Genomic DNA, 57671 nt, shown 5'->3' with positions numbered 1-57671 from the left:
AATAAGGCGTTGTTATGTCTACCAACACAGTTTATTGCGGGAAAAATGATGTTGGTGCGCAGCCTGATTCTCGGTTTAGAGTTGGATGTTGTTTCGCCAAGCCTTCATCCGCTTGAATTCAATAAAAAGATGTATGATTTTGTGGCTATGGTGCCTTTGCAGGTTCAGAATTCAATCGATCAATTAGATGCTGTACGAAAATTGATTATCGGCGGTGCAAAACTGGATTCTGCTCTTGAAGAAAGGCTTTTGCCGCTTAAAACCGAAATTTACGAAACTTACGGAATGACCGAAACCATTACGCACATTGCGGCTAAACGTTTAGGTGATGCTGTTTTTTCGATTCTTCCAAACGTGAAAATTTCTCAAGACGATCGCCAATGTTTGGTAATTAATGTGGCTACAATTTCAGACGAGCCAATTGTTACAAATGATTTGGTGGAATTAAAAAATGATCATCAGTTTGTGTTTCTTGGACGAATTGATAATGTAATCAATAGTGGAGGAGTAAAGCTGATTCCGGAACAGATTGAAGCTAAATTGACTGGCAAAATTGCTAATCGATTTTTCGTTACGGGACTTCCTGATACAACTTTAGGAGAAAAATTAGTTTTGGTCATCGAAGGAGAAAAGCAAGATTTTCCAGCCGATTTTTTCGATGTTTTGGGAAAATATGAAAAACCAAAAGAAATAGTTTTTGTTTCTAAATTTAAAGAAAATGAAAACGGAAAGCTACTTCGTAAACCTACCCTTCAGGATTAAAATTCCAAAAATAAAAAATTCCAAATTCCAATTGTAAAAGTTGGAATTTGGAATTTTTAGTATTTAGATATTCCAAAACAAATTGGAATTTGGAATTTAATTTTTATTTTTTTCTTTCCAAAAGTGCCATATAAAATCCATCAAAGCCAGATTCTGAAGCCAGCATTTTACGGTCTTCAATAAAATTGAATTGTTTCCCGATTTCTGTTTTTAAGAATTTCTCCACCTGTTCTTGGTTTTCTGACGGCAATACAGAACAAGTTGCGTAAACCAATTTACCGCCTGGTTTTACAATTTTAGAATAGCTTTCTAAAACTTCGCTCTGAACTTTACGAATGTTATCGATAAATTCAGGCTGTAATTTCCATTTAGAATCCGGATTTCTTTTTAAAACGCCTAATCCGCTACAAGGAGCGTCAATCAAAACACGATCTGCCTTTTCGTGTAATTTTTTAATCACTTTAGTGCTGTCGATAATGCGGTACTCAATATTGAAAGCGCCATTTCTTTTCGCTCTCAATTTAAGTTGTTTCAATTTACTCTCGTACAAATCCATTGCAATCAGCTGTCCTTTGTTTTGCATTAAGGATGCCATATGCAATGTTTTTCCTCCCGCTCCTGCGCAAGTATCCACAACGCGCATTCCAGGTTTTACATCTAGGAATTCAGCAACTAATTGTGAGTTGGCATCCTGAACTTCAAATAAACCTTGTTTAAAAGCATCAGTCAAAAACACATTTGCTCTTTCTTTTAAAACTAAAGCTTCCGGTTGGTTTTTTAAATATTCAGTTTCGATATTTAAATCCATTAAAGTATTTCGAAGGCTTTCTTTGGTTCCTTTTAAAGTATTGGTTCTAAGAATCACTTTTGCAGGTTGATTCTGCGCTGCGATTTCTTTAGCCCAAACTTTCTCGCCCAATTCTTTCACGCCCAATTCATCCATCCAGTCTGGAATAGACTCTTTTATGGCTCTAGTTTTAGATAATTCGTCAAAACGGCCTTTTATTTTTCTTTCAGGAGTTCCTTCCAATTGTCTCCAATCGGGAATTGGATAACCGCGAAGAACAGCCCAAACGGCAAACATCCTCCATAAATTATCTCTGTCGTAAGGTTCTTTTACTTCAGCAATTTCGGCATATAATCGTTTCCAGCGAACAATTTCGTATATGGTTTCAGCAACAAATTTGCGGTCAGAACTTCCCCAGCGTTTGTCTTTTTTTAAAGCTCTGGCTACCACTTTGTCTGCATATTCTCCTTCATTGAAAATTGCATTCAAAGAATCGATTGTCGTATAAACTAAATTTCTGTGTAATCTCATTTTATTTATTTGAAGTGCAAAGGTACTATTAATTGATTGAAAGTTAAATTTTTAATACTGAATCTTCTCCAGACTAAAATTAAAAGAAAAAAACACTCCGTTTGAGAGTGTTTTTTGAATTATCTAAAAGCGCTTTTATTTAATAATACGCGTTAATCCAATATTCTCTGGAGCATGAAGCACCATTGGGAATTTCTCTATTTTAACAGAGCTGCTGTCTAATCCAAATGCTCTTTCTTCAGACAAACTCAGTTTTTTGATGAAGAAGTACGAGTTCATAATAATGTTTTCGTGCCATCTTAAATCATTGTCATTAGATAAGAATTTCTCAGACAATACAAATTTGAAGTCTCCAATAATATTGTTTTTGTTTAAGGATTCGTAACGGCTTGTAATATCTACTTCGCCTCGCTTTACCATGTCTTTGATAACTTCTCTAAACATCAAATTGATTTTGGTTGGTTCTCTAAAACCTAAATTAAAGTCAATTCTGTAAATATCATCTTTGGCGATTTCTGTTACTTTATATTGCGTTTTATAAGGTTCAGTCAAAATGTTTACGTGAACAAACCAATAAATATCGGCTCTTTTTGGGCGTTTTTGAAGGATAGAATAAATGATTTTTTCCTCCAATTCATCAACACGATTTGCATTGGTCATGTAAACAAGGTGCGTAGCATATTTCGGAATCGATAAATCTTGGCTCAATTCGACTAATACCTGTTTGTAGTCGTCAATTTTGACCACTTTCGTGTAGTTTTTGTTGATTTTCTTGGCCAGATACCAAATGGTCATTACAGAAATCAGTAAGCTGGCAATAATTAATGTCACATAACCTCCTTCGGCAAATTTGGTAATGTTGGCGAAAAGGAAACTAAATTCGATTAATAAGTAAATAGTGATTAACGGCACCATGAAGTACAGTTTTACACGCTTCATAATCAAATAATAATTTAGAAGGATTGTAGTCATAATCATACAGAGAATGATGGCCAAGCCGTAAGCATGTTCCATATTTCCTGACTTTTCAAAGTGAAGCACAATCCCAACACAGCCAATAAATAGAAGCCAGTTGATTGATGGAATATAAAGCTGTCCCTTAACCTCCGTAGGATATTTGATTTTTACCTTCGGCCAGAAATTCAGACGCATTGCTTCGTTGATCAGCGTAAAAGAACCGCTTATCAATGCTTGAGAAGCTATTACTGCTGCTAAGGTAGCCACTACGATTCCGAATGGCAAAAACCAATGCGGCATAATTAAGTAAAACGGATTTCCGTTTTCGCCACCTAATTGCTGTAATGTACTTCCTTCGTGATGAATTAAATAAGCAGCTTGTCCGAAGTAGTTTAAAACTAATGTTGTTTTTACAAAAATCCAGCTGATTCTGATGTTTTTTCTACCACAGTGTCCCATGTCAGAATACAAGGCTTCTGCTCCTGTTGTACATAAAAATACAAATCCAAGAACAAAGAAACCATCAGGATGAATAGAAAGTAAGTGATAAGCGTAATACGGATTTATTGCCTTGATGACTTCTGGATAGTTGATAACCTGAATCGCGCCAAGGGTTCCGAGCATTGCAAACCAAATCATCATCATTGGAGCAAAAAATTTACCTACCAGTTTTGTTCCAAATTGTTGAATGGTAAATAAGACAAATAAAATGCTAATTACAATATATACTATTGTTTGGGTTTTCATGGTTGGATAAAACGCCCTGATTCCTTCAACTGCAGAAGAAATAGAGATTGGAGGGGTAATAATACCATCTGCGAGAAGTGCACTTCCTCCAATAATCGCCGGGACGATGAGCCATTGTATTTTTGTTTTTTTGACTAATGCATACAAAGCAAAAATCCCTCCTTCACCATGATTATCAGCACTCAACGTAATTACTACATATTTTAGCGTAGTCTGTAAAGTCAAAGTCCAGAAAACACATGATATACCTCCTAAAACAATATCTGCATTTATGCTGTGGTCACCAAGAATGGCCTTCATTACGTACAATGGAGAAGTTCCGATGTCTCCATATATAATCCCTAATGTAATCAATAAACCCCCTATAGTCAACTTACTATGTAAGTTTTTATGCGATGCGCTCATGTATATTTTTATAAAAGACGGTTGCAAATTTACTGTTTTAAAACAAATTAGCGTCAATTATAATTAAAAAGATAAAAAAAAGCACAATCCTTAAAATTGTGCTTTTAATTTTACTAATTATTGTTAACCTCTTCTGCCGCCGCCACCTCTAGAATTACCGCCTGCTTCTCTCTGAGGTTGCCCGCCGCCTCTAGATTCTTGGCTTGCTCTTGGAGCTTCAGAACGCTGCATTGTTTGTTGTTGCGGTCTCGCAGAGTAAGATCTGTTTTCGTTAGAAGACCTGTTTTCAGAATAACCTCTTGAAGACTCAGATCTTTGACTGTTTGAAACTCGTTGCGAATTCATTCTGTTTTCGTTGGAGTTGTTGCTTCTTGATTCTGTTCTTGGAGCATTTTCAACTCTTGGCGTATTTGTTCTGTTTTCAGAGTAGGTTCTGCTTTCATTTCTTGATTCTGTTCTCGGACTGTTTTCAACGCGTACAGAATTATTTGGTTTTTCCGTACTGTATGTGTTGGCAGTCGAACGGTTCGAGTTATAGCCTCTGTCTCCAGAAGTTCTTACCGAATTATTTCTGTTTTCAGCATAATTTCTGTTGCTGTTTCTGTTTTCGTAAGCATTTGATCTAGAAGAACTGTTTCTGTTTGTGTTATAGCTGTTTCTGTTGCTTTCTCTGTTTGCAACACGTCTTTGATCCAGCTCATATCTATTGTTTATGTTAGAATGTCTTTGAGCAAAACTGTAGTTCGGGCGCATTCTCTCGTATCCGTAAGAACGTCTTGTTTCGTATAATACAGGAGCTCTGTAACTTCTTCTTACATTAACATAGTTGTAATGGTTGTTTATGTTGATGCAGATGTTTACGTTATTTCTGTATCTATAAACAGGGTAAGGTCTCCAAGCAGTGTAATAAGATGGATAGTAACCCCAGTACCAAGTTGAATAATAAGGTCTGTAATTGGTCACCCAAAAAGAGGTGTAAATTACCGGAACCACATTATAAACTGGCTCATAAATGTAGTTGGCACCATACAGATAGGCATTTCCAACGACCTGAACACTTACCTTATTGTAATTGTCTCTCTCAACATCGATAGTGGCAACGTCTTGATAAACATCACGATCCAGTACGGCTTGAATAATTACAACGTGTGTTCTGTCTTCCACTGTTTCGATTACTCTAAGGTAATCGACTTCATCATCACCATTTAAGTCAAGGTTTGATAACTGATACTTTGGGTCGTTCAATCGTCTTTCAAAATCCTGAAGATTTGCAGACTCTCCAAAAATAGAAGCTACAGCTCTTAAGTCTAAATTATCACTAATATCTGAATTCTTCGCGTATACAGTAGTTTGGCTGTGCAAATTTGATGAGCTAAAACCTAAAGTAAGCAGGGCTAAAAAAAGTAATTTGGCTTTCATGGCAAATCATATTAAAATTTAATATTGTGGAATATTCAATTACTGTGCCAGAAAAAAACATAAAATAAATTTTAGATGTTGTAAATAATTGTATTTTAGCAAAACCCTAAATTTTTTATTTATTATGAAGAAAATAATACTGTGTTTTGGCGCTTTTGCTTTGTTGATGTCTTTTAAATCTCCTGTCTATAAAGATTTGGTAAAATTCAATAATTGGTTTTCCGTTGTAGAAGTTGATACATTAATTAAGGACAGAATCAGCATTCGAGCCATTTCAATTGATAAAAACAGAGTATGGTATGGTGCCGATAATTCTCGTTTTGGCTACTATGACCTCGATAAAAACCAGAAATTTGAAGAACATATCTATCGCGATACACTTAAATTGGAGTTTAGAAGTATTGCTCAAACTCAAAAAAGTGTGTTTTTGTTAAGCATCGGTAATCCTGCTTTATTGTACCAAGTTGACAAAAAAACACAAAAGGTTAAGTTAGTCTACAAAGAAGTAAATCCAAAAGTTTTTTATGACAGCATGCAGTTTTGGAATGATAAAGAAGGAATAGCTTTAGGAGATCCTACAGAAGATACTTTTTCTGTAATCATTACCCGAGATGGAGGCGAAACTTGGACTAAACTTTTGTCAGATAAGCTTCCTACTAATGCGCAAGGCGAAGGTGCTTTTGCTTCTAGTAATACCAACGTCGTTGTTAAAGGAAATGATACTTGGCTTGTTTCGGGAGGAAAAAAATCAAGAGTGTTTTATTCTCCAGACAAAGGAAAGACATGGAAAGCGATTGATACTCCAATTGTTCAAGGACAACAGATGACCGGTATTTTTACGGCAGATTTTTATGATGAAAAGCAAGGATTTATTGCTGGAGGAAATTTTGACGAGCCTGAGAAAAATTCAGACAATAAAGCTTTTACAAAAGATGGCGGTAAAACGTGGGAATTAATCGGGCAAGGACAAGGTTTTGGATATTCTTCCTGCGTACAGTATGTTCCAGGCGGAAATGGCCAGGAATTGGTATCTGTGGGCTCTACAGGAATTCATTATACTACAGACGGTGGAGCAAGCTGGGTGCAATTGTCTCCAACTACAAGATTTTTCAGTATCCGTTTTATCAATAAGAATACGGCCATAGCTTCAGGCCATAATATTTTGGCAAAACTCCGTTTTAAATAAGTACACAGCCAACTAAAAATAACAAGAACCCTAAATAATAAAGTAAGTATTATTATATAGGGTTCTTATCGCTGTTGTATGGTAAATGAGTTTAATCTTTTCCTGCTTTATCTCGGTATTGCTGCAGTAATTTTCGATTAAAATCGTCTTCTGATTTTTTTAGCTTCAGTATTTTTTTTGCTGAAAGTACTTTTTTAAGATTAGACATGTATTTCTCTTTCAGCTGATAAAGCTCTTTGTCGGTACTTTCCATCTGCGAAAGCAGGGCAACAGATTCTTTTTCTGTCATTGAGCTCAGATTGTCGTCATCCAGCTTTTTCAGATAGGTTTTCATCTTTAATTGTCTTAATTCGAATTGCCTGTCATCATAAGCATTGTAAATCGGCCAGAATTTTTCGGCTTCTGTTGGCGTCAATTCTAACTCGGTTGTCAAAAATGAAACTTTGAAAGCTTTAATTTTTTCTCTCTTCTCATCTGTTTTGTTGTTTTGCGCAAAAAAAGAAAAACTTATCAGAAAGAGCAGTAAGGTTATTATATTTTTAATCTTCATCGTTTAAGTTTTGTTATTCAGTAATTAAGTGTTCGATATTAGGATTAGAAGATAAAATATCTTCTAGCGTTTCTTCTTCAAGAGCGATGTTGCTGTTCAGCTTTTGTATGTCTTTATCATCGAGTTTCTGAATTAAATCATATTGATTGATATTGGACTGATACGAAATATAGTTCTCCAGCGTAGCTGCATCCAAATCATTCGAAGCGGATCTGTAATGATTGACAATAGGAATCATCAAACTCACAACAACTGCTGCGGCAGCAAAGGTGGTCCAAACCTTTTTACGTTTGTAAAGTGGAATTACCTTAGTCTGCGTCTGATTTATTTCTTCTAAAATCTTTGCCGAAAAATCATTAAAATAATGTTCCGGTGTGGTAAACCCAGATTTTATTTTCGGTTCGTTCTCTAGTTTAAATGTTTTCATAATACCAGTTAGATATATTTTATTACAAAAGGTTTAATTTGATGTAACATATAATTCAATTTTTTTTACCGCATGATGGTAAGAGGCTTTTAATGCACCTACAGATGTGCCTAAAATTTCTGCTATTTCTTCGTATTTTAATTCTTCAAAATACTTCATTTTAAAAACCAACTGCTGTTTTTCGGGCAGTGTCACGATTGCTTTCTGAAGTTTGATCTGTATTTCGTCACCATCAAAATAAACATCCGCCTTTAGATTGTCAATGGTTTTGTTTTGCAAGTCTTCGGCGGTAATGCCATTCAGTTTTGCTTTCTGATTTAAAAACGTAAGAGCTTCGTTTGTTGCAATGCGATACATCCAGGAAAAAAGCTTGCTTTCTCCCTTGAAATTTTTAAGATGCTGAAATACTTTTACAAAAGTGTTTTGCAGGACATCATCGGCATCGTCATGGCTCAAAACTATATTTCGTATATGAGAATATAGAGGCTTTTGGTAATCTGACAAGAGCTTTTGAAACGCGGAATTCTGCGTTTTAGGATCTAATAATTGTTGTATAAATTCCTTCTCGTCTATCAAACCTATTGTTTTATAAACCTTTACTGTTTAGTTAGACTGATTTACAAACAAAAGGTTTAATGAGTCTCTTTTAGAATTCTGACTGTTCCTCTTCAGGAGTAGTAGTTTGTGCTGGTTTTGGAGTCGCAGGTTTTGGCTGCGTCTGCTGAGCTGGCTCTGCTACTGGCGTTTCTGACTGATAAACCGGAGCCTTTACAACAGGAACAATTTTTGGTCTGGTCGGGAAATAAATTTCAGTCATTAATTTAGACGGACTTTTAACGTCTAATTTACTTATTGATAATATTTCCAGATGTGACCAGCTTAAATCTGGAGTGATTTTTTCTTTATTAATAAAAGCGGTGCTTTTTTTGATTGCTTCATCTCTATGCGAATAATCGCCTTTCAATGTGGTTTTTACAGCTTCAAAACTGTCTAGTTTTCCAGACGAAATATCACTTCCTGCACTTATCGAAATTTCTTTATTAATCGGAAGGCAGATTGAAATTTTTGCAAGGCCGTTTGCTGTATCATAAGTATGATAAATAATAAAAGGCTTGCCATTTGAAGATAAACTGTTGTTTTCGCTAAAATGAATCAGTTTCGGAATTACGATACGGGCATTCTTGTTTATCTTCGAAATTTCGCTTGTAAAAGTTTGTCGTATATAGGGAGTTTCAGTTTTTTTAACTAGACCATTTACTTTTATAGCGTAAGTTTTGGTTTCGTAGTCTAAATTTTTATCAATGTTTACAAGGCTTTTTTCATAAATTGTACCAATAACTTTATCTGAACCGCCATGAAGAGCGGCATAGATCTTAAATAAAAAACTCATTGTTCCCTTACCTTTCCAAGTCACTTTTGTTTTTCCGTTTAAGGTATCTTTAAGTGTCCATGTTACAGCTGCATTGGTGCCTTCATATTTCATTTTTTGCTCAATGCTTTCTCCTTCTTTTGTGTTTAAAGTGATTGCATTTCCTTTCCCTTCAGCACCTTCCCAATAAAATGAAGCGCCGTTTCCGCTTGTTTTATTCGGATAAGTCATTTTCATCGAAGGATCTTCAACAGACCAAGATTCGAAATCTTCGTAATTTCTAAAATCATTAAGATAGCTGTAAACAGATGTTCTTGACGAATTGATGACCTTGCTTCTTTCTACGTCAAAATCACCCTTTTGGGTAGCAACAAAAACTGTAAGGGCAACAAGGCTTAATAATGAGAGTAGGAACAAATATTTAAGAATCTTCATTGTAGGTTTGTTTATTGTTGTAAAGTTATGAATTTTATTGGGAGTCTTACCTTTATAACAAATATATAATAAGTTTTATTTCTTAAACAGTGCTCTTTTTTTAAAACAACGTTTTTTAATGAAATTTATCTTTTAAAGAAGATTTTGATTGCAAATAAAATGGCGATAAAAAGCAGAAAGACAATCAAGACTTTATAATTTCCCTTGTAAAAAATTTTGTGCAGCGCCAAATCTTTTCGATATGCGAATATCATTATGATTACAAAAACTGCAAAAAAGCACGCACCAAATATTAACTGACCTTGACTAAACATAATTCGATTTTATTTTCGGCAAATTTAAAGAATTGTAAATAAACTTCGGTTACCAAAAGGGTGGTTGTGAAATAAAAACGCTGATTAGTTTTTATTGAATTGGGTAAATTATGTAATTTTAGAGGCTCAAAAAAACAAAAAAATATGAAAAAACAACTCGATGCTGTTACCGAATTCCATACCGCTTTTAGAATCGGGCACAGTACGACTCCAACAACAAACTTAAGCGCAGAGAAAAAGTTGCTTCGTTATAATTTAATGAAAGAAGAAAACGAAGAATATCTGGAGGCTGTGCAGAACAATGATTTGGTTGAGATCGCAGATGCTCTTGGAGATATGATGTACATTTTATGCGGCACTATTATCGAGCATGGACTGCAAGACAAGATTGAAGCGGTATTTGATGAAATTCAGCGCAGCAACATGAGCAAATTGGGAGAAGACGGCCAGCCGATTTATCGCGAAGACGGTAAAGTGATGAAAGGTCCAAACTATTTTAAGCCTGATTTTTCTAAACTTTTTTAAATATAAAACCCGATAAAAATGAATTTATCGGGTTCTTTTTTGATGCTTATTTCTTGATTATTGAACTTTTACGGTCCATCCAAAAGTATCTTCAGATAATTTGTTCTGTAAATTTGTTAATTTCTCTTTTAAGAATGAAGCGTATGAATTTTCGATTGGCGTCATTTCATAATATTCATCTTTATAAGAGAACCCTTTGATTACACTGATTACGGCAGCTGTACCAGCACCAAAAATTTCTTTTAGAGATCCGTTTTTAGCTGCTTCCACCAACTCTGAAACGATAACTGGGCGAACTTCCACATTTAAACCTTCTTTTTGAGCCATTTCAATCAAACTTTTTCTAGTAATACCATCCAAAATTCTTTCACTGGTTGGCGCAGTCAATAAGGTATCGTTGATTCTGAAGAATACGTTCATTGTTCCTGCCTCTTCAAGTTTTGTATGAGTCGCGTCATCTGTCCAGATTACCTGCTGGAAACCGTCTTTGTTGGCAAGGTTTGTTGGGTAAAACTGTGCGGCGTAATTTCCTGCAGCTTTTGCGGCTCCGATACCACCATTTGCGGCACGGCTGTAATGTTCTGCAATGATTACTTTTACTTCGCCTCCGTAGTATGCTTTCGCAGGAGAAAGTAATATCATGAATTTATATTCGTCAGATGGGTTTGCAATAACTCCAGGACCCGTCGCAATCATAAATGGGCGGATGTACATACTCGCTCCGTTTCCTCTTTGGATCCAGTCTTTGTCTAATTTTAATAATTCATTTAATCCATCCATAAAAACAGATTCTGGAACTTCTGGCATTGCCATTCTCACCGCAGAATTATTGAATCTCTTGTAGTTTTCATCTGGCCTAAACAACCAAACATCATTATTCTCATCTTTATACGCTTTCATTCCTTCAAAAATTGCCTGTCCGTAGTGAAAGACTTTAGATGAAGGATCCATCAAAATGGGAGCATAAGGCTTAATGACCGGATTCTGCCATTGCCCGTTTTTAAAATCACATTCAAATAAATGGTCTGTAAAAACAGCACCAAAGCTCAGGTTGTCAAAGTCTACCTCGTTTATTTTTGTGGTAGGCGATTTGATGATTTCAATTTTGCTGGTTTGAGTCGTACTCATAATTATATAAGGTTTTTATAAAATTTTTCATCACTATTAATAAATCTAAAGTGATGATTTAATGTGAAATAGATTTTATCGAATGCAAAATTAAGTAAAAATATGTAATTTGCTTAGTAAAATCGCATTAATTGCGGGATTTAATTGAGATTTGTTTATCTTATAATAAACTCAAATATTTGCCTATATTTTATAAAGAATTTATGAAAAAAAAGCGCATTTTTAGGGCTTTACGCATTTGTTTTGATTAAATTTGAATGATAAATAGCTCAAAACGCCTTTAGAGCGAATTGTAAATTTCTAAAACAATGAAAAGAGAAATCATTAAGACCCTCGATGGATCAACTACAATATTTTTGAAAGATTGGGATGAATTTTATCATTCTAAACACGGCGCCATACAAGAAGCGAAACACGTATTTATAAAGAATGGTCTCGACTTGTTTAAAGACAAGTCTGTCAGTATTTTAGAAATCGGTTTTGGGACTGGCTTGAACGCTTTTATTACTTTTTTAGAATCAATCAAAAGAAAACAATGTATTGATTATGTTGGAGTAGAGGCATTTCCTGTGGCTCCAGAAGAAGTTGTCGGAATGAATTATGTTGAGGAGTTAGAGGCAGAGAATTACAAATCGGTTTTTGAAAAGATGCACCAATATGAATGGAATGTAAAGAATACAGTGACTTCTGATTTTTCGTTAACCAAAAGAAAACAATTTTTTCATGAAATTGACGATCATGAGATTTTTGATTTGATTTACTTTGATGCCTTTGGATATCGTGTCCAGCCTGAACTTTGGAGTACGTTAATTTTTGAAAAAATGTACAATAGTTTAAAACCTGGTGGCGTTTTGGTAACTTATGCAGCTCGAGGAGTTGTTAAAAGAAACATGATCGAAGTCGGTTTTACAGTCGAAAAGTTGGCAGGGCCTCCAGGAAAAAGAGAAATGTTCAGGGCTGTTAAAAAGGTTTAAATAAATTATTTAGAATTGTTCTATATTGATTTATGTGTTTTAAGAAAACGGTTTCGTTGCTAAAATTTTTAAAAAAAATAGTTAAAATAGGATTTTATATAGGTTATTTGTTTAAATTTGGTGCGAGTTTAAAAATATAGATAACCCCCAAAAATCTTATTTTATTATGTCAAAAATGATGTTTGATTACACGAAATCAATACTTGAAAGAGTTAGTTTCGATCCGGTGCTTTTCTGCAAAGAGTTAGAAAAAGCTATCAAAACACTGTTACCATACGAAATGGAACAATTACAAGAATGGTTGCTAAGTTTTGTAATCGGAAAACCAGAATTAAAACCAAGTCTGCAGCTAATTAAAGTATAAAAAGAAAGGAGCCTAATATAGACTGCACCCAAAAGTTTAGACAAATTTATAATTAAGTTTGATAATAATGAGCTCGATATTTTATCGGGCTCATTCCTTTTAGATTAAGTTTGATCCTGTCATTATTATAATAATCGATATACTCAATAATATCTTCTTTTAACTGATTAATGGAACTGTATTTTTTAAGATAAAACAATTCTGACTTTAATGTTCCAAAGAAGTTTTCAATAATTGCATTATCAAGACAGTTTCCTTTCCTGGACATACTCTGTTTAATTCCTTTTTCCTTTAGCAAATATTGATATTGCTTCATTTGATACTGCCATCCCTGATCAGAGTGCAGTGTCAAATCTGCATTATCGGGTATTTTATTAAATGCTTTTTCAAGCATCATGATTACTTGATTAAATACTGGTCTTTCAGCCAGTTCATAACTGATTATTTCTCCATTAAACAAGTCAATGATTGGAGACAAATATAATTTTTTCCCCGATACGTTAAATTCAGTTATATCGGTTGCCCATTTTTGATTAGGTACTGATGATTTAAAATTTCTGCTCAGAATATTTGGAGCAATCCTGCCTTGTTCTCCTTTATATGATTTATACTTTTTAACCCTGATAAGACTTTTTAATCCCAATGATTTCATTAATCTCAGAACTGTTTTATGATTTATGAGCACCCCTTTCAGTCTTAATTCGTTAGTTATCCTTCTATAGCCATAACGCCCTTTGTGTCTGGAATAGATTGCATTTATTTGTTCTTTTATTTCTTTGTATTTATCGGCTGTTTTACTCTGCTTTTGATAATAATAAAAACTGCTGCGCGCCACATTACTACAATTTAAAAGTAAATCTAAATCGTAGCGATGCCTTAATTCCATTATGGCTTGCGATTTTTGGCTTTTTCTTCGGCTTGAATCAAGGCTTGTAACTTTTTTAGAAAATCAATTTCACAGCGTAATGTTTCATTCTCCAACAAAAGCTCTTCCTCTCTTGTTAAAGGTTTTTCAGTTTTACGCTTTTTACGTTTGGGATTGCTCATAGATTTTGGTCTTCCTCTTGGTTTTAGTTTTAATCCTTCTAAACCAAATTTAGCAAAATCTTTCTTCCGCTTAATAATAATCGAATCTGAAGGAATATTGAATCGCAGACGGGCTTCTCTTAAAGATAACGAATCTGACTCAATGGATTGGAGAACTTTTAATTTGAAATCAATCGGATAAAGCTGATTTTTCCGTGATAATAAACCTGCCTTGCCAAACTCCCTGTAAAAACTAACCCATTTGCGAATATTAGATTCGCTGGTGCTTTTCTCATTAGATACTGACTCACATGAATAATGCTTATGAACTACTAATTCTACACATTCAAGTTTGAATTCATAACTGTATTTTACTTTTCTTTCCATAAAAATGCCCCCAAATAGTGTCTAACTTTTTGGGGGCAGTGCAATAAACGGCTCCTTTTTTATTGCGCTTTCTTTTGCAGCGGACTAATAATCTGAACATTCTGAAAAACAATTGCTCCCTTTACAACTCCTGCAATTGTGGATCTGAGTGCGTCAATGATTTGCATTTTTAATTCGCTCTTAGGGTAAATCAGACTTACTTCGCGTGCAGGCTTTGGTTCTTTAAAATTTCGGAGTTTGAGTTTGTCAGAATCTTTTAAGTCTAAGGTATGTAGATACGGAAGTAATGTAGTGCCTAATCCCTCGTCGGCTAATTTTATTAACGTCTCAAAGCTGCCACTTTCAATCTGAAAATTGTTTTGGTCAATATCAGAGGTGTTTTTGCATAAATTCAAAATTCCGTCTCTAAAGCAATGCCCGTCCTGTAAAAGAAGTATCTCATTCAGGTTCAAATCAGAAACTTCGATTTCATCTTTCTGAAAACTGCTGTGGCTTTCTGGTATATAAGCCACAAAAGGTTCAAAGTATAAAACTATTTCTTTTATTTTTTCATCTTCAAGCGGCGTTGCGGCAATTGCTGCATCAAGATGCCCGTTTTTTAGTTTGATAATAATTTCTTCTGTATTTAGCTCTTCAATCAGAAGTTTAACCTTTGGATATTTTTTAATAAAGTTATTCAGAAACATCGGCAGCAGTGTAGGCATGATGGTCGGAATTATGCCTAACCTAAACTCTCCGCCTATAAACCCTTTTTGTTGTTCTACGATATCTTTAATTCGGTCGGCCTCATTAACAATATTTTTAGCCTGATTGACAATTTTCTGACCAATATCGGTCAGTTGAATCGGTTTTTTGCTTCGGTCGAAAATCAAAATATTTAGTTCTTCTTCAATCTTCTGTATCTGCATACTTAAAGTAGGCTGGGTTACAAAACATTTTTCGGCTGCTAGTGTGAAGTTTTTATGTTCGGCAACAGCTAATACATATTGCAATTGAGTTATAGTCATTTTAATAGTAATTTTTGATGCAAAAATAAGTAAATATAATTTTTTATTATATATAAACTATAGGAGAAGCTCTAAATTTGTAGTAAATTAGGATTAAAAAGTACATTATGAAAACAAATATCTTAGGATTACCAGTAAAAGAATCAGAATTATTGGTTCAAGAATTAAATATATTATTGTCGAATTTCCAAGTGTATTACCAGAATTTGAGAGGAATTCATTGGAACATCCGTGGGAAACGTTTCTTTGACCTGCATGTTAAGTTTGAAGAATTATACACCGATGCACAATTAAAAATCGATTTGATAGCCGAAAGAGTTTTGACAATAGGAGGAACACCGCTGCATACTTTTGAAGATTATGTAAAGAATAATAAATTGACGGTGGGTAAAAATATTTCTAACGACGAAAAAGCCGTGCAACTCATCGTGAATTCGTTGTCTGACCTTCTGAAAATTGAAAGAGAAATATTAAACAAATCAGGCGAAATCAACGACGAAGGAACCAATTCGATGATGAGTGATTTTATTGCAGAGCAGGAAAAAACAATCTGGATGATGAATGCCTGGTTGGAAGAGACGCTGTAAATATTTGTTTTTTAAGGATTTAATAGCAGAATGGAATGAAAATTGCATTCTGCTTTTTTATTATTGTTAAATTTCTATGAAAATCTCTTTGATTTTATTTGTTTAACGTTATTTTTGTCTTGATGAAAGTACTTGCGCGCATATTATTAGTCATATTTATTGCCTTCTTATCGACTCCGACCATTGTCCAAGCGATTAAGAAAAGCAATAATACGGCTTTGTCTTTCAGTTTTTCCGAAGAAGAACAAGCGCATAAAGAACTTAAGGCGGCAGTGCATCCCGTGATATTAGAACACGAAATCCTGATGGCGGTTTGCATCGAGAAGAAAACCATTATTTCTGAAAATATTGTAAAACTAGACAATATTTCTCCGAGCATCTTTGCTCCACCTCCCAATTTAGTATAATGCTTCAATTATTTTGACCTTAGCTGCATTTTTATGAATGTGGCAAATCTTTAGTGAATAATTTTTTAGTATTGTATTATGACAAAAAAAATCAATCTTTTTGCCAACCTTAAATCTGATTTTGCCTCAGGTTTAGTGGTTTTTTTGGTGGCTCTTCCATTGTGTCTAGGTATTGCGATGGCTTCTGGAGCACCATTATTTTCTGGAATTATCGCTGGTGTCGTGGGGGGTATCGTTGTAGGATATTTGAGCCAGTCGCATATCAGCGTATCAGGTCCAGCTGCTGGGTTAACCGCTATTGTTTTAACCGCTATAACTGATTTAGGTGCTTTTGATGTATTTTTAATGTCTGTTTTTATTGCTGGATTAATTCAATTAGCGTTAGGATTTTTAAAAGCGGGAAGTATCTCAAATTATTTTCCGACCAATGTGATCGAAGGAATGCTAGCGGGTATAGGGATTATCATTATTTTAAAACAAATTCCGCACGCGTTTGGTTATGATGCAGATTATGAAGGTGATCAAGCTTTTATTCAAAATGATGGAAGCAATTCGTTTTCGTTTTTGTTTGATGTTCTAAACCACATACATATGGGAGCTGTCGTGGTATCTGTAGTTTCATTAGCAATTTTACTGGCTTGGGATAAAGTTTCGTTTTTAAAAAGAATAAAACTAGTGCCAGGAGCCTTAATAGCTGTTATTGCTGGAGTGGTCTTAAATGAAGTGTTCATCTCGACAGGAAGTCCTTTGGCAATTGCAAAAGAACACTTGGTTTCTTTGCCGGTTCCAAAATCTTTCGATGATTTTAAATCAATTCTGATTTTGCCGGATTTTACCGCTGTGGCAAATCCAAAAGTTTGGGTAGTTGCTGCTACGATTGCAGTTGTTGCTTCTATCGAAACGCTTTTGTGTATTGAAGCTACCGATAGAATGGATGTGCAAAAACGTTATACGAACACAAACGTCGAGCTTAGAGCTCAAGGTGTTGGTAATATCGTGAGTTCTCTATTAGGAGGCCTTCCAATGACATCTGTTGTAGTGAGGTCATCTGCTAATAATAATGCAGGAGCAAAATCTAAACTGTCTGCGATTATTCACGGTATTTTATTGTTGATAAGTGTATTGTCTATTCCGACTATTTTGAATAAGATTCCATTGGCGACATTGGCGACCGTGCTGATTTTGGTTGGTTATAAATTAGCGAAACCGGCCGCTTTTATACATTTTTGGAAAAAAGGAAAATATCAGTTTGTCCCTTTTATTGCAACTTTGGTTTTTGTGGTTGCCACCGATTTGCTTAAAGGTGTTGCACTGGGAATCATCATCAGTATCATTTTTGTTTTGAGAGGTAACTTAAAAAGAGCTTATGTCTTCAAAAAAGAAGAATACGAAGATGGCGACATTATTCATATCGATTTGGCACAGGAAGTTTCATTTTTGAATAAAGCGGCCATAAAGCAGACTCTAAATGAAATTCCGGAAAACTCTAAAGTCATTATCAATGCTCATGATACAGAATATATTGCTCATGATGTCTTAGATTTGATTCGTGAATTCAAAGAAACCAGAGCAATCGACGAAAATATCAAAGTCAAGCTGAAAGGTTTTAAAGAGGCTTACGAACTAGAAAATACGCCAGAAAACAATAATCATGTTACTATAGAACATTATTATGATGTAGCGAAAAGAGAAGTGGTTCACAAAGAAGTTATTAAGGAAGAGTAATTAAATTAAGATGCTTTTTAAGCAAAAGAAATCTCAAAATTTAGGTAACTTTACATCAAGTTCATTTTTTGAGACTATTATACATTTAGAAATTACCACACAAAAAATAAGGAAATGAGAAAATTTTATGAGCAGTTATTAGAGAATAATAAAAAGTGGGTTGAAAATTCATTAGCAAAAGACCCTAATTATTTTGCCGATTTAGCAAAAGGACAACAACCGCCATTATTATGGATTGGATGTTCTGATAGCCGTGTTCCTGCAAACGAAATTGTAGGTGCAAAACCAGGAGAAGTTTTCGTGCACCGTAATATTGCAAATATGGTTGTTCACTCTGATATGAATATGCTAAGCGTACTAGATTACGCAGTAAATGTTCTGAAAATAAAGCATATTATTGTTTGCGGACATTACGGCTGTGGTGGTGTAAAAGCGGCAATGGGAAACCAGTCTGTCGGAATTATCGATAACTGGTTGCGTCATATTAAAGATGAATACCGTTTGCATGATAAATATCTAAATTCGATTGAAGATGAAACGGAGCGTTTTAATGCTTTTGTAGAAATTAATGCTAAAGAACAGGTTTACAACTTAGCAAAAACTTCGATTGTGCAAGGCGCATGGAAAAACGGACAAGATTTAATGCTTCACGGATGGGTTTACGGATTAAATTCTGGATTTGTAACAGATTTAAATGTAACTATTAGCTCAAACGAAGAGTTGGATGCAGTTTATCAATTGGATCTTTAAAATAATCTGATTTGCAGATATAAAAAAATCGCCCTATTTCAAAAGGCGATTTTTTTATTATTCATTTTCATCTAAGTTTTCATTAAATGCTGACGGAAGCATGGTTGGGATAAACTTGATTAATATAGGCAGCAATAAACTTCCGCCAGGAAGTAAAAATATAGTCAGTGACGGAATAGTTTTGCAAATATCCAAAAGCTGTTTTTTTACTTTCTTTTTCTCTTTGGGATCCAAATCACGAGTGGTAGAAAGGGCCAATAAGACCATTAACTCTTTACTCTGAACGATTTCCTTAATCAACCTGTTTTTGTTTCTTACAATTAATTTCATAACGCTGTGCGTCATTTGGTCGTAAAAATGCTTTACCGGATTTGAATAATTAAAATACGGAATTTTGTGTTTATGAGTGGTAATGAAATTATTGGTTGTATCGATGCTTTTAGTAACAAAATCATCTGATACTCCCATTGTTGATCCTAAGGAATACAAAAAATAGGATTCTTCATTTTCTACAACACCATCGCTCCATAAAGCCATTCCGGCCATGTCGATTAAGTAATATTGTTCTAGTTTGTTCTGAAAATAATCCAGTTGCAATGTTTCGAGCGTTTCAACTGTAACCTTAGAGAATTTAGAGTAACGAATTGAAGCTTCAAAAAGTTTAATCAATAAGTCGTCATGTTGCGACTTAACGGTTTTAGTTTTTAATGCCAGTCCAACAATTCCTAGAACGGTTTCTTCGATTCTTTTTAAGTATTTTTCTGGAATTTCTCCATGTTCTAAGTATTTTCTAAACGCGAGAACATCAATAAACAAAAGCGCATTTGTAACTAAATGCGAAAAGTTTTTACTGATGATGCTGTCGTTGGTCTGCACTCTTTCATCAATAATGTTTTCTAAGGATAACGAAGGAGTATCCTTAGGCAGCAAAATTTTAAACAAGTTGAATCCCTCAGGACTCATTTCTTTGTAAAACTTTAAGACTTCAGATATAAAATTTTTGGGTTCAGAATTTCTTTTTTCCAAACAAAAAACGTGGTAAAGCGTGTTTAAAAGCGCAACTTTAGAAATTTCGGTTTTAAACCAGCCCTTAATCGGAATTGGAACCTGTGAATCAATTGCGATGATATGTCCGTAAATAAAGCCTGTTTCTCTTACTTTATAGTAAAAGGAATCTGGAGTCTCAACAGGAATCGCTTCTGAAAACTTCTGTTCACTAAAGAATTTATCGATCCAGCCGTGTGCTGATGGATTAATCATTGACTTAATTTTGCTGATGCAAAGCTATATCTTTTTCTTGTTTCTGAATTAATTTTAAATGAAATAACCACTACTTTTTGTTAAAAATAGTGGTTATCAAACTTTTTGTCGATTATTTCTACTTAATCAGTCCAGCACAAGCAACTCTGCCACCTGCGTCTCCAGTTGGTTGCGTAGTAAAGTCATCTGCTCCTGCGTGTACGATTAGACCTTTTCCTAAAACATCTTTGCTGGCGTCTCCACATCCTATACACCATTCATCTGTCGTAAGAGTAATTGTTCCGTTTCCTTTTGCATCTGCTGTAAAGTTTCCGATATCACCTTTATGATATTCTGCAGAACCCCATTTTCCATGCTTTTTAAAAGTCGGATTCCAGTGTCCTGCTGCAGAACTTCCATCGGCAGCGCTACAATCTGCTTTTTCGTGAATGTGTATGGCATGAACTCCCGGTTGTAATCCAGTGATTTTTGCTGTAAAAGTTACTTTGCCGTTTTTTTCGGTAAAAACTGCTGTACCGCCAACTGAAGTGTTGCTTTTTGGCTCTAATGCCACGGTCAACACTTTGGCATCATTTGATTTTGTACTGGTCTTACAACCAATAATTAAGGCTGTAAGTATAGCGAATGAGACGATGATTTTTTTCATAATAAAGGCTTTAAATTATAGATTAAGTAAATTTAACATAAAATAACTGAATTAATTAACTCTAAAAGTTAAAAAAAAGTCAAACTAAGCACATAAAATTTAGTTGGATAGAGTTCAAAAAAACAGAAAATAATCCTTAAATTAGAGGATGTTTTTCGAGACATTTTTGGAAAACGACTAGCTGTAATTCGTTTATATTTAAACTCTTGATGTTATGATGAAAAATATTTTTGCTGTTGTTTTTCTTTCTACGATATTCTTTTCCTGCAATTGTACGAAAGACAAAAAAAATGATTCGGTTTCTAAACTTGAAGGGCATTGGGAGCTTACTTATATAACAGGTCCTAGGATAACTTTTGAGGGGCTTTATCCCAATAAAAAACCTACTATAAGCTTTGATTTGAAAGAAAAGAAGGTTTCTGGAAACGGCAGCTGTAATTCTTATACAGGAAAACTTGTTGTAGAAGCAAACAAAATCGATTTTACGCAGCCCATGGCAATGACCAAAATGATGTGTCTAGACGGCCAAGGCGAACAGGTTTATATGAATACTTTGCAAAAAGTAACCTCATACGATATAAGCGATGACGGAAAAACTTTGAATTTTATTTCTGGCGATATTGCGACTATGCGCTTTGCAAAAAAAATAAAAAATTAACTCAAAACAATAAGGATTATGAAAAGGAAGTTTGCTATTATTTTACTCTTATCATTGTTTTTAAATAATGTGATAAATGCTCAGGAAAAATCTAAAAAAGAACTTAAAGCGGAAAGAGAACAACAGCAAAAACAAAAAATAAAGAGCCTAATAGATGCTAAGAATTTTGTTTTTGAAGCGCAACAACTTACGCCACAAGGCGGACGTCTTATACAATTAGACTATAATACTTATTTTTTAAAGTTTAATACTGAAAAAACAACCTGCGACCTGCCTTTTTTTGGACGCGGATTTAATGTAGGTTATGGAAACGATGGAGGCATCAAGTTTGAAGGTAAGCCTGAGGATATAAAAGTAAGTGAGAAAAAAAATGGTTGGAATCTGAAAGCTGTTGTAAAAGGTAAAAATGATGTTTATAATTTGACTTTCTCAATTTTTGCTAACGGAAAAGCTACACTGACAGTAATAAGCAACAACCGTGCTTCGATTTCTTATGATGGGGAAATAAGTGCTCCAAAAACCGATGTAAATAATTGAGTGGCAATTTCTTAATCTGAATTGTATTCTGTAGAATTGTGTTTATTTTCTTAGTTTTTTTAGTGTTAGTGTGTTGTAAATCAGTATATTTGATTAGGTGTATTTATGAACAAAAAAATCTAGCATTATGAAAAAACTAAGTATTCTTTTTATTTTGGTGGCAACCTCATTTTCATCTTATGCGCAGTCTTCTTATAAAGAGGATGTGGAAGTGGTTCAGAGCGTTTATGGTAAAACTAAGAGTGAACTCGTAAAGCAATACATGAATTTGTCTGATGAACAATCAGTGGCTTTTACTAAAGTTTATGACAGTTATGAAACAGAACGAAAAGCTCTTGGGCAGATTAAATTTCAGTTAATTAATGATTATGCTGCTAATTATGAAACACTTACTGATGCTAAGGCTGACGAATTAGCCAAGGGAACCCTTAAGAATCATATTGCCTACGAGAAACTTTACACTAAAACTTACCATCAGGCAAAAAAAGCGATTGGAGCTATAAATGCGGCCAAATTTATTCAGCTTGAGGTGTATCTGCAAACCATAATTCGAAGCGAAATTTTAGAAGCAATACCATTTATTGGAGAGCTCGATAAAACCAAAGTAAATTAACTCGTTGGGTGAAATTATTTTCAACACACAGAAACATAGTTTGACTAAACTTAAAAAAGGCGTTTCACTAGTCTAAATGCACATAGTTTAGGTATGTGTGGAAACTTGTTTCTTCCATTTTCTTTTTTCGGCAAAAAAACTATGCTTCTATGTGTTAAAATGCTTTTATTTTTTAATTACACCCAACGGGTTAAATTAGATTAGTATTATCAATAGCTTCATTCAAGACATTAAATCTCATTGATCTGCTAAAATAGGCATGAAATCCTTTTGCTTATAAATTTTTCACGCAGATTAATACAGATTAGATTTAGACAGATTTATTTCTAAGCTGATGTAATGCAATTGGAAAAAAATAATTTCACCCAACGGGTTACTATTACAATAAAAATAGGGGAATCAATTTTTTATAAATGATTCCCCTTTTTAATGCTTACTTTGAATTTTTCAGTTCATAAATTGCATTCACCATTCCGTTTTTCGGACTGTCTAATGTGAGTTCCCAAAACATAATACCTCCAAGCTTTTTAGACTTTACATATTCTGTTTTAGCTTTGATAGATTTAATATCATCAGATGTTGCAAAAGTTTTGGTTTTAGCATTGTACCAATAAGGAGCCTGTGCTTTTTCATCATAAAAATATTTCCATCCGTTTGCTTCAGTATATGTTTTAGCATAATCTTTGAAATTGACTCCTTCAACGTGTTTTCCTGCTTGGTATAATCCATTGTTGATATTTTCAACATTGATCCATTGTCTAGTATAAAAGGCACCACCAATTACAAGTTTTTCAGCGGGAACACCTTGTTTTAATAAATAAGTGACCGCACGATCTGTAGATTCTTCGTTTGGATTTGTACTATACAATGGTGTGTGATGCCCCGTAACTTGAGAATATCCATTTACCAAATCGTAACTCATAATATTGATGCGGTTTACCAATGGAGTAACTGCTTTCCAATCTATAGACTCGTCTAGATATTTTTGGAAACCTCCTGCTGCAAAGCTTAACTCGTATTTTTTTCCTAATGTGCTGCGCAGAATCTTTAACAGTTCAGTGAAATTTGGTTTGTCGACAGCTTGGTATAAATGCCCCGGAAGACCTTCAATTGCAGGATATTCCCAATCTAGATCTAAACCATCGACTTTAAAATAATCAGTAACTTCTTTAACTGATTTAGCAAAAGTCAATCTGCCTTCTGCTGTTGAAAAAGCTTGCGAACAAGGCTCACAGCCTCCCCAGCCTCCTAGAGAAAGCACCACTTTAAGCTGTGGGTTCTTAGATTTTAAAGAAACCAATTTTTTTATTGTGACAGAATCTTTAGAGGAGTCGACACTCAATTTGCCATTCTTTAAATGGCAAAAGCTGAAAATAATTTGATTTAATTTATTGACCTCATATTGATCAATTAAGTTGGCATCGCCTGTGTAGTAAGCGATAATATCCATTTTTTTGTTTTTCTGGGCAAATGTATTCGACGTAAAAACGCTGAGAAGTAAAATTGCAATTAGGTTAATTTGTTTCATTTTTTGTTTTTTGAAGTTTTAGAATGCTAAAATTAAAACATTAGATTCGATATTTAGCAATGCGATTATCCCCTAGAGTATTATTTAACGAATTTTTTGCAAATTGGTGCAAAAATATTGCAAATGCAAACTAAAGAATTAGGGCTGAGTTTTATACTGTTTAGAAAAATGATGTCCAAAAATAAACCCGCACAGTTTCGGACTTGTGCGGGATTATAACAAATTAAAAGCTAAAAACTATTTTGAAATTAGAAGCAGTAAGTGTTTTCTGCAACTAATTTTTCTGCAATTTTTTCTCTAAGTGCCACAACATTTGGCAGATTAGTATATTTAGTGAAACGTTTAAGTCCCATTAACATCATACGTTGTTCGTCACCTTCAGAGAAAGAAGCGATTCCCTCTTTTCCTCTTAAGTTTACGATATCAACCGCTTTGTACAAGTATAATTTTGCCATAGCGATTTGCTCTTGTACTTTATCTTCACCTTCTTTTTTAGCCAATTTCTCAGTTCTCAAAATTGTACTTTCAGCCATGTAGATTTCGATTAAGATATCGGCAGCAGCCATTAATAACTGTTGATGAGAGTCTAATTCTGGACCGTATTTTTGAACAGCGCTTCCGGCAACCATTAAGAAAACTTTTTTCAAGTTAGCCACGATTACTTTTTCTTCAGAGAATAATTCAGAGTAGTCCGGAGTATCAAAAGATGGAATTCCCATTAATTCTTCCTGAACTTTCATTGCTGGCCCCAATAAATCAACGTGTCCTTTCATCGCCTTTTTGATCAGCATACCTACAGAAAGCATTCTGTTGATTTCGTTTGTACCTTCGTAGATACGAGCGATACGAGCGTCTCTCCAAGCACTTTCCATTGGAGTATCTTCAGAGAATCCCATTCCGCCAAAAACCTGAATACCTTCGTCAGAACAGTTTTGAACGTCTTCAGAAACGGCTACTTTCAAGATAGAACACTCGATAGCATATTCTTCAACTCCTTTTAATTCTGCTTCTTGGTGAGAAGTTCCTTCGGCTTCACGAGCAGCGATTCTGTCTTCGATGTCTTTTGCAGCACGGTAAGAAGCACTTTCTCCAGCATAAGCGTTAGTTGCCATTTCAGCTAATTTAGAACGGATAGCGCCAAAAGATGCAATAGGAGTGTTAAACTGAATTCTTTCGTTAGCATATTTTACCGCTCCAGAAGTCACTCTTCTTTGAGCATCTAAACAAGCAGCAGCCAATTTGATACGGCCAACATTTAAGGCATTCATTGCGATTTTAAAACCGTTTCCTCTTTCAGACAACATGTTTTCAACCGGAACTTTTGTTTCGTTAAAGAAAACCTGACGAGTAGAAGAAGCACGGATTCCTAATTTATGCTCTTCTTCATTCATAGAAATTCCGTTTGAAGGATCGTTTTCTACGATGAAACCTGTAATGTTTTTATCATCTCCAATACGAGCAAAAACGATGAATAAGCTGCAGAAACCAGCATTCGAAATCCACATTTTTTGTCCAGTAATTAAATAATGAGTTCCGTCTTCAGATAAAACCGCTTTTGTTTTTCCTGAGTTTGCATCAGATCCTGCACCTGGTTCCGTTAAGCAATAAGCACCAAACCACTCTCCAGAAGCCAATTTCGGAACGTATTTTTTCTTTTGTTCTTCAGTTCCGTAAAGTGTAATTGGCATTGTTCCAATTCCGGTATGAGCACCAAAAGCAGTTGAGAACGAACCTGTTGCTCCAGAAATGTAGTCGCAAACCAGCATAGTAGAAACAAATCCCATTCCTAATCCGCCGTATTCTTCAGGAACTGCAACTCCAAGAAGTCCAAGTTCACCTGCTTTACGCATCGAAGCTTCTGTATAAGCATAATCTTTTTTCTCAAAACGATCTTTATGCGCCCATAATTCTTTGTCTACGAACTCTTTTACAGAGTCACGCATCATTAACTGCTCTTCCGAGAAATCTTCAGGAGTAAAGATGTCCTCGCATTTTGTTTCTTTAACTAGGAATTGACCTCCTCTTGTTTTGTCGCTCATGACTTTTATTTTTTTGTTTTAGTATCTTTTTATTTATGCATTTATCCTTAATCTTGTCATTTCGACGAAGGAGAAATCTCCGCAAGTAGCTCCACATCGATTGACAAACTTTGAGGATTATTGTCGCGGAGATTCCTCGTTCCTCGGAATGACAAACTGTATGGTTACTTTGTCGAAATACTAGTGCGATTTCTCGTTCCTCGAAATGACAAACTGAACGTATACTTTACTTAATAATACTCTCTTATAATACCTCGTAAATTCCAGCGCTTCCTTGCCCAGTCCCAACACACATCGAAACGATTCCGTATTTATTACCTCTGCGTTTCATTTCGTCGAATAACTGAACAGAAAGTTTAGCACCTGTACATCCTAGAGGGTGACCTAAAGCAATTGCTCCACCATTTACGTTTACGATATCTGGATTCAAGCCTAACTCGCGAATTACTGCCAAAGACTGAGAAGCAAAAGCTTCGTTTAATTCTACTAAGTCAATATCTTTTAATTCTAATCCAGCTTGTTTCAGTGCTTTCGGGATTGCTTTTACGGGCCCGATACCCATAATTCTTGGTTCAACACCAGAAGAAGCAAAGTTTACCAAACGTGCAATTGGCTCAAGGTTTAATTCTTTTACCATTTCTTCGCTCATGATTAAAACGAAAGCGGCACCGTCGCTCATTTGAGAAGAGTTACCAGCCGTTACACTTCCGTCAGCAGCGAAAACGGGTTTTAGTCCTGCTAAAGCTTCTTTAGAAGTTCCAGCTCTTGGTCCTTCGTCTTTATTTACAACGTATGATTTAGTTTCTTTTTTCCCATTTTCATTGATGAAAGTCTGCTCAACAGTAATCGGAACGATTTGTTTGTCGAATTTTCCTTCTGCCTGAGCTTTCAATGCTTTCATGTGAGAGTTGTACGCAAACTCATCCTGGTCTTCTCTAGAGATTTTGTATTGGTTAGCCACCGCTTCGGCAGTTAAACCCATTCCCCAGTAGTAATCTTCGTGACCTGCCGCCGCAACTTTATAATCTGGAGTTGGTTTGTAACCTCCCATCGGAATATAACTCATACTTTCTGCACCACCCGCAATGATGCAATCTGCCATTCCTGATTGGATTTTAGCAGTTGCCATTCCGATAGTTTCTAGTCCAGATGCACAGTAACGGTTTACTGTAACACCAGGAACATCTTCCACTTTTAATCCCATCAAAGAAATTAAACGTCCAACGTTCAAACCTTGTTCTGCTTCCGGCATGGCATTTCCTACCATAACGTCGTCGATTCGTTTTTTGTCAAAATTAGGCAGTTCGTCCATCATAAACTGAATGGTTTCTGCTGCTAATTCATCAGGACGTTTGAAACGAAATACGCCTTTAGGTGCTTTTCCTACCGCTGTACGGTAAGCTTTAACTATATATGCTGTTTTCATTTGTTTTTGTTTTTGTTTTTGTTTTTGTTTTTGATGTTTTTATAGGTCGCTCCTAAGGAGCTAATCGTATCATTTAAATTATATTTTCTACAAACAGATTGCCTCCCCGAGGCTTATTTAAATTTACATACATTATTGCTGCTACAAACGGATTGCCTCTACGAGGCTATTTAAATTTACATACATTATTGCTGCTACAAACAGATTGCCTCTCCGAGGCTATTTAAATTTGCATACATTATTGCTGCTACAAACGGATTGCCTCTCCGAGGCTATTTAAATTTGCATACATTATTGCTGCTACAAACAGATTGCCTCTCCGAGGCTATTTAAATTTACATACATTATTGCTGCTACAAACAGATTGCCTCTCCGAGGCTATTTAAATTTACATACATTATTTCTGCTCTAGTTGCCTCGGAGAGGCCTACTGTTTGTAGCATTAATTTAGGTATATGTTTACAAGCTCCGTAGGAGCGACCTGTTTTACCAACCCGTTTGTTATTCAACCCAATCAAACAAATATTTTTCGTCATAATCAATTTCAAATTTTTCTAAAAATGAAAGATATTCTTCTTTAAATGTTTGTTTTTTATGATGCTCTTCTTGATTTAGAATATATTTCACCACATTATCTAAATGGCTCTTTGAATAAGAAAAAGCTCCAAATCCTTCTTGCCAATTAAATTTTGTATTAATCCACTTGCTATCATTAATAAATTTTGATGATCCAGCTTTAATATCTCTGACCAAATCTGATAATGAAAGGTTTGGTTTCATTCCAATCAAAATATGAACGTGATCTGGCATTGCAAAAATGGATAATAATTTTTGTCCTCTGTTTGAAACAATACCTGTTATGAATTTATGTAGTTCTTCACGGTTTTCTTTTTTTATCAAATTTTCTCTGCTTTTTACTGCGAAAACAATTTGAATGTAAATTTGTGAATAGGTATTAGCCATAAAATTCGTTTTAAAACAGGTCGCTCCTACGGAGCTGAACCAAAAATCATTTCATTTTCTACAAACAGGATGCCTCTACGAGGCTTTTAGTTTCTAAGTGGTTTTCCTTTAGTCAACATGTACTGGATTCTTTCTAAAGTCTTGCGTTCTGTACATAAACTCAAGAAAGCTTCACGTTCGATATCTAATAAATATTGTTCAGATACTAAAGTAGCTTCAGATAAATCACCTCCAGCCATTACGTAGGCAAGTTTGTTAGCAATTTTCTTGTCGTGCTCAGAAATGTATTTTCCAGCCTGCATTTGGTCAGTTCCCACTAAGAACATACCTAAAGCTTGTTTTCCTAGAACTTTAATATCATTTCTTCTGATAGGTTGCGTATAACCCGCTTCTGCCATTAACAACGCATGTTTTTTAGCTTCAGCAATCTGACGATCTTTATTTACTACAATAACATCTTTTCCGTGTTGTAAAAGTCCAGTGTCAAAAGCTTCATAACCAGAAGTCGAAACTTTAGCCATTGCGATTGTTAAGAAATATTCTTGAAGAACGTTTAATTCCACATCGTTTTTACGGAATAAATCTGAGGCTCTTAAAGTCATTTCTTTAGAACCACCACCACCAGGGATAACTCCAACACCAAATTCCACTAATCCCATGTAAGTTTCTGCAGCTGCAACCACTTTATCAGCATGTAAGCTCATTTCACATCCGCCACCGAAAGTCATTCCGTGAGGTGCCACCACAACTGGAATAGAAGAGTAACGAACACGCATCATCGTGTCTTGGAACAATTTGATTGCCATATTCAATTCGTCGTATTCCTGCTCAACTGCCATCATGAAAATCATTCCGATATTAGCACCAACAGAGAAATTCGCTGCTTGGTTACCAATAACTAAACCTTGATGTTCTTTTTCTGCCAATTCAATTGCTTTATTGATTGCCGAAAGAACATCACCACCAATGGTATTCATCTTAGATTGGAATTCTAAGTTTAAGATTCCGTCTCCTAAATCTTGGATAATAGCGCCACTGTTGCTCCAAACTTTTTTGCTTTCGCGAATGTTGTTCAGAATAATAAATGAATCCTGTCCAGGAACTTTAACTTGTGATTTTGTTGGAATATCGTAGAAATAAGTAGCGCCTTCTTTTACAGTATAAAAACTGCTGCTTCCAGAAGCTAACATTTCGTTTACCCATGCAGCAGGCTCTAAACCTTCTGCTTTCATGATTTCGATTCCTTTTTCAACACCAATGGCATCCCAGATTTCGAATGGACCATTTTCCCATCCAAAACCAGCTTTCATAGCGTCGTCAATTTTGTAGAATTCGTCTGTGATTTCAGGAACTCTGTTTGAAACGTAAGCAAACATTCCGGCGAAACTCTTACGGTAGAATTCTCCCGCTTTGTCAGTTCCTTTTACTAAAACTTTAAAACGATTGATTGGTTTATCGATAGTTTTAGTTAATTCTAAAGTGGCAAAATTTGCTTTTTTTGCTGCTCTATATTCTAATGTATCTAAGTCTAAAGAAAGAATGTCTTTATCTACTTTTTTGTAGAAACCTTGTCCAGTTTTGCTTCCTAACCAATTATTTTCCATCATTTTGTTAATGAAATCAGGAAGTTTGAATAATTCATGTTGTTCGTCGTTCGGACAGTTTTCGTAAATACCGTTGGCAACGTGTACCAAAGTATCCAAACCAACAACGTCAACGGTACGGAAAGTAGCCGATTTTGGACGACCAATAACCGGACCTGTCAATTTATCAACTTCTTCAATCGTTAATCCCATTTCTTTCACTAAATGGAATAAACTTTGGATTCCGTAAATACCAATTCTGTTTCCAATAAACGCCGGAGTATCTTTAGCCACAACCGAAGTTTTTCCTAAGAATTTAGAACCGTATTCGTTTAAGAAATCCAATACCTCTTTTGAAGTTTTTGGACCAGGAATAATTTCAAATAATTTTAAGTAACGCGCAGGGTTAAAAAAGTGTGTTCCGCAGAAGTGTTGTTGAAAATCTTCGCTTCTTCCTTCACTCATAAAATGAATTGGAATACCAGAAGTGTTAGAAGTAACCAAAGTTCCCGGTTTACGGAATTTGTCGATTTGTTCAAAAACCAATTTCTTGATGTCCAAACGTTCAACAACAACTTCGATAATCCAGTCAACATTAGCAATTTTTGCCATATCATCATTCGTATTTCCAGTAGTGATTCGGCTAGCGAATTTCTGACTGTAAATAGGAGATGGTTTTGATTTTAATGAATTCGCCAAATGTTCGTTTACCACACGGTTGCGAACGGCTTTACTTTCAAGTGTTAATCCTTTTTTAGCTTCAGCTTCGGTCAGTTCACGCGGTACAATGTCCAGAAGTAAGACTTCGACACCAATGTTGGCAAAATGACAAGCTATACCTGAACCCATGATTCCGGATCCAATTACAGCAACTTTTTTAATTGTGCGTTTCATATTTGTTAATTGTTTTTATTGCTAGAATCTAAATAATCTCAGAAATCTTAAATTATTCGTTTTCTGTGTTTTTTGTTTGCTTCGCCAGTTCGTCGGCACTTGTATGATTAAATATGTTTTTGTCCTGAATCAATTCATTGATGATTTCAGCAACTTCGATAAAATGATTCAGCTTTTCGTCTGAAACATGTTTCCTAACGGTTTCATTAAACTTCAGAACTGTATTTTTGGATAAATCTCTTTTTTCTTTTCCAAACTCGGTCAGGTAAATCAAAACGCCACGTCCGTCGCTTGGGTTTTTTTTACGAAGGATTAATCCCTTTTCTTCCATAGATTTTAAGGTTCTGGTTAAGCTTGTGGCTTCCATTCCCATTCTCGGACCTAAAGCGGTTGAAGGAGTTCCTTCTTCTTTATCCATACTTAAAAGAGCAAATCCTGTCGCCATTGTGGCATCATACTTTGCCGCTTCTTCGTTGTACATTCTTGAAACAGCCTGCCAGGTTGCTCTCAAAATATAATCTATCGTTTTGTCTTTCATAGGGGAACTATATCGATTTCAAATATAATTAAAAAATACTATGCATGCATATAATTTTTTAATAAATTTTTGGTTGGTTAGAAAATATCCCTAATTTGAAGGGTTTTTGGGTCGTTTATTTTAAGTGTAATATACTATTCTTTTTTGTAATTTTAACATTTATAGAGTTGTATGAGCTCTTTTTTAGTTTTTAAAATGAGTTTAATTCTGCATTCTGTAAAAAATTATGCATTTTGTTCAGTTGATTCTTTTGGTTCATAGCGCGAAATGGCGTCGTGAAGTATCTTTTTCATACGATTTCTCAGACTTTCGGGTCTTAAAATTTCCACACAGCTTCCAAAACCCAATAACAGCCTTTCCATTTCATAATTTGGTATCACAAACAAATGCACGATTATGCTTCCGTCTTCATTTTCCTTAATAATGCGCTGAGAAGTATGCAAAGGTTTTGTGAGTACGTAGGGCGCATTTGAAGCGTCAACCCATATTTCAATGCGTCTTGGATTCATCCCTGAATTGACCGTAACGCCAATGACATCCTTATAAAAATTATCGGCATCGAAATCTTCTTCTAAATAAGGATGATTAAAATCGTAATCAATAGAAATGATTCTGTCCAAAGCCAAATTGGTAATGGGCTGTGACGCTTTTTTCTTTCCAATTAAAAACCAGCGATTATTGAACTCCTTTAAGATAAAAGGATGAAAATGGAATTTTGTTTCCTCAGCAGATTTAAAAGATTTATAAGTAATAATCAGAACCATTTTTTTGATAATCGCCTGATAGATTTCATCCAGATAATGCAATCCTTTTAGTTTCTCATTTTTATCCAGATAAATGACAGGTCTGGTATGCGATTTCTCGGAGTAGATTTTATCCTCCAATCGTTGCAAAATATCCGAAACATCATTAAATAAAGAGAAATCTTTAAACTGCTTTAACATCGAAACCGTTTCTGTCAAAACATTCATATCGGTTTCTGTCAGCGGAATATCGGTTATCGAAAAATCTTCGTCTTCATATTTATAAAACTTTTTATCGTAAACCACGATCGGCGCATTGTAACCGAGTTTTTCGCTCCGCATCAGCTGAATATCCATTTGAATTGTTCGCTTACTGATGGGGTTCTGTCGTCCTTCATATTCAAATAAAGCTTCAGAACATTCTTCGATTAAATCTTCGAGTGTCCATTGCCTGTATTTATTCTGAAGGCATTTGTCTATGGTTTTGTAGCGTATTAAGGCATTTTTGTTTTGTGACATTGTTTTTGTTTTGCCACAAAGGCGCGAGGGCACTAAGTTTTTTATTTTTAAGCCACAGATTATGAGGATTAGAATGATTTCTCTCATTTTTTGTCATTTCGACGTAAGGAGAAATCACACTAGAAACTCCGTCCAGAACGTCGCCAATCTTTGTGGAATTCCGTGTGTGATTTCTCCTTACGTCGAAATGACAAACTGTACGATTAATTAATACTTTAAACAAAAAAACTTTGCGACTTCGCGTCTTTGCGAGATTAATTCTGCGTTGAAATTTTGGGCGTGCCCCGCCGAAAAAGGCGGGTCGGGCTTTACGTTCCCGCTTTTTTTAAGGCGAAGAAAAATCGCCTTAAAAAAGAGCTCCACTTCAATCCCTCACGCATTTACGTTAATAATAGAATCTCTTTTTCAATATTAGCCCGAGCTTTTTCCTCATACAAACTCCTAAACTCATCAGTCTGAAAAATAAACTCGTTTTCCAAAAAATGTTTCAAAGCTTTTGCACGTCCTGGCCTGTATAGAAAATCAGGATAAATGCGATATTCTTTTCTGATTTGTTCAAAATAGGTTTTATAATCATCCCAATCTTTAGCAAGGATTTTCAAATCAAAATCGATTAACCAATTAATATCTTCGATTGCATTGTGTTGATGCTGTTGCGTTGCACAGATTGCATCAAAAACTAATTGTTTATTTAGATTGACATTTTTAGGTAAAACAGACAAAGCATATTCAGCACTTTTGAGTTCGTTATCTTTTTTGGATGCCGAATACACAAAATCATGATAGAAAATCGAAAATAATATTTCGTTTGGGTTTTGAAGTTTATCACGATAGACTTCAAAACTCTCGATCATTTCTTTTAAATGCGTGAGATTATGATAATGTCTTGATTTTTTGGAATATGCCTTTTCTAAATCAGCCCAGTTTTGCTGAATTTCATTTTCTGAAAAGCCAATGTTTAGAAGTAAATCGGTGTAGGTTTTTTTTAAATCCATATTAATATGTGTTTGAACAGAGCTTCGGAGAAGCGAAATATTTATAGCAAATTATAAAATCTAATCTTAAAGCTCCAGAGGAGCTCAACATTTATAGCCAATTTGCAAAACCCAACAATAAAGCTCCAGCGGAGCGACACTTCGGTTTGTTTTAATCAATAAATATTTCGCCCCGCTCGGGCTCTTTTAGATGCGCATAGAAAAATAGCTATAAATATTTCGTCCCGCTGGGACTTTCAATTTTTTACAATAATTCAAAAATTACGAATATGCCGTACAATTGGGACTTACACGGTTTTAATAAAAAAATATTTACTCAAAATTAAAATTTCTTTTTTACTGCGCAAAATAATTGCGTAGTGGCTTTGAAATCTTTGCTCAAGAAATAAAACAGATAGCATTTCTAAAAAATGAAACAAAAATTTTACTACGCAAAATAACTGCGCACTAGTTTTAAAATCTTTGTTCAGAATTAAAAACAAACGTTCATAGAAATAGAAAAGAATAAAACAGGTCAAGTTTAAGTTACTTCGAAAACACTTTCCAATGTACACACTTATACGATTACCTTTTTATTCAATTATATACGAAGCAGTAGCTCAATGGATAGAGCATTGGTAATAGTAGTTTTGAAATTACCCACATAGGTCAATCAAAACTTACTTCAACTCAGGGTACCAAGGGTTGTGGGTTCGAATCCCACCTGCTTTACAAATAATAAAAAAAGATATTTTAACTACGCAAAATAACTGCGCACTAGTTTTAAAATCTTTGTTCAGAAATAAAAACAAACGTTCATAGAAATAGAAAAAGAATAAAACAGGTCAAGTTTGAGTTACTTCGAAAACACTTTCCAATGTACACACTTACACCATTACCTTTTTATTTTTCAATCATAATTGGGGCAGTAGCTCAGTGGTAGAGCAGGTAGTTTTGAAATTATCAATAATGGTCAATCAAAATTTACTTCTTACACTTTTAATGTCCGGGTCGTGGGTTCGAATCCCACCTGCTCCACAATTAATGGTCAATTGAAACTTACTTCAGACAATTGGTTTTTTCCGGTTCGAGTCCGGCAAGTTTTAAAATCATCATTAATAAAAAAACGAGGGTCAAAATTAGCTTACTTCTTGGGGAAACCCACCAAACTCTTAATTTGTATCAGCTAGTTCATTACACTCAAATTTCAGGTCAAGTGTTTCTTACTTCAAAACTCTTTTAGGTAGAACTCAGAAACACAATTATCTAAATTTTAAAAATTAAAAAAATGAAAACAAAAGAATTATTAAAAATCAGTTTACGTCAAAATGCTATTTTCATTCCGTCAGAAATGATTGCGAATGACTCTAAAAATTTATCAGGAACAACTTCAGTTTTGTTAGCCAATGTTTCAAAACTTGGATTTACCTTTTCTGAGTCATTGCTTCATGCTTTGAACAACGTAAACCCAAAATATAAAATCGAGGTTTTAGAAGTCTTGAGAGAAGTTCTAGGAACTGATAAAAACTGGACGCCATTAGTGAAAGAATGGAATGTTCCAACAGGAGAATCTGTTTTAGATCATGTAGTTACATATTTTTGGAATGTTTTAAATATAAAAAGAGGAACAACTTTACAATGCGGCCATACAATCCCAGATAATACTTTCCCATTAGAAAGATACAATGGTTGCCCGTTCTGCGGCACTCCGTTTGAATTCGGTAAACTGGAAAATATCGGACAAGGAAGCAAATTGAAAATATTGGAATTATGGTCAGAAAAAGACCTAAATGATTTCTATATCTCATTATTGCAATCCAAAACCGCTTTAGATGCTACTCAGGTAGATAGTTTAAAATTGGCTATGCACTATTTGCCTTTACCAAAAGGAGAAGTGGCTATGAAAGAAACTTTAATGCTGGTGATCGATCTTTTGATTGAAAATGGTAAGGAAGACCAAGCGTCTCAGTTTTTGAAAACGCCAACAGATATCTTGCGATACTTGTGGTACAAAAACACAGGAATGCTTCAGATTATTGAGCCAAAAACGATTATCAAAAGAACATCAAAAAATGCACAGCATTTCCATAATGTTTTAGATACAAGCGTTCAGGCGAGAATTGCATCTCAAAAAGATTTAAAACTTAAATATTCCCGAAAAGAATGTTTAATGGTGGCAAATTGGCTAAACAATATGAACATGGACGTTGAGGCGATGTGTGAAACGATGCATCCAAAAAGAGGAATGTGGGTTCGTTTTATCCGTGCGTTGCGTTTGGCAGAATACAGCAAAAGAAAAGGGTTTGAGAAATTGAACTTTTTAATGGATGTTTTCTACAACCAAGTGTACGACGTTTGGCAAAGCAAAGTGAATTCTTCAAGATTGAAATTTGATGCCGATAAGACATTTGCCTTATTGAAACAACGTCCAGGATTATTTGCTCGTTCGTTGTTTTCGAATATGCTTTGGTTCGGAGCAGAAGAAACCATTGCTCATTTTGAAGAAATCATCGATAAAGTTCCAGCTCGATTGGTGTTTACTTTGAATATGTATGCTCAAAATTATTTTGATAAAAACATGCAGAGAAGCGTGAAACCTTTGGGTGGAACAAACAAACGAATTGGTGCCAATCAGTTGTTGGGATTATACGAAGATTTTCAGTTGGAAGAAATGAAAAATCAAATCGAGAAATTATGTCTTTTGGCTATGAAAAAACGATTTGCTTCTGTTCCAAATACTAATAAAACGATCTATATCGATCCACAATTGTTTAATATTCCGGTTTCTATTGGAGATCGAAGCGATACTGTTCAGGATTTGCCAGTTGCTTTAATGGGAACACGTTTCCCAGTTGAAGGAAACGAAGTGCGATTGTTTATGCAGTGGGGTAAAGATCTTCCTGCACAACATTTGGATATGGATTTAAGCTGTCATATTGCTTACGAAGACCGTTCAGATATTTGTTCTTTCAGCCGATTGACGACTACAGGTTGTCAGCATAGTGGAGATATCCGAAGCATTCCGAATAAAATTGGAACTGCCGAATATATCAACATCAACATCGACGAATTGGCGAATGCCAAAGCTAAATTTGTAACTTTTACTTGCAATGCGTACAGCAACGGAAGTATTACGCCAAATTTAATCGTAGGTTGGATGAACAGCAAATATCCGATGAAAATTTCGGAAAGAACTGGTGTAGCATACGATCCGTCGTGTGTAGATCATCAGGTTCGTGTAACTCAGAATGTTGCTAAAGGTTTGGTTTTCGGCGTGTTGGATGTAGCCAAAAGAGAAATCGTTTGGTTAGAGATGACTTTCGGAGGTCAGGTTGTAGGTGGTTTGGACTTCAAAGGAGTTCGGGCGTTATTGGCAAAACTAAACAGCAAATTGAATATTGGTAATTTGTTGCAACTTAAAGCAGAAGCTCAAGGTTTAACAATCACCGAAAACGAAATTGCTGATGAGGTTTACACAGCGCAATGGGCGATGAACCCAGCGGTTGTTACGCAGTTATTGGTGGATTAAAAAATTAGAAACCACAGATTCTTAATTGAATTTGTGGTTTTATCTCAAAAATAGAAAGATGATTACAATTAAAGACCTTAAGTATAAAATAGAAAAGAAGTTTCAAAAAATAAAACTTTACAATGATATTTATGGATTTCAAATTCAACCTAATAGTAAACTTGTAAATGGTATTAGCAGAAAAGAAATAGATCAGTTACAAATATTATTTGGATTTGATTTTCCTTGGGAATATAGAGAAATGCTTTCACTTTTTTCTAATTTAGATAGACCAACAATTTCAATTAATCCAGAAGATGAAACAGATATAACATTTAATCAGGATAATTTCTTTTATCAATACCCAGAGGATTATGAAAAATCAAGATGGATTATCGATGAACTTAATGATAACAAAGCTGAAGCAGAATTAGTTCTTACTGAAGCTGGATTTGATGTTTCAAAAATAGTAGGATTCATACCAATGTATCATCACCGTGTTCTGGTGGTTTTTGAAGATAAATATCTATCGCCGGTTATTTCTGTTTGGGGAGCTGACATTATTATGTTTGGAAATAACCTGAGAGAGTATTTAAAATATGAACTCATATCTAGGATTAGATAAAATTAATAATATGTGTCATAGCAACGTAATTGAAACGGGATATAACTAAGAGTAGAAAATCTGTTTGAATCTGCAGAATCTGCGTGAAAAAAATCTTTCGAGTTATACTAACCACACAGTTTGTCATTTCGACCGAAGGGAGAAATCTCCACAAGTAACTCCGCAACGAAAAGCCAATCTTTGTAGAGCTTCTCGCGAAGATTTCTCCTTCGTCGAAATGACAAACTTTGTGTTTAATACTTAAAGAAAAACCTTAGCGACTTTGCGAGAACTATCTCTTCGCTGAGCAAAAAAAAATAGAAATAAAAAATCTACGCAAAATAACTGCGCAGTAGTAAAAGACCTTTGTCACTATCAAACTTTGTCACTTTGCCACTAAAAAAAACAAAAAAATGAAAACACAAATAAACGGTACAGATATATTAGAATTAGGATTCCCAGAAGGAAAAATAATTGGGATTGCCTTAAAAATAAACAGCAAAAGAAACGGATTCACAAGAGACGAAATGATTGCTCATTACAAAAACGTCTTAGAAACCCCAGAGAATTATATAGACGATAAAGTGTTCAGCAAACTGGCTGTGGCTTTAATTGAAAAATCGAATGAAAAACCAGAAGATTTCATTGCTTTAAATCAGAATCCGAATGCGTATTCGGCTTACGGATTGGATCATATCGAAGACGGAGCCAGAAAACAAATGGAAGTGGCGATGAAACTTCCTGTTACGGTTGCCGGAGCTTTAATGCCAGACGCGCACCAAGGTTACGGATTACCAATTGGCGGCGTTTTAGCAACCAAAAATGCCATTATTCCGTATGGTGTTGGAGTTGATATTGGGTGTAGAATGGCGTTGTCGGTTTACGATATTCCGGAAGATTTTTACTTTGAAAACGAAGCCAAATTCAAAAGAGAATTAATAGCGAATTCTATTTTTGGAGCAGGTCACGGATTTCACGGTCAGTACAAATCGGATCATGCGGTTTTGGAGAATGAAACTTTCAATATGAATCCGTTTGTGAAGAATCTGAAAGATAAAGCGTGGTCGCAATTAGGATCTTCGGGTGGTGGAAATCACTTTGTGGAATTCGGAATCATGGAATTTGCCAAAGACGATACGGTTTTAAACATCCCAAAAGGAAAATACGTCGCTTTGTTAACGCATTCCGGTTCACGCGGAATGGGCGCAACCATTGCCGGACATTATACTAAAATTGCCAAAGACGAATGCCGACTTCCAGAAGTAGCCAAAAACTTGGCGTATTTGGATATGAATTCACAACTAGGTCAGGAATACTGGATGGCGATGAACTTGGCGGGAGATTACGCTTCGGCTTGTCACGAGATTATCCATAACAAAATGGAACGTGCTTTGGGTGCGACGATTTTAGCCAAAGTCGAAAACCACCATAATTTCGCCTGGAAAGAAACCTGGAACGGCGAAGAAGTGATTGTACATAGAAAAGGTGCAACTCCAGCCGGAAAAGGCGTTATGGGAATCATTCCGGGAAGTATGACCGCACCAGGATTTTTGGTGAGAGGAAAAGGCCAAGAAAATGCAATAAACTCCGCTTCGCATGGAGCAGGAAGACAAATGAGCAGAACCCAAGCCATAAAAAATATCACCCAAACCGAAATGAAATCGATCCTGAACCATCATGGCGTTACGCTTATCGGAGCAGGTCTTGACGAAGCCCCAATGGCGTATAAAGATATCAATCAGGTCATGGAAGCGCAGAAAGATTTGGTAGATGTTGTGGCGAAGTTTACACCGAAACTGGTTAGAATGGCAGATGATGGGAGCCGTGAGGACTAGTGGTCAGTGATCAGTTTTTAGTGTTCAGTGTAGAGACGCTTTTTTAGTGTTCAGTCTCAGCCTCAGTTTTCAGTGTAGAGACGCACAGTAGTGCGTCTAACGCTTTGTGGTGATTTTAACCGCAAAGTTCGCTAAGATTTACGCAAAGTTCGCAAAGATTTTTCCGCACAGTTTGTCATTTCGACCGAAGGGAGAAATCACACGCGGGATTCGACAAAGATTGGCGACATTCTGGCGGAGTTTCTAGTGCGATTTGCTTCGCCTGTTCGCTATCGCTCGAGTCTCCTCCGTCGAAATGACAAACTTTGTTGTTAAAGATTTTTTCACGCAGATTTAAAAAAAATTAAGCAGATACTCGCAGATTATTTATAAAAATCATTTAAATCTGCTAGAATCTGCAAAATCTGCGTGAAACAAAAACTTAGCGTCTTAGTACCTTAGTGGCAAAAAAAAATAATAACCAATACAAAGAATAAAAAAAACTTTGTGCCTTAGCGCCTTCGTGGCAAAAAACAAAAAACATGAAAACATATATAGACATAGGAATCAACCTAACCAACAAACAATTCCAAAACGACATAGACGATGTCGTACAAGACGCGCTCGACGCCGATGTATCGCAAATGATACTCACAGGCACCAGCATACGAAATAGTGAAGAATCTGCTAAGATTGCGAGGCAGTATCCGGGTGTGTTGTACGCTACGGCGGGAATACATCCGCATGATGCCAAGAGTTTTGATACGCAGAGTATTTCGAAACTCAGGAAATTATTAGAACTGAAACACGTCGTTTCGGTTGGAGAATGCGGACTCGATTTTGATCGTGATTTTTCGCCCCGAAACAAACAGGAGGAATGTTACAAAGCCCAGCTCGAATTGGCGATTGAAGTACAGAAACCTTTGTTTTTGCACGAAAGAAGCGCTTTTAGTTCGTTTATGAATATTACCAAAGACTATTTACCGCAATTGCCAAAAGCCGTTGTGCATTGTTTTACGGGAACGTTGCAAGAAGCTAAAACTTATCTTGATAACGGATTTTATCTGGGTTTTACGGGAGCGATTTCAGATGCCAAACGTTTTAGTCATTTAAAAGAAGTCATTCAGTACGTACCGCTCGACCGAATGATGATTGAAACCGATGCGCCGTTTATGCTTCCTAAAAATGTCCCGAAAAACCTCTTGAAGAAATACCACGAACGCCGTTGCGAACCTGCTTTTCTGCCGTATGTTGCCGGAACTATTGCACAGTTTAAAGGAATTACTTTGGCTAAAGTGGAGGAGGAAACGACTAGGAATTCTAAAAGATTTTTTGGGATTTAAGTCCTAATTATAAAGATTATTTGTTGCCTTTTAAATCAGGTGTTTGTACTTGGTTTGAAGGCTTTTTGTTTGTATATATTTGAACAGCTATGAAGAAAAAACTTAATGTATTTAAAAATGAAATAATATTCTATTATTTGTTGTTTACGGATTACCGTAATGCTAAGAAAATTAATATAGCTAAGTTTGAATAAAACAATTAAGAATATGAAAATAAAACAGATTCAGGTTGATAATTACCGTCTTCTTCAAAATTTTAAATTAGATTTAGAGGATGAACTATCGTTAGTTTTAGGAAAAAATAACACTGGAAAAACATCTATTTTGTCAGTACTTGAAAAGTTTATAAATTCTGAAAAAAGTAAATTTACTTCTGAGGATTTTAATCTCGTTTTTAAAAATGGATTAGAGGATTTAATTAAAAATTCAGCTGAGAAAACAGAAGAAGAATTTAAAGAATTAGGAAAAGATCTGGGAATAAAATTAAGATTAGTAATTGAATATTTTGATAACGATGACTTATCAAATATATGCAATGTAATGATGAACTTAGATCCAGATAATAATAAAGTAGTGTTAGGATTTAATTTCGTGATTAATTTTGATGGGTACAGAAAATTTAGAAAAGAATATTCTGAATTTGAAAAGAAAGAAAAGTTAAAATTTGAGAAAGGGAAAATAAAATCAGAGGATAGTGAAGAAGTTATAAGTACCTATTCACCACGTGGATTTAATGAATTTTTTAAACAAAATTTCACGGAATATTTTAAGCTTTATAAAGGACCGTTGGAATGGAATCTTACTAAAAGTGAAATAATTGAATCTACTCTTGTTGGTAGTGAAAATTTTAAAGATATTTTAAATTTTAAATCTATTAAAGCTAAACGTGATGTAAATAATAAAGAAACAGACAAAACTTTATCTAAGCAAACTTCTGAGATTTATAAAAGAGAAGAAACAAGTGAAGAACAAAAAGAAAAGATTGAAAAATTCACTGATGAGTTATCAAGTACAGATAAGACTTTAACTGGAATTTATGCAGATATTTTTAAAGCAGTTATATCTGACATAAAAAAATTTGGAGGACTTCAGGAAAATGAGACAAATATTGAAATATTTTCAACATTACAGCAACGTGAATTACTTGAAGGCAATACAACCGTAATGTATTCACATGAAAATAGTGATAAGTTGCCAGAACATCACAATGGTTTAGGTTATATGAATTTGATTAGTTTAATTTTTGAAATCAAAATTCAAGTTGAAGAATTTAAAAGAGGAAAATTAGAAAAACCATCAGATATTAATTTATTATTTATTGAAGAACCAGAAGCACATACACATCCTCAAATGCAATATGTTTTTATTAAGAACATAAAGGAATTATTAAAAGGAGGAATAAATAAGAAACTAAAAAATGATGAAGGTGAAGAGAAAATAATTCAACGAGAGTTGCAATATATTGTGAGTACGCATTCATCTCATATAGTTGCAGAAAGTAAATTTGATGATATTAAATATCTTAAGAAGCTTAATAAAAATGAAGTAATATCTAAAAATTTAAAGGATCTCGAAAAAGAATATAACGAGAAAGGTCAACAGCAAAATTACAAATTCTTAAAACAGTATTTGACTCTTAATCGGGCTGAATTATTTTTTACAGATAAAGCAATTTTTATAGAAGGTGATACAGAAAGAATTTTATTACCAGCTATGATGAAAAAAATTGATAGCGAGTATCCTGAAAATAAATTATTATCTCAAAATATTTCGATTGTCGAAGTTGGAGCTTACTCTCACATTTTTGAAAAGTTTATAGATTTTATAGGAATGAAGTCTTTAATAATAACCGATATTGATAGTTATTATCTAGTTCCTGCAATGGAGAAAGATAAAACTACTCCTAAAAAAAAGGCTAATGGCGAGCCAGAATTTAAAACTCAAAAGTGTCCTGCAAATGCGCCAAGTTCAGATAAAACCTCAAATCATTCATTGTTGTTTTTCTATGGTAAAACATGTGACGATTTAAGTTATTTTAAAGAGCTTCTATTGGAATCAAAAACTCTAATAAAAGATAAAAATAAGGAGTGGAAAGTTGACAAAAAAGGAAAATTGTTAATTGTATATCAAACAGAAGAATTAGGATATCATGCTAGAAGTTTTGAAGATGCATTTTTTAAATTAAATGAAGATTTTATATCTAACCCAAGTAATGAATTTGAATCATTAACAAATAAATGGATTGAAAAATTTAGAATGGACAAAGATCCTTTTCAATTAGCAGAAAAGGGGGTGAATAGTAAACCTTCTTTAGCAATTGAAATCCTGCGAAATAGTGCATCTGATGTTAGTGGAAATGAATATAGTAATTGGCAAATCCCTGCCTACATAAAAGAAGGATTGTTATGGCTGAAGGAAGATTAGAAAAAGTAGAAAGAAAAGATGAATTTCAGCTAATAATGGAACTCATTAGAAAAGGAGATAATTTCCTTTTAAGTGGTGGAGCAGGTAGTGGAAAAACCTATTCTTTGGTTCAAGTCATAAAAAAGGTGATTGAAGAATTCCCTACTGTCAAAGTAGCATGTATGACTTATACGAATTCAGCTGTAAAAGAAATTGAAGAAAGAGTTAATCATGAGAGTTTAAATGTAACAACTATACATGATTTCTTATGGGATAATATTAAAAACTATCAAAAAGAACTGAAGAAAGTCTTAATAGAATTAATAAATGATGAAGCGGTTGATAAGATTGAACTTATAAACAATCAAAAAGTTGGTGAAACATATTATGACGGAATTGAAGAAATAAAGTATTCATATCAAAGCGTGCAATTACCTCAAGGAATAATCTCACATGATGAATTATTATTGCTTGCAAATAGGATGTTTAAAAACAGTAAGCTGTTATGCGATATAGTAAAAGATAAATTTAAATTCATTTTCATAGATGAATATCAAGATACACATAAAGAGGTTGTAGAAATATTTTTAGATCATTTAAATAAAAGTAAAAAGCAAAATATCATTGGTTTCTTTGGAGATGCAATGCAATCTATTTATGATGATGGTATAGGAAATTTAGATGTTTATTTAAAAAAAAATAAAGTAGTTGAAGTTAAGAAAATTCAAAATAGAAGAAATCCAAAATTAGTTTATGAATTAGCAAATAAGTTAAGAACTGATGGCATTCAACAAACTCATTCAAATGATGAAAATGCTCCTAACATGAATTCTAAAGAAGAAGTTAAATTAGGCGATATTAAATTTATTTATTCTAAACATGATGATTTGGAGAAAGTTAAAACATATTTAGGATGGGATTTTAAAAAATTTAAAGAAACTAAAGAGTTAAATCTTACGCATAATTTAAATGCGAAAAAAGGTCAGTTCACCACTTTAATGGATATATACAACAATGATAAAATCCTTGAGTATAAAAATAATATCGTAAAGCACCTGAAAAACTCAACAGATATTGTCATATCAGATGATGATACTTTTGGTGAAGTTATAGAAAAAGTAAAATTACCGATGACTGGACCAATAAGCTCATTTATATCTTTAAATCCCTTACTTTTTACGGAGGCAAAAAATTATAAATTTGTAAATTTTAGAAGAATTTATTTGAGCAGTGAAATCTTAACAGATGATAAGAAACAAGATGAAGATGACGAAGCTAAAAAAGGGTCAAAAAGAGATCATCTACTAAAACATTTATTTAAAATTCAAAACAATATAAAATATTATAAAGATGCTAAATATTTAGAATTTTTAAAAGAAACTGATTACAAAGCATATTTAAAAGAAAACAAACTTATATTTAATATTGAACAAAAGAAAGTTTTGAAAACAAATATCGATAAACTTATTAATGTTGGAAATAAGACTATTGAAGAAGTTATTAATGAGGCTCATGAAATGGGAATATGTATGAAATCATATAATTTATTAAAGTTTCAGACAGAAAAAGCATATGCTTATAATAGAATAAAAAAAGTTAGTTTTTCAGAATTTCAAAACGTTTACAATTATTTAGAAGGCTTAACAAATTATTCAACTCAGCATAAAGTCAAAGGGGATGAATTTGATAATGTTCTTGTAATTCTTGATAATGGTAATTGGAACAAATACAATTTTGAATATGTTTTTGACAGTTTAAATCAAGAAAAAATTCTCATTGAAGGAAAATCAAAAACAAAGTCTAAATTAACGTCATTTTATAATACTCTGCCGAGAACTCAAAAGATTTTTTATGTTTGTTGTACAAGAGCAAAAAATAAGTTAGCTGTTTATTATCAAAGTCCAAGTTCGCATGTTATAAGTACAGCTGAAAAATGGTTTGGAGTTGATAATGTTATTAATTTGGATGCAATCTCAATTAGTTAATATTGTAGGTAAATACTTATTTTGTAAAATAAAAACTTATATTTGTCATGTCAAAATAAATCTAGGATTATATCCTGAAAACTTAATACAAGTTAATAATAAGCGAATCCCTCATTCACGTTGCTGGAGCTAGTGATAGCCCTAATTCCACTCCTTGTAGTGTTTTGACACAACCGAAGATGAGGGCTTCGTGCGTTTAAATATTTTCGAAAATGTCAAAAGAAAATCAAAAACCAACACATCGTGATGTAGTGCCATCCGTAATTAATTTCCTTTCAGACGAATTGTTTGAGGGAGATTACAAAGAACAGCCCCTGTATTTGCAGGAAATCTTCGAGCTCTTAATGCATACAGAGTTTGGCGACGATATCAATTTAAGGCACAAAATCCTGAGCTGTTTAAGAACCAGCCGTAATCTGGTAGAAACCTTATCGCCATTTTCAGAGAAACAGATTTATAAGGCTTGTAGTAGCAATCGTAAATTAGCCCAATAAAAACTTAAACCCTGCAAATACCAATTTGCAGGGTATTTTTTTAGTATTGGTTTGTAATTTTATAAAAGAGATTATAGAAAATAGTTTCCACAATCTTGTCATTTCGACGGAAGAGACTCGAGCGATAGACGAACAGGCGAAGCAAATCTTCGTGAGCCAATCTTTGTAGAGCTACTTGTGGAGATTTCTCCCTTCGGTCGAAATGACAAAACGCCGTCAATTCGTCCAGTATGTCATTTCGAGGAACGAGAAATCGCACGCGGGATTCGACACAGATTGGGTTTACTTTGTGGAGTTACTCGCGAAGATTTGCTTCGCCTGTTCGCTATCGCTCGAGTCTCGTTCCTCGAAATGACAAACGAAACGAAAAATAATTGTGCTCAAGAGTTTATTTCTAATATTTTTTTTAACATTAAATAGACATTATTTTAAGAATAAAATGATTTAAAATTCTTACATTACCGCCTCAAAAATAAAAGCCAATTAAAGATGAATATAAGCATCTCAGTAAAACAATTAGGAAAAAAACACCCCCTTCTTCAGGACAAAAGTATAGCGCTGGCTATAGAAAATCCTGTCATTACCACACAAAAACTGATTGAATCGATTGTAGAGTATCAGGTACAATTATTTCATTCTTCTTCTTTTGAGTTTGAGGACGAAGACAAAATCCATCTTCCAAAAGAAAATTATCTCCCCATTTTAACCGATACCGGAAAAGTGGGTTTTGGAGCGCTTTATAACCACAATAAAGTCGATTTGGCCAAAGCTCAGGAAAATGCCATTATAGCTTTTGAAGATGGTTTATACGCTGTTTTTTACGGCGACGACCAGCTCGAAACTTTAACCGAGGTAATCGATTTATCCAAAAACAAATCCATCACTTTTATCAGGCTTACGTTCTTGGCGGGAAGCTACTGGTAAATCAATTAAAAATTAAAAATTGAGAATTAAAAATTGTTTTTGCAATGGCAATTTCAATGACAAAATTCAATTAAAACTAATTTATGTGTTGTTTTCTGCAACTCATAACCCATAACTCATAACTGTAAAAATTATGACAATTGAAGATTTATTAAAAAGCAAAGTAATCGAGAATCCGATTAAGAGATTCAAAAAAGAACTGGAGGAAATTGTAAACAGCAATGTGGTTACGAAATTACTTACGGGGTCAAAACTCAAAAAAGAAGTCGCTGCATTTGGCTTGGAATTGGTAAAGTTTCAGGACAATTATTACGGCAATTATATTTCTTTAGGCTCAAAAGAAGCCGAAAAATTCGAAAAGCTGGTAAAAGAAAATATCTGGGAAGATAAAAACTATTATGACCTTTTGGTTTTCTTTTTCGGACCAGAAAATGCCGTTTTTGTAAAAGATGCTTGGAACAGACTGCCGCAAAAAATGTATCAGACGGGATATTCCAGACGTTCTTTTAGAGCACCAAATCACAAGAAATATCTATTGGTGAATCAGGTTAATTTTCTGCGTTCTTTGCTAAACGGCGCCAGCAAGTACAATTATCAAGACGGCAAGACATTTTACTACAATTTGAGTATCGAAGATCAGATTCGCTACGATACGGAGATTTCGAACTCGCACAGCCAGTTTATGATTTGGTCGTCGGCACTTGATTCAGATAAAGAAAATCTGTATGAGCTTTTTGAAGATATTATTTTCAATAAAGACCCGCAGGGAAAAGTTTCCCGAAATATCATCAAAGCGCTTTTAAACAGTGAGAAAAAAGAAAACTGGGAATTGGTAGAAAAATTATTGCTCTCGGCACAGCGTCAGGAAGGATTGCGTCAGGTGGTTCTGGAAGCGTTGGACGAAACCAGTATTGGCGCTTTGCAATTTATGATCAAAGTGATTATCGATAATAAACTGAGCCGTTTTTCATCAGTCGTAAGAGCTATCGATACGTGGACAGGTTTAGGCTGGGAAGCTGAAAAAGAAACGACGGTTCGCAATATTCTGGATTTGGCTTACGGTTATTTTTCGAATCCCGAAACCATTCCGACAGGCATCCGCAGTAAAAATAACAACGAAGCCTATATGGCACTTTGGGTTCAGGGTGTTTTAGATGTTGAGAAAACAGTTCCGTTTTTGCATGAATTATTGGAAAAAGGTTCGGTAGAAAAGAAATGTCTGGCGCTAAAATTTGCCGGAGAAACTGCCGATCCGTATATCGAAATGCCGCTTTATTTTAAAGCTTTAGACGACGAAAATCTTCAGGTTTTGGCATTTGCCGTTCCAAGAATGAACGCGCTTTTGGATGCCAACACCAAATCGAAATATTACATAGAAAATGCCGATTATCCGGATTTCTTCAATAAAGTCTATAATCTGGCACAGACGATAACGGTAAAAGAAAAAACATTTGAAGGAAAAGTATTTTCATGGCTGCATGCGAAGTTCGAAAAAGATACTTTGTATTCGTCTGCCATTAATTTAATTGGCGATCATAACGACAGATTAGAGCTGATTTTAGGTCAGTTCGAGAGTTTCTCTATCAATTTAAGAGAAAAACTGACGCGTCAGATTCTGGGCGATTATTACTGTTATTCGTTTTACAGTTTCCAAAGCAACGCTGGAAAAGAGAAAAAAGCACCAACCGATTTCCAGAGAAGTTTTGCTTTAAGAATCTTAAAAGACAGGGGAGAATCTCTTGTGGCTTCGGCAATCTGTACGTTGAACAATCTAACGCTTACCACTGAAGAATTGGGAACTTTTCAGGAATTGTACAAGCGTAAAAATTCTAATTTAAAGAAAAACCTAACATCGATTTTACTAAAACAGGAAGACCAAAATATAGTTTCTTTTGTAGAGACCATTGTAGAAAAAGGCGATATGGAACAACGTATGTCGGCTTTGGATATTATGTTGCAATTGCAGAAAAACAACAAACTGACCGATAAAGTAAACGATTGGGTAAAAGCGTATTCGGCAAGACCAAAAATCACCGAAAAAGAAACCAAATTTATCGAGCAGTTAGAACCGTCGCAAAAGAAAAACCTGTTAAGCGCCGAAAACGGATACGGATTTTTTACACCAAATCAGATTTCAGCTTATGCTTTGCCAAAAGTAGAAACCGATTCTTTGTATGCCAAATCGGTTAAGACTGAGCAATACGGTTTTTCAAAATCGATGTCGCACATTAAAAATGAAATTTCGAAATTGTATCAATTATTTGAGGACAACCGAAATTATGAATACGAAATTGAAAATTACGATAACAGCAAACAAACGGTATTGCTTGGAAATACTTTCAGACAGTTAAAAAATCTGAAAGACGAAAAAGACAAGGAAGTTTTGGCTAAAAATTATCCTTTATATGAAGTTTGGTCTGGCTGGTTTGAAAATTCTGGACTGAATGAAAGAGATCTGTTTTTAATGACTTTGGTAAGCAATTGCGACCGAAAAGTGTGGCGAGATTTCCTAGAAAAACATGTTTTTTATTATAAAGAATTGTTACCGCACCCTAACAAAAGAGGTTACGATTGGGACAATGCGATTCTGAATATTCTAAATGCTTTAAAGCTAAAATATGTCTTTAACGAAGAAACAGATTTTCTGATTGATGCTTGTACGACTTTGTATGCCGATCTTCCGCAGTCTGTTTTGGAGTTTGAATACAAACCGGGAAAAGACCAATATTATTACAATTCTGGTAACGGAAACGGCTGGCAGAATCAGGGCTTTTTTGATATTTATCTAAACAAAATAGATTTAAGAATTTTAACCAAAGATCAGGAAAACAAGCTTTGGAACTTGTACAGATGGAGACAATTAAACGGATTGGAAAGAAATATTTCGTACACCAAACCGCCGATTCATTTATACGCTACTGCTTTTGAACAGAACTTAATTACAGAAGGCGAATTGTACGAAGGTATTTTGGAACCAGAAAGAATTTCGGTTTTAACAGGCGGAACGAGACATTACAGACATTTTGGAAGTGAAGAATTATTGGTAAGATTCCCATTCCTGGTTGCAATGATTGATAAAATCCGCGAAGCATTTTTGGATGTTGAGGTTAAAAGAGGCGATTCGAATACTTCGGTTACGCCTTTGGTGCAGAGTTTTCAGAAAATTTACGGTATCAATCGTTTGGTCGAAATGCTTACCGCACTTGGAAAAGCAAGTTTGTACAAAGGCTACATTTATTCGTGGAGTTATACCGAATTGACGAAACAAAAACTGTTCAGTTATTTGCTGAAAAGATGTTATCCGTTAGAATCAGATACACAGCAAATTTTTAATGATGCCGTTAAAAAAGCTAAAATCTCAGAAGAAAGATTAATTCAGACCGCTATTTATGCGCCACAATGGCAAAAGTTCATCAGCAATTATTTAGATTGGAAAGGTCTAGACGAAGGAATCTGGTGGTTCCATGCGCATACTAAAACAGCAAGTTACAGCGCTGTCAATTCGGAATTGGAAAGTGAGGTGGCAAAATTCTCTTCTATCGATTTACAGGATTTTAAAGACGGAGCGGTTGACAAAGATTGGTTCGTTTCGGCTTATAAAAAATTAGGCAAAGCCAAATGGGAAATGCTGTATGAATCGGCCAAATATGTAACAGACGGAAACGGGCATCGTCGCGCGCGCTTATATGCAGACACGATTACAGGCGATTTGAAAATTAGAGAAGTTACAGCCAAAGTAAAAGACAAACGCGATCAGGATTATTTGCGTGTTTACGGTTTGGTGCCTTTGAGCAAAGCAAGTCCAGAGAAAGATATTTTGGCGCGTTACGAATATTTACAGCAGTTTAAAAAAGAAAGCAAAGAATTTGGTTCGATGAAACAGGCGAGCGAAGCTTTGGCAATTCGTGTGGCGTTAGAAAACCTTGCTAGAAATGCAGGTTATCCAGACCCTGTTCGTTTAACCTGGGCGATGGAAACCAAACAAATTCAGAATATTTTATCTAAAGAAACTGAAGTTAAACTAGATGATGTAACCATCAGTTTGGTCATCAACAAAGAAGGAAAAGCCGATTTGGTTACGTATAAAGGCGATAAAGAATTAAAATCGATTCCGCCGAAATACAAAAAAGACAAAGCAATTCTGGAACTAACGAATTATCGTAAAACCATGCGCGAGCAATGGACACGTTCAAGAAAAGGTTTGGAAGAAAGTATGATTCGTGGCGATGAGTTTTTATTCGCAGAAATGCAGAATCTTTTCGAACATCCGATTATTTCGAAGCATTTAGAAAAACTGGTGTTTATTTCCAACGAAAATCAAATAGGTTTTTATGTAGACGGAAATCTGGTAACGGCTTTAGGAGAAATGATTTCGTTAAACGAAAAACAGACTTTTAGAATTGCACACTGTTTTGATTTGCATAAAAATAATGTTTGGACAGATTATCAGAAATATTGTTTTGATAATAAACTGCAACAGCCGTTTAAACAGATTTTTAGAGAATTGTATGTTCCAACACCTGACGAATTAAAAGAGAAATCAGTTTCAAGACGTTATGCAGGACATCAAGTACAGCCAAATCAGACTTTAGCATTGTTAAAAGGAAGAGGCTGGAAAGTAGATTACGAAGAAGGATTACAGAAAGTTTTCCATAAAGAAGGCTATCAGGTAAAAATGTATGCTTTGGCCGACTGGTTCTCTCCGGCAGATGTCGAGAGTCCGACTTTGGAAACAATTGAATTTCATTCATTAAAAGATTATAAAAACGTAGCTTTTGAAGATATCAATCCGAGAATCTTCTCAGAAGTAATGCGTGATATTGATTTAGTTGTAAGCGTTGCCCATGTCGGAGGTGTAGATCCTGAAGCGAGTCATTCTTCTATCGAAATGAGAGCGGTTTTACTGAGAGAAACATTGCGTTTGTTCAAAATCAAGAATGTCGAAATTACAGGAAACCACGCCATCATAAAAGGACAATTGGCAGAATACAGCGTGCATTTAGGAAGCGCTGTGGTACATCAGCTTCCGGGTAAATATTTATCGGTACTGCCAATTCATTCACAGCACAGAGGACGTTTGTTCCTGCCATTTGCAGACGACGATCCAAAATCGGCTGAAGTAATGTCTAAAGTTTTGTTGTTTGCTAAAGACAATGAAATTCAGGATCCGACTATTTTGAGCCAGATTGATAAGACTTATGCATAATTAAGATATTGATTAGACCTAACAGGTTTTAAAAACCTGTTAGGTCTTAATAAGATTTCAAAAAATAAATATGAAACGGAATAAAATTATTGTACTCGATTGCTCGAATATGTAGTAAATTTACTTGTTAATGGATAGCACAGAACGTTAACACAAAATCAAAACAATGATAGAGCAACATTTTTTGAACAATATTTTTAAAGTGAATGACTTTTCGAAGAAAGAGTTGGAAATGATTATTCCTAAATTCAAGCAAGTAACTTTTTCACAAAATGATTATCTGTTAAATGAAGGCAAAACTGAAAATCATTATTGGTTTATTGAAAGTGGTTTTGTGCGTTCTTATGTGGTAGATACAAAAGGCAATGACATTACCACAAATTTCTATACTGCTGGAGACATTGTTATCGACTGGATTTCTTTTTTTCTTAGAAACCCAACTAGAGAAAATATTCAGGCTTTGACAGATTGTGTGTGCTGGCAGTTAGACTTTGAAACTTTTCAGCAACTTTTTCACAGCATACAAAGTTTTAGAGAGCAAGGGCGAACCACACTTGTGAACAGTTATTTTTCATTAAAAAAGCAAAGCGTATCTATGATTGCTGACCAAGCCAAAGAAAGATACATCAGGCTTGTAAAAGAAAAACCACATATTGTTCAAAATATTTCCCTAAAATATATTGCGACGTATTTGGGTATTACTGACACTTCATTAAGCCGTATACGAAAAGAAATTTCAGGCAAATAGTTTTCTTGCCCTATGACAAGTTTTATTTTTTTTGATGAGTGTAGGTTTGCATGGTTAATACATCACAAAATAAAACTTTAAAGAAATGGAAAATGAAAACAATATTTGACGCCAAAACCGTTACGGAATTAGTAAACAGAATAAATTCATTACAAGCAACCAGTAAAGCCCAATGGGGAAAAATGGATGCTTACCAAATGCTGAAACATTGCACATTGAGCGAAGAAATGTTTCTGGGCAAGAAATTGTACAAGCGTTTATTTATTGGCAAATTATTTGGAGGTATGGCTTTAAAAAGCATTCTGAAAAACGAATCCCCAATAAAAAAAAATCAGCCCACACATCCCGAAATGAAAGTTACAGGAAAAGGAAATTTTGAAAACGAACGAATCAAATGGATTGAACTATTGCAGGCTTACGCAACGTTCTCTAATCCCAAATTTCTTCATCCGTTTTTCGGAAAAATGACAACAGAACAAATTGGGAATTATGTTTACAAACATACTGATCATCATTTAAGGCAGTTCGGCCATTAAACGTTTGCTATGCTATCAGTCATTTTTATTATCATAGCTCTTTTGTCTTTTCTTCTGTTTTATTATGGAACTGGTAAGAACAAAAGGGTTTTGCTTGTAACTGCTTTATGGATACTAGTGGTGGGTGTAGTTTCGTATAGTGGATATTTTACAAACACTTCGGTAAAGCCACCAAGATTTTTGGTAGTAATGTTGGTTTCAGTCTGCTTATCGATGTTTCTATTTAAAATAGTAAATAAAAACAATCTCAATATCAACTTCATATTAGCCATTCACGCACTTCGATTACCAGTTGAATTGGTACTTTATGAATTGTTTCTTCTAAAGAAAGTTCCAATTTTAATGACTTTTGAAGGCTGGAATTTTGATATATTGATAGGTATAACGGCATTGTTTTTACTGCTCTATTCATGGTGCACAAAAAGCAGATTTTCCAAAATATTCATTTTGATTTGGAATATAGTTGGGCTTATTTTTTTAACAACAATTGTTACTATTGCCATACTCTCATCTCCATTACCTTTGCAACAATTAGCATTTGATCAGCCCAATATTGCGGTATTGCAATTTCCATTTATTTACTTACCTGCTTGCATTGTTCCAATTGTTTTTGTCTCGCATCTTTTGATGATAAAAACTTATAGACACAACTGACTATATTACATTAGAGAATAAAACAATGAAATTCAATATCCAACTATTTTGAGCCAGATTGATAAGAGGTACGTTTAATTAAGTATTTTATATTAAACCTGACAGGTTTTAAAAACCTGTTAGGTTTCTTCATCATAATAAATAAATATAAAAATCCGTTTAAATCCGCGTTTTCGCAATAGCGAATCCGTAAAATCCGTGTCCAAACAGAATTAATTTCAATTTAGAAACTATTTGGTGCGTTTTGTTGTAAAAATTTTGTTTTCAGAAAAATTTGTTAAATTAATATAAATTGAACTACATTTGTGCCCGTAATTAAAAACAGAAAAATACATATGAGACTTTCAATAGCAAAATATTTTGACCACTTAGCAGGATCACTTCCGGCTAAAGTATCAGGATGCAATATGTATTTTTATGAAATTTAAATGTAAAATTTAGAGTCAAACTCATCATAAAATAGAAAAAGCGTCCACATTGTAGGGCGCTTTTTTGTTTTTAGACAATTTGATTTCGTCGAATAGTACAAAAAGGAGATTGGAAAATGATTAAAAAGAAGTCTTATCTAAAAAAAACTAAAAAAATAATTGACCAAATGTTTAATGATTAATCAAAATAGCGAAATATAATCTTGAGAAGTAATCTAATGAGTAATAGTCATTTGCTAAAAAGATAAATCTGCATCGGTTTGCGGACAGGAATTTCTTTGTTTTAATTTTGAGTATAACTAATTGATGGTCAGAAAAGTAATCTTAAAAAATATTTGCAAATATGATTTTTTCGACATTATCTTTGCCGAACAAAATTGAAACACAGCGTTTCAAATAATAACAAGAATTTTTAAAATATATACAGCATATAAAATGGCTTTACAAAATAAAATATCATACGGATTACCAGTAAGCGCAAGATTTAATCTTGGACGTTTCACAATACAGGTGCATCAATATTGGCAATAGGATAGTTATATCACGTTGAATTTTGTAAAGCACCTTTGATCGGGTGTTTTTTTTATGCTTATTGGTTTTTGCCACGAAGGCCCTAAGACGCGAAGGTTTAAAAAGCTATCAAGAATTAAAAAGCTTTGCGAGAGATTCTAAAGATGCATTAGCGAGCAATATTCTTGCAATCCCGATAGCTATCGGGAGTCAAGACACAAAGTCGCAAAGATTTTGAGAAGATATAAAAAGAAAACGTTGAGCCTTGGCGCCTTTGTGGCAAAAAATAAAAATGTACGCAAAATAATTGCGTAGTGTAATTTGAATATTTGAATAAGAAATAAAAGTTCTTTTAAAAACTGAAATACAATAAAGTTTAGGCTTTGTTTAAAAATATCAAACAAGTCCGGTTGAGTGTTTCTGTATAGCACCATTGTAGGGAACTTTTCGCGAAAGCGTATCATGTTTTTCTATGCAACTTTATTTGGAGGTTTTGATGGTTTTCCATAAAACTATCGTACGATCTATGTGTCATGGGTTCGATTCCCATCCGCAGTAATGCGGTAACTCAGTTGGTAGAGTAATAGAATGTTTACGCAGGTTCGAATCCTGCACCGACTATAACTCGGTTAGACAAGTGGCTAGTCAACAGACTGAAAATCTGTAAACAGTAGAGACCATCACTCTTAAAAAGATGACCAGTTAGAAAAACTGATTTGTCTTTGTCAGTGAAAATAAGATCCAGATTCTTCAGGACTAAAATTTCACACTCATGATGAAGCCAGTGCGAAAAGTACTGTTTTTTGAAACACTTGTTTTCTTTTCGGTTTGATTGTTAAAATGATTTGGGGATCATGAAGACAAAAGATAATCGGAAACAACTCAGGTAAACAAATGACAACTTTTCACCCGCTTTTTTCGGAGGATAAAGGCAAGGAGGTTTTTTATTAAAGGAAGTTATAAGTTAAATGTTAGACGTTTGACTTTTAAATAAAATAGAATAAAGATAATAGAGGATAGAGGTTTTATAGATTTCGGAACATGAAACTTTAAACCTGAAACAAAATAACCATGATAAAGAAAATTAAAATCGGAGCATACCAAGTGGGCTTGGTCTTCGAGAACAGAAAATTAGTGAAAGTAGTAGAAGAAGGTTTACACTGGATTTTTGGAAACAAAAATGTGTTGATCTACGATATGAATGCCGTTTTTCAGGCTCCATTTGAATTGAATATTTTATTGGAAAATGAAGTTTTGGCTTCAATGCTTGAAATTGTTGAGGTTGCCGACAACGAAATTGTATTACAGTTTGTGAACGGAAACTTTAAGGAAGTTTTAACTCCAGGAAGATATGCTTTCTGGAAAGGAATTGTGAAAAATGAATTCACAAAAGCTGATTTGTCAAAAATCGAAATAACAGAAGACATTAAGGTAAACTTATTGGAAAATGTGAAAATGAGATACTTCGTAAGAAAGTTTGTGGTAGCGAGCAATGATAAAGCGTTGTTGTTTGTGAACGGAACTTTTGTAAAAGAGTTGAAATCTGGAACACATTACTTCTGGAACAACACGATTACAATCGAAGTAAAAACAATCGATATGAGACAACAGCAAGTTGAAATATCAGGTCAGGAATTGTTGACTAAAGATAAAGCAGGATTGAGAATCAATTTCTTTGTGAGATACCAAGTGGTTGATATCATGAAAGCTTTGATAGAAAACAAGGACTTTGAAAAGCAGTTGTATGTAGCAATGCAATTGGCTTTAAGAGCTTTTATCGGAGGTTTGACCTTGGATGAATTGTTAAACAAAAAAGATGCTATTGCCGAAGAAATTCTGGCAGAAGTGGCTTCAAAAATCGAAAACTTAGGTTTGAAAATTTCAGATGCCGGAATAAGAGATGTAATTCTTCCAGGCGATATGAAAGAAATCATGAATCAGGTTTTGGTTGCGGAGAAAAAAGCACAGGCGAACAGCATCATGAGAAGAGAAGAAACGGCCGCAACAAGAAGTTTGCTAAACACAGCAAAGCTGATGGAAGAAAATGAAATGTTGTGGAAGTTGAAAGAGATGGAATACGTGGAGAAAATTGCAGACAAGATTGGTGAAATCACCATTTCAGGCGGCGGAAACGTAATTGGTCAATTGAAAGAAATCTTCGTAAAGTAAAATAGAGCCATTAGCAGTAAATGTTGATAGTTTAAGTTTAATAATAAAAATTTAAGGATGAATCAAGAAATAGGTTTTACGTCGTGCCATCAGTTTGGTCAAGACGGTATAGTTGAGCTTAGTGAATCTGCGTTTGCCTCGGTCAAAGAGGTAAATGCGGAACACATTAAGCAATGGAAAAAGAAGGTTAAGTCTAGAGATTACCCCATTTAGAGGTAGTTATCCAGTAAGCTAAAGGTGTTTTTAAGCTTGCACTGGAATCTCAAGAATACCTAGTCTTTCCTGAGATTCCCAAGAATGCAAAATAAAAAATACCATGCAAAACAATACACTAAAAAAATATAAAAAAGCGATTATAAATAAATATGAGATAGAAAAAGGAGGGAAATACTTTGATTATTTGTACAAGCCTTCTCGTGGAAAACTGCGTGATTTGTGTTGGCTTATTTTCGAAAATAATCCAACGAAGGATGACTTGAATGTCTTCAGTAACTTCCTGTCTCTGGATTTTGATCATACCAAAAAGAATAAGTTCAAGGAGAAAAAAGACAAGTTCAGACCTATTGAAACTTTCTTTAAAGGAGAAACAGATTTGTCAAATATTGACGCTATAAATATGGCTGCTATTTTGGTAGATTTTCATCCAAGACCTTTC

48 protein-coding genes and 3 tRNA genes (2 of these 51 running past the window's edge) are annotated in these 57671 nt (G+C 34.5%); 29 read left to right on the top strand and 22 right to left on the bottom strand.

Going from position 1 to position 57671, the window contains the following annotated elements:
- On the top strand, positions 1–762 hold the 3' portion of the coding sequence (locus tag E0W73_RS03095; protein ID WP_135220632.1) for an AMP-binding protein. Its footprint begins 282 nt before the window's first position; only the last 762 of its 1044 coding nucleotides appear in the window; its start codon lies beyond the left edge, outside the window; the stop codon is at positions 760–762.
- A 103-nt stretch (positions 763–865) separates the two neighbouring features.
- On the opposite strand, the gene E0W73_RS03090 is transcribed toward E0W73_RS03095, so the two are convergent.
- From E0W73_RS03090 to E0W73_RS03080, 3 genes are all read right to left on the bottom strand, one after another.
- On the bottom strand, positions 866–2080 hold the full coding sequence (locus tag E0W73_RS03090; protein ID WP_135220631.1) for an RsmB/NOP family class I SAM-dependent RNA methyltransferase: 1215 nt from the start codon (positions 2078–2080) through the stop codon (positions 866–868).
- Between the two features lie 135 nt (positions 2081–2215).
- Positions 2216–4189 (bottom strand): KUP/HAK/KT family potassium transporter, encoded by a 1974-nt coding sequence (locus E0W73_RS03085; RefSeq protein ID WP_135220630.1) that lies wholly within the window; start codon positions 4187–4189, stop codon positions 2216–2218.
- 123 nt (positions 4190–4312) lie between these two features.
- Positions 4313–5608 carry a hypothetical protein gene (locus E0W73_RS03080; RefSeq protein ID WP_135220629.1) on the bottom strand — a complete coding sequence of 432 codons (1296 nt, stop codon included), beginning with the start codon at positions 5606–5608 and terminating at the stop codon, positions 4313–4315.
- 124 nt (positions 5609–5732) lie between these two features.
- On the opposite strand from E0W73_RS03080, the gene E0W73_RS03075 reads away from it, so the two are divergent.
- Positions 5733–6794 (top strand): beta propeller repeat protein, encoded by a 1062-nt coding sequence (locus E0W73_RS03075; protein ID WP_135220628.1) that lies wholly within the window; start codon positions 5733–5735, stop codon positions 6792–6794.
- A gap of 91 nt (positions 6795–6885) precedes the next feature.
- Here the strand turns inward: E0W73_RS03075 and E0W73_RS03070 are convergent, their stop codons facing one another.
- The 5 genes from E0W73_RS03070 to E0W73_RS21550 form a co-directional block, all read right to left on the bottom strand.
- Positions 6886–7344 (bottom strand): sensor of ECF-type sigma factor, encoded by a 459-nt coding sequence (locus E0W73_RS03070; RefSeq protein ID WP_135220627.1) that lies wholly within the window; start codon positions 7342–7344, stop codon positions 6886–6888.
- A gap of 13 nt (positions 7345–7357) precedes the next feature.
- The gene (locus E0W73_RS03065; RefSeq protein WP_135220626.1) at positions 7358–7771 is read right to left on the bottom strand and encodes a hypothetical protein; all 414 of its coding nucleotides are present in this window, start codon (positions 7769–7771) and stop codon (positions 7358–7360) included.
- A 33-nt stretch (positions 7772–7804) separates the two neighbouring features.
- Positions 7805–8347 carry an RNA polymerase sigma factor gene (locus tag E0W73_RS03060; RefSeq protein ID WP_135220625.1) on the bottom strand — a complete coding sequence of 181 codons (543 nt, stop codon included), beginning with the start codon at positions 8345–8347 and terminating at the stop codon, positions 7805–7807.
- Between the two features lie 70 nt (positions 8348–8417).
- The gene (locus tag E0W73_RS03055) at positions 8418–9575 is read right to left on the bottom strand and encodes an SRPBCC family protein (protein WP_135220624.1); all 1158 of its coding nucleotides are present in this window, start codon (positions 9573–9575) and stop codon (positions 8418–8420) included.
- A 125-nt stretch (positions 9576–9700) separates the two neighbouring features.
- Positions 9701–9889 carry a hypothetical protein gene (locus E0W73_RS21550; RefSeq protein ID WP_135220623.1) on the bottom strand — a complete coding sequence of 63 codons (189 nt, stop codon included), beginning with the start codon at positions 9887–9889 and terminating at the stop codon, positions 9701–9703.
- Positions 9890–10033: 144 nt separating this feature from the next.
- Between E0W73_RS21550 and E0W73_RS03045 the strand changes: the two genes are divergently transcribed.
- Positions 10034–10414, top strand: a complete 381-nt coding sequence (locus E0W73_RS03045) for a pyrophosphohydrolase domain-containing protein (protein ID WP_135220622.1) — start codon at positions 10034–10036, stop codon at positions 10412–10414.
- A gap of 57 nt (positions 10415–10471) precedes the next feature.
- On the opposite strand, the gene E0W73_RS03040 is transcribed toward E0W73_RS03045, so the two are convergent.
- The gene (locus E0W73_RS03040) at positions 10472–11542 is read right to left on the bottom strand and encodes a branched-chain amino acid aminotransferase (RefSeq protein WP_135220621.1); all 1071 of its coding nucleotides are present in this window, start codon (positions 11540–11542) and stop codon (positions 10472–10474) included.
- 308 nt (positions 11543–11850) lie between these two features.
- Between E0W73_RS03040 and mnmD the strand changes: the two genes are divergently transcribed.
- Complete coding sequence (mnmD, locus tag E0W73_RS03035; RefSeq protein WP_135220620.1) at positions 11851–12516, top strand: tRNA (5-methylaminomethyl-2-thiouridine)(34)-methyltransferase MnmD; 666 nt, start codon at positions 11851–11853, stop codon at positions 12514–12516.
- 166 nt (positions 12517–12682) lie between these two features.
- Positions 12683–12880: a hypothetical protein gene (locus tag E0W73_RS03030; RefSeq protein WP_135220619.1), complete on the top strand. Its 198-nt coding sequence runs from the start codon at positions 12683–12685 to the stop codon at positions 12878–12880.
- Between the two features lie 52 nt (positions 12881–12932).
- Here the strand turns inward: E0W73_RS03030 and E0W73_RS03025 are convergent, their stop codons facing one another.
- From E0W73_RS03025 to E0W73_RS03015, 3 genes are read right to left on the bottom strand one after another with little or no spacing between them, the layout of a single operon-like run.
- Complete coding sequence (locus tag E0W73_RS03025) at positions 12933–13766, bottom strand: IS3 family transposase (protein WP_135220618.1); 834 nt, start codon at positions 13764–13766, stop codon at positions 12933–12935.
- Complete coding sequence (locus E0W73_RS03020) at positions 13766–14293, bottom strand: transposase (RefSeq protein ID WP_135220617.1); 528 nt, start codon at positions 14291–14293, stop codon at positions 13766–13768. Before E0W73_RS03020 ends, E0W73_RS03025 begins: the two co-directional genes overlap by 1 nt.
- A gap of 59 nt (positions 14294–14352) precedes the next feature.
- Positions 14353–15300: a LysR substrate-binding domain-containing protein gene (locus E0W73_RS03015; protein ID WP_135220616.1), complete on the bottom strand. Its 948-nt coding sequence runs from the start codon at positions 15298–15300 to the stop codon at positions 14353–14355.
- A gap of 107 nt (positions 15301–15407) precedes the next feature.
- Between E0W73_RS03015 and E0W73_RS03010 the strand changes: the two genes are divergently transcribed.
- The 4 genes from E0W73_RS03010 to can all read left to right on the top strand — a co-directional run bounded on the left by E0W73_RS03010 (position 15408) and on the right by can (position 18769).
- Complete coding sequence (locus E0W73_RS03010; protein WP_135220615.1) at positions 15408–15887, top strand: Dps family protein; 480 nt, start codon at positions 15408–15410, stop codon at positions 15885–15887.
- A gap of 122 nt (positions 15888–16009) precedes the next feature.
- On the top strand, positions 16010–16294 hold the full coding sequence (locus E0W73_RS03005; RefSeq protein WP_244248423.1) for a hypothetical protein: 285 nt from the start codon (positions 16010–16012) through the stop codon (positions 16292–16294).
- A gap of 78 nt (positions 16295–16372) precedes the next feature.
- Positions 16373–18019, top strand: coding sequence for a SulP family inorganic anion transporter (locus E0W73_RS03000; protein WP_135220613.1), 1647 nt, complete (start codon positions 16373–16375; stop codon positions 18017–18019).
- 114 nt (positions 18020–18133) lie between these two features.
- Positions 18134–18769, top strand: a complete 636-nt coding sequence (can, locus tag E0W73_RS02995; protein WP_135220612.1) for a carbonate dehydratase — start codon at positions 18134–18136, stop codon at positions 18767–18769.
- 57 nt (positions 18770–18826) lie between these two features.
- Here the strand turns inward: can and E0W73_RS02990 are convergent, their stop codons facing one another.
- Together E0W73_RS02990 and E0W73_RS02985 are read right to left on the bottom strand one after the other, a co-directional pair.
- The gene (locus tag E0W73_RS02990; RefSeq protein ID WP_135220611.1) at positions 18827–20029 is read right to left on the bottom strand and encodes an LETM1-related biofilm-associated protein; all 1203 of its coding nucleotides are present in this window, start codon (positions 20027–20029) and stop codon (positions 18827–18829) included.
- Between the two features lie 118 nt (positions 20030–20147).
- The gene (locus E0W73_RS02985) at positions 20148–20675 is read right to left on the bottom strand and encodes a superoxide dismutase family protein (RefSeq protein WP_135220610.1); all 528 of its coding nucleotides are present in this window, start codon (positions 20673–20675) and stop codon (positions 20148–20150) included.
- Between the two features lie 214 nt (positions 20676–20889).
- Here E0W73_RS02985 and E0W73_RS02980 point away from each other — a divergent pair, with 214 nt between their 5' ends.
- The 3 genes from E0W73_RS02980 (at position 20890) to E0W73_RS02970 (ending at position 22483) form a co-directional block, all read left to right on the top strand.
- Positions 20890–21333, top strand: coding sequence for an META domain-containing protein (locus E0W73_RS02980; protein WP_135220609.1), 444 nt, complete (start codon positions 20890–20892; stop codon positions 21331–21333).
- 18 nt (positions 21334–21351) lie between these two features.
- The gene (locus tag E0W73_RS02975) at positions 21352–21870 is read left to right on the top strand and encodes a DUF4251 domain-containing protein (protein ID WP_135220608.1); all 519 of its coding nucleotides are present in this window, start codon (positions 21352–21354) and stop codon (positions 21868–21870) included.
- 127 nt (positions 21871–21997) lie between these two features.
- The gene (locus E0W73_RS02970; RefSeq protein ID WP_135220607.1) at positions 21998–22483 is read left to right on the top strand and encodes a hypothetical protein; all 486 of its coding nucleotides are present in this window, start codon (positions 21998–22000) and stop codon (positions 22481–22483) included.
- 433 nt (positions 22484–22916) lie between these two features.
- Here the strand turns inward: E0W73_RS02970 and E0W73_RS02965 are convergent, their stop codons facing one another.
- The 8 genes from E0W73_RS02965 to E0W73_RS02930 form a co-directional block, all read right to left on the bottom strand.
- Positions 22917–24011, bottom strand: a complete 1095-nt coding sequence (locus E0W73_RS02965) for a glycoside hydrolase family 18 protein (protein ID WP_135220606.1) — start codon at positions 24009–24011, stop codon at positions 22917–22919.
- Positions 24012–24259: 248 nt separating this feature from the next.
- Positions 24260–26050: an acyl-CoA dehydrogenase family protein gene (locus E0W73_RS02960; RefSeq protein WP_135220605.1), complete on the bottom strand. Its 1791-nt coding sequence runs from the start codon at positions 26048–26050 to the stop codon at positions 24260–24262.
- A 244-nt stretch (positions 26051–26294) separates the two neighbouring features.
- A complete protein-coding gene (locus E0W73_RS02955) occupies positions 26295–27476 on the bottom strand; it encodes a thiolase family protein (protein ID WP_135220604.1) in 1182 nt (393 codons plus the stop codon).
- A gap of 501 nt (positions 27477–27977) precedes the next feature.
- Positions 27978–28439 (bottom strand): IS200/IS605 family transposase, encoded by a 462-nt coding sequence (gene tnpA / locus E0W73_RS02950; RefSeq protein WP_135220603.1) that lies wholly within the window; start codon positions 28437–28439, stop codon positions 27978–27980.
- Positions 28440–28525: 86 nt separating this feature from the next.
- Positions 28526–30916 (bottom strand): 3-hydroxyacyl-CoA dehydrogenase/enoyl-CoA hydratase family protein, encoded by a 2391-nt coding sequence (locus E0W73_RS02945; protein WP_135220602.1) that lies wholly within the window; start codon positions 30914–30916, stop codon positions 28526–28528.
- Positions 30917–30968: 52 nt separating this feature from the next.
- Positions 30969–31454 (bottom strand): MarR family winged helix-turn-helix transcriptional regulator, encoded by a 486-nt coding sequence (locus tag E0W73_RS02940; protein ID WP_135220601.1) that lies wholly within the window; start codon positions 31452–31454, stop codon positions 30969–30971.
- Positions 31455–31678: 224 nt separating this feature from the next.
- A complete protein-coding gene (locus E0W73_RS02935; protein WP_135220600.1) occupies positions 31679–32716 on the bottom strand; it encodes a helix-turn-helix transcriptional regulator in 1038 nt (345 codons plus the stop codon).
- A 380-nt stretch (positions 32717–33096) separates the two neighbouring features.
- Positions 33097–33711, bottom strand: a complete 615-nt coding sequence (locus E0W73_RS02930; RefSeq protein ID WP_135220599.1) for an HD domain-containing protein — start codon at positions 33709–33711, stop codon at positions 33097–33099.
- Positions 33712–34299: 588 nt separating this feature from the next.
- On the opposite strand from E0W73_RS02930, the gene E0W73_RS21355 reads away from it, so the two are divergent.
- The 17 genes from E0W73_RS21355 to E0W73_RS02860 all read left to right on the top strand — a co-directional run.
- Positions 34300–34422, top strand: a tRNA-OTHER gene (locus E0W73_RS21355).
- A 190-nt stretch (positions 34423–34612) separates the two neighbouring features.
- Positions 34613–34728 (top strand) — tRNA-OTHER (locus E0W73_RS21350).
- 250 nt (positions 34729–34978) lie between these two features.
- Positions 34979–37219: a hypothetical protein gene (locus tag E0W73_RS02925; protein WP_135220598.1), complete on the top strand. Its 2241-nt coding sequence runs from the start codon at positions 34979–34981 to the stop codon at positions 37217–37219.
- Positions 37220–37277: 58 nt separating this feature from the next.
- On the top strand, positions 37278–37823 hold the full coding sequence (locus tag E0W73_RS02920) for a hypothetical protein (protein ID WP_135220597.1): 546 nt from the start codon (positions 37278–37280) through the stop codon (positions 37821–37823).
- A 392-nt stretch (positions 37824–38215) separates the two neighbouring features.
- Entirely contained in the window at positions 38216–39637 is a 1422-nt protein-coding gene (locus E0W73_RS02915; RefSeq protein ID WP_135220596.1) for an RtcB family protein, read from the top strand.
- A 521-nt stretch (positions 39638–40158) separates the two neighbouring features.
- Positions 40159–40959, top strand: coding sequence for a TatD family hydrolase (locus tag E0W73_RS02910; RefSeq protein WP_135220595.1), 801 nt, complete (start codon positions 40159–40161; stop codon positions 40957–40959).
- Between the two features lie 207 nt (positions 40960–41166).
- Entirely contained in the window at positions 41167–43383 is a 2217-nt protein-coding gene (locus tag E0W73_RS02905; protein WP_135220594.1) for an AAA family ATPase, read from the top strand.
- Positions 43365–45347, top strand: a complete 1983-nt coding sequence (locus tag E0W73_RS02900; RefSeq protein WP_135220593.1) for a UvrD-helicase domain-containing protein — start codon at positions 43365–43367, stop codon at positions 45345–45347. Before E0W73_RS02905 ends, E0W73_RS02900 begins: the two co-directional genes overlap by 19 nt.
- Positions 45348–45559: 212 nt before the next feature.
- On the top strand, positions 45560–45841 hold the full coding sequence (locus tag E0W73_RS02895) for a hypothetical protein (RefSeq protein ID WP_135220592.1): 282 nt from the start codon (positions 45560–45562) through the stop codon (positions 45839–45841).
- A 489-nt stretch (positions 45842–46330) separates the two neighbouring features.
- Positions 46331–46765: a hypothetical protein gene (locus tag E0W73_RS02890; protein WP_135220591.1), complete on the top strand. Its 435-nt coding sequence runs from the start codon at positions 46331–46333 to the stop codon at positions 46763–46765.
- Positions 46766–46898: 133 nt separating this feature from the next.
- Positions 46899–51971, top strand: coding sequence for a DUF4132 domain-containing protein (locus E0W73_RS02885; RefSeq protein ID WP_135220590.1), 5073 nt, complete (start codon positions 46899–46901; stop codon positions 51969–51971).
- A gap of 232 nt (positions 51972–52203) precedes the next feature.
- On the top strand, positions 52204–52719 hold the full coding sequence (locus tag E0W73_RS02880; RefSeq protein ID WP_244248422.1) for a Crp/Fnr family transcriptional regulator: 516 nt from the start codon (positions 52204–52206) through the stop codon (positions 52717–52719).
- A gap of 92 nt (positions 52720–52811) precedes the next feature.
- Positions 52812–53255, top strand: coding sequence for a DUF1569 domain-containing protein (locus E0W73_RS02875; protein WP_135220588.1), 444 nt, complete (start codon positions 52812–52814; stop codon positions 53253–53255).
- 9 nt (positions 53256–53264) lie between these two features.
- The gene (locus E0W73_RS02870) at positions 53265–53909 is read left to right on the top strand and encodes a hypothetical protein (RefSeq protein ID WP_135220587.1); all 645 of its coding nucleotides are present in this window, start codon (positions 53265–53267) and stop codon (positions 53907–53909) included.
- A gap of 1500 nt (positions 53910–55409) precedes the next feature.
- Positions 55410–55468, top strand: a tRNA-OTHER gene (locus E0W73_RS21345).
- Between the two features lie 450 nt (positions 55469–55918).
- Positions 55919–57016: a slipin family protein gene (locus tag E0W73_RS02865; RefSeq protein ID WP_135220586.1), complete on the top strand. Its 1098-nt coding sequence runs from the start codon at positions 55919–55921 to the stop codon at positions 57014–57016.
- A gap of 316 nt (positions 57017–57332) precedes the next feature.
- A protein-coding gene (locus E0W73_RS02860) for a hypothetical protein (protein WP_135220585.1) crosses the window boundary here: on the top strand, positions 57333–57671 show its 5' portion. It continues 156 nt past the right edge of the window; 339 of the gene's 495 nt are visible here — the first part of the coding sequence; its start codon is at positions 57333–57335; its stop codon lies beyond the right edge, outside the window.

Source organism: Flavobacterium foetidum (assembly GCF_004634245.1).
Lineage (GTDB): Bacteria > Bacteroidota > Bacteroidia > Flavobacteriales > Flavobacteriaceae > Flavobacterium > Flavobacterium foetidum.
The sequence above is the reverse complement of the archived record's forward strand: the minus strand, read 5'-3'. Positions and strand labels throughout refer to the sequence as shown.

Coding starts and splice junctions, on each gene's coding strand:
- E0W73_RS02935 (WP_135220600.1), bottom strand. CDS start 32,716: ATGTCACAAAACAAAAATGCCTTAATACGCTACAAAACCATAGACAAA.
- E0W73_RS02975 (WP_135220608.1), top strand. CDS start 21,352: ATGAAAAGGAAGTTTGCTATTATTTTACTCTTATCATTGTTTTTAAAT.
- E0W73_RS02885 (WP_135220590.1), top strand. CDS start 46,899: ATGACAATTGAAGATTTATTAAAAAGCAAAGTAATCGAGAATCCGATT.
- E0W73_RS03065 (WP_135220626.1), bottom strand. CDS start 7,771: ATGAAAACATTTAAACTAGAGAACGAACCGAAAATAAAATCTGGGTTT.
- E0W73_RS03045 (WP_135220622.1), top strand. CDS start 10,034: ATGAAAAAACAACTCGATGCTGTTACCGAATTCCATACCGCTTTTAGA.
- E0W73_RS03000 (WP_135220613.1), top strand. CDS start 16,373: ATGACAAAAAAAATCAATCTTTTTGCCAACCTTAAATCTGATTTTGCC.
- E0W73_RS02930 (WP_135220599.1), bottom strand. CDS start 33,711: ATGGATTTAAAAAAAACCTACACCGATTTACTTCTAAACATTGGCTTT.
- E0W73_RS02905 (WP_135220594.1), top strand. CDS start 41,167: ATGAAAATAAAACAGATTCAGGTTGATAATTACCGTCTTCTTCAAAAT.
- E0W73_RS02960 (WP_135220605.1), bottom strand. CDS start 26,050: ATGAGCGACAAAACAAGAGGAGGTCAATTCCTAGTTAAAGAAACAAAA.
- E0W73_RS02890 (WP_135220591.1), top strand. CDS start 46,331: ATGAATATAAGCATCTCAGTAAAACAATTAGGAAAAAAACACCCCCTT.
- E0W73_RS02895 (WP_135220592.1), top strand. CDS start 45,560: ATGTCAAAAGAAAATCAAAAACCAACACATCGTGATGTAGTGCCATCC.
- E0W73_RS02955 (WP_135220604.1), bottom strand. CDS start 27,476: ATGAAAACAGCATATATAGTTAAAGCTTACCGTACAGCGGTAGGAAAA.
- E0W73_RS03055 (WP_135220624.1), bottom strand. CDS start 9,575: ATGAAGATTCTTAAATATTTGTTCCTACTCTCATTATTAAGCCTTGTT.
- mnmD (WP_135220620.1), top strand. CDS start 11,851: ATGAAAAGAGAAATCATTAAGACCCTCGATGGATCAACTACAATATTT.
- E0W73_RS02910 (WP_135220595.1), top strand. CDS start 40,159: ATGAAAACATATATAGACATAGGAATCAACCTAACCAACAAACAATTC.
- E0W73_RS03075 (WP_135220628.1), top strand. CDS start 5,733: ATGAAGAAAATAATACTGTGTTTTGGCGCTTTTGCTTTGTTGATGTCT.
- E0W73_RS03070 (WP_135220627.1), bottom strand. CDS start 7,344: ATGAAGATTAAAAATATAATAACCTTACTGCTCTTTCTGATAAGTTTT.
- can (WP_135220612.1), top strand. CDS start 18,134: ATGAGAAAATTTTATGAGCAGTTATTAGAGAATAATAAAAAGTGGGTT.
- E0W73_RS02900 (WP_135220593.1), top strand. CDS start 43,365: ATGGCTGAAGGAAGATTAGAAAAAGTAGAAAGAAAAGATGAATTTCAG.
- E0W73_RS03030 (WP_135220619.1), top strand. CDS start 12,683: ATGTCAAAAATGATGTTTGATTACACGAAATCAATACTTGAAAGAGTT.
- E0W73_RS02990 (WP_135220611.1), bottom strand. CDS start 20,029: ATGATTAATCCATCAGCACACGGCTGGATCGATAAATTCTTTAGTGAA.
- E0W73_RS03010 (WP_135220615.1), top strand. CDS start 15,408: ATGAAAACAAATATCTTAGGATTACCAGTAAAAGAATCAGAATTATTG.
- E0W73_RS02985 (WP_135220610.1), bottom strand. CDS start 20,675: ATGAAAAAAATCATCGTCTCATTCGCTATACTTACAGCCTTAATTATT.
- E0W73_RS02870 (WP_135220587.1), top strand. CDS start 53,265: ATGCTATCAGTCATTTTTATTATCATAGCTCTTTTGTCTTTTCTTCTG.
- E0W73_RS03080 (WP_135220629.1), bottom strand. CDS start 5,608: ATGAAAGCCAAATTACTTTTTTTAGCCCTGCTTACTTTAGGTTTTAGC.
- E0W73_RS02915 (WP_135220596.1), top strand. CDS start 38,216: ATGAAAACACAAATAAACGGTACAGATATATTAGAATTAGGATTCCCA.
- E0W73_RS03090 (WP_135220631.1), bottom strand. CDS start 2,080: ATGAGATTACACAGAAATTTAGTTTATACGACAATCGATTCTTTGAAT.
- E0W73_RS21550 (WP_135220623.1), bottom strand. CDS start 9,889: ATGTTTAGTCAAGGTCAGTTAATATTTGGTGCGTGCTTTTTTGCAGTT.
- E0W73_RS02945 (WP_135220602.1), bottom strand. CDS start 30,916: ATGAAACGCACAATTAAAAAAGTTGCTGTAATTGGATCCGGAATCATG.
- E0W73_RS02980 (WP_135220609.1), top strand. CDS start 20,890: ATGATGAAAAATATTTTTGCTGTTGTTTTTCTTTCTACGATATTCTTT.
- E0W73_RS02970 (WP_135220607.1), top strand. CDS start 21,998: ATGAAAAAACTAAGTATTCTTTTTATTTTGGTGGCAACCTCATTTTCA.
- E0W73_RS03005 (WP_244248423.1), top strand. CDS start 16,010: ATGAAAGTACTTGCGCGCATATTATTAGTCATATTTATTGCCTTCTTA.
- E0W73_RS02965 (WP_135220606.1), bottom strand. CDS start 24,011: ATGAAACAAATTAACCTAATTGCAATTTTACTTCTCAGCGTTTTTACG.
- E0W73_RS03025 (WP_135220618.1), bottom strand. CDS start 13,766: ATGGAATTAAGGCATCGCTACGATTTAGATTTACTTTTAAATTGTAGT.
- E0W73_RS02865 (WP_135220586.1), top strand. CDS start 55,919: ATGATAAAGAAAATTAAAATCGGAGCATACCAAGTGGGCTTGGTCTTC.
- tnpA (WP_135220603.1), bottom strand. CDS start 28,439: ATGGCTAATACCTATTCACAAATTTACATTCAAATTGTTTTCGCAGTA.
- E0W73_RS03040 (WP_135220621.1), bottom strand. CDS start 11,542: ATGAGTACGACTCAAACCAGCAAAATTGAAATCATCAAATCGCCTACC.
- E0W73_RS02925 (WP_135220598.1), top strand. CDS start 34,979: ATGAAAACAAAAGAATTATTAAAAATCAGTTTACGTCAAAATGCTATT.
- E0W73_RS02880 (WP_244248422.1), top strand. CDS start 52,204: ATGATTATTCCTAAATTCAAGCAAGTAACTTTTTCACAAAATGATTAT.
- E0W73_RS03085 (WP_135220630.1), bottom strand. CDS start 4,189: ATGAGCGCATCGCATAAAAACTTACATAGTAAGTTGACTATAGGGGGT.
- E0W73_RS02920 (WP_135220597.1), top strand. CDS start 37,278: ATGATTACAATTAAAGACCTTAAGTATAAAATAGAAAAGAAGTTTCAA.
- E0W73_RS02875 (WP_135220588.1), top strand. CDS start 52,812: ATGAAAACAATATTTGACGCCAAAACCGTTACGGAATTAGTAAACAGA.
- E0W73_RS03020 (WP_135220617.1), bottom strand. CDS start 14,293: ATGGAAAGAAAAGTAAAATACAGTTATGAATTCAAACTTGAATGTGTA.
- E0W73_RS03015 (WP_135220616.1), bottom strand. CDS start 15,300: ATGACTATAACTCAATTGCAATATGTATTAGCTGTTGCCGAACATAAA.
- E0W73_RS02940 (WP_135220601.1), bottom strand. CDS start 31,454: ATGAAAGACAAAACGATAGATTATATTTTGAGAGCAACCTGGCAGGCT.